Consider the following 57,671-nt stretch of genomic DNA (forward strand, 5'->3'; position numbering starts at 1 on the left):
CAATAGAATCCTGAATCGGATGCCAAGGGGTATCCCACATCAGTGATAACGTGTCTTGCGTCGCCTGCTCATTCATCAAGCTCACCGGCTCTGGCGGCAATGGCGCTAACATCGCGACAGGTGCTGGTGTCGCCCGCTTCCCTTTCAACTCAGAGAATGTTTTGCCGATTTGGGCGGCAATACTGCGGCTGTCGACATTCCCCACGACATACAATGTCATGGCATCCGGGGTATACCATTGCTGATAAAACTGTTTTAGCTTCTCAATATCTACCAGTTTTGCCACTGGCTGGCCGGGATCATGCCCCATCAGAGAAGAGCCTTTTAGCCGATAACGCCACCAAGGTTCCTGAATATTTTGTGGGAACGTAGCAATAGGATCGGTAGCACTATTCAGCGCCGCATTAACGGTCTGTTCACTGATGGCCAGCTTGCCACTGGTATCGGACAACCATGCCAAAGCTTCTTTCAGCAAGTCAGGGCGGTTATTGGGCAAGCTCAAGCTATATAAAGTGAAATCATAAGATGTAATAGCCGGTGGCAACGGACGATCTTTATCGACCCCTTGTTGCCATAGCGACTGAAGTTGGGCAGGAGTAAAACTCGCGCTACTCATTAATGCCAGTTGCGGTAACAAATGGGCAAAGCCAATTTGCGGCGCACTCTCAACTAATGAGCCTGTATTAACCACCAGACGTAACTCGATCCGGTCGCTAGGGCGCTGTGGCGTTGCCAACAACTGCCATGAAAACCCGTTTTCTAATTTCCCCTGCTGCCAGGCAGGATCGGGTTGTAGTGCTTCAGCCTGCACATTACTACTGGCGGCGGCCAGCAATAACCCACCAACTATAAGACGAATTCTGGTGCCCTGCATGTGAACCCCTACTTAATAAACTATCCAATGTTAAAACGATGCAACGTCATGTCATTCATGTAAGCCATCTGTACTTTCACACCAACCGCCAATGAGTAACATAGCGGCGTCATGCAATAGGGTAATCATGAAAACATAAATAAATAAGTCCAGCTTTCAAACACGCATCGTTATGCCGTCATTATTGGGCGAAAAATCAACGGTTATCACTCGCGTAAAAACTGAAGCTGGGAGTGTACCATTCTGTTAGACCGCATGCTTTTGCCGATGTCACTCATCAGAGTAAAAAATAGTATCTAAATGGTAATTAACACAATAAAGGCTATCAAGGGGCATAATGAAGAGATGCTACCGGTGACAATTCGCCACCGGTAGTTTTTAGAATGTAGAGAGTTAGCGGGGTATTAAGACGGAGAAACGCTATTCTTTATCTCATTATTCGGTAAGGTTTTATTTGATAATACCGCTTGCAGTTGGTCGTTATCCAATTGGTTGCACCATTTCGCTACCACGATAGTTGCAACCCCATTACCCACCAGATTGGTCAGCGCACGAGCTTCAGACATAAAGCGGTCGATACCCAGAATCAGCGCCAAACCTGCTAATGGTAAATGCCCAACCGCAGAAATGGTGGCGGCCAAGACAATAAAGCCACTGCCCGTGACCCCTGCCGCACCTTTTGAGGAGAGCAACAACACCACCAGTAAGGTAACCTGATGAATAACATCCATTTGGGTATTGGTTGCCTGAGCAATAAATACCGCCGCCATGGTCAGATAAATAGAGGTGCCGTCCAGGTTAAACGAATAACCGGTCGGAATAACCAAGCCCACCACGGACTTCTTACACCCGGCTTTCTCCATCTTATCCAGCATACGCGGTAGCACAGACTCCGAGGAGGATGTCCCGAGCACGATCAGCAATTCTTCTTTTATGTAGCGGATGAATTTGAAGATGTTAAAACCATTAAATTTCGCAATGGACCCCAGCACGACCACCACAAACAACACGCAGGTAATATAGAAGCAGATAATGAGCTGGCCCAGTTGCACCAAGCTACCCACACCATATTTACCGATGGTAAAGGCCATGGCCCCGAAAGCCCCGAGAGGTGCCAAGCGCATGATCATATTGATAATGCCGAAGATAACGCGGGCAAAACTCTCAATAACATTAAAGATAATCTGACCTTTTTCACCCAGGCGGTGCAGGGCAAAACCGAACAGCACAGCAAACAACAGGACTTGCAGAATATTGCCGCTGGCAAAAGCGCCGACTACGCTGCTGGGAATGATATCTAGCAAGAATGGCACAATCCCTTGCTGCGAAGCTTGTTCAGCATAAAGTGCAACCGCCTTTGCATCCAGTGTCGCAGGGTCGATATTCATACCTGCACCGGGTTGCACCACATTAACAATCACCAAGCCAATCAGTAGCGCAATGGTACTGACAATCTCAAAATAGAGTAGCGCAATGGCACCAGTGCGGCCCACGGCTTTCATACTTTCCATCCCCGCGATACCGGTCACAACAGTACAAAAAATCACGGGTGCGATAATCATTTTAATTAGTTTAACAAACCCATCACCCAGAGGTTTCATCTGAGCACCGAGTTCCGGGTAGAAATGCCCCAGTAACACACCCAAAGTAATCGCCGTTAACACCTGAAAATAAAGACTTTTAAACACTGAAGCTTTCATAACTATGTCCTTTTGGAGTAATACACGGCAGCCTGTCGCTTTGCTCTCTGTGATAATTGAGTGACACTTCTTTTTTATCCGTGCTTGCGCGGAAAATAACACCCTCATAACAATATGGAAATTATTAGTTGCACTGGATTGCACCCTAAATGCGAAATTAAGAACTGAAACGCTTCAAGCGGCAGCAACAATCGGAATACGGTCAAATCAACCAGACAATTAACCCAAAATGATTAGCAATAAGAAAGGATAAAAAAGAAGCAATTTACGGTTGTGAAGTATGCAAGGAGTGAATGATTTTTGAGCGGAACATTGAGTGGGCGGTAGCCCCCTTTTTGAGGGTGAAATCAAGGGGGCGGTTTAATACGACGATGAAAACCCGTGGGTAAAAGCACCGAGCAAACAGGCCCTGGGAAGCCGCTGCTCGGCACTTTTTACCAACAGCGGCCCCAGCACGGGCCGCTGTCGGGACTATTTACGGCCGTTCGGTTGTAGCTTCTCGCCCACATTGAGCAAGAACAGTTCATTATCACGAGTTGAAATTCGCGCTGAACCATCGTCCATTCTATAAGCCCCCTCAGTGAAGCCCGCACCATTCAGGAAAGGTGCCACTGCCTGGGGTTTATTGCGCAATGATGCTTCCAGAGCCAGCAGAGCGTAAGGTTCTATGGCATCAACATCAGCATATTGGCGGTCAGGAGAAGCCATGAAGAAGCCGTCTATATAACGCGTTTTAATGATGTTATCGCCGATTTTCTCTGCCAATAGCCGATAATCTGCTACCTGGCTGGCCTGGTAAAGATCCAACAAAGCAAACAAAGCGTAAGGATCACTGTTGGTGGTATCCATTTTCACTTTGACATCTTTGCCCGGCGCAGTACCGATATCGCCCAACCCTTGGTCATTAGCAATACCGCGGGCAACTTTCCACAGCAACGGATCATTGTCGATAGCATAAGCACGCGCATAAGAAATCAGGAATTCATTACCTGCTTTGTATGGTTTGATCACCGTGCCTTTTTTACCGTAATAACCATCACGTGGGAGGGTATAATTTGATAAATCTTGCCCGTTGGCCATCATCGGGCGGAAGGTATTGTCTTGATCGTTATAGGCATATTGAGCAAATGCTTTCAGACCATCCACTGTCCACTTCAATAAATCCTGGCCCTGAGGCCCCAAATCTTTGCCCAACTGCAACTGCATCAAGGCATTTTCAGAATAAAGGGTGCTGGTACGCCCTTTGAGCATCATGTTGCCTTCCAATGCTGCCGGGCCGAACTCCGGCCCAAACTGGCGCTGAGCGCGATCGCCAAATTTGGAATGGGTATCGGCATCATCCGTTGGCTCTTCGCGTTTCAGAGCTTGAGTAAACTGATAAACGCCAAGGCCCGTTTTGGCGTCACGCGGCAAAACATACTGATCAGCCAAGCGCTTAGCCCAGACTAATGCGCCGGGTTCTTGCTGGTGTTTGTAGAGCAAGGACGCAGAATAAATCAGGTCATTGCCCGCATTGAGGAAACTCAGTCCTTTGGTAGCAAAGAAAGGTGGCTGCTGCTCAAATTTGCTTTCCCACAGTGCGCTCATCGGTTTGCCATATTCACCGTGGCGACTGGTTTCAAGAATGCGCCAATCATAAACATGGGCATTCCAAAAGCCGCGAATAAACCGCGCTGTTGCATCACTGTCGACGCTAAACATCAGATCATAATAGGGATAAGCATTTTTCAGCTCGTGCACCATCTCTTTTTCGCTTGGCCCTTCTGGTTGAAGCGTTTTTAGATCAACAAACCGGTGGCCGCCCCAATACAGTAAACCACTTGGGTCTTGATAATTCTGGAAGTGATAGCGAACAATATCTTCAGCGCGCTTCTGATAGCGGGGATCGCCACTCAGCTCGCTCAACCCACTCATAACGCGCATGAGATTTTGTTGTGCTGAGAAATTTGATAATACTGCCCGGCGGCCATCAGGGAATATCCATTCCAGTTGCTGCCCAGTGCGGGGGTCAACACCATCCGCCAATAGCGGGCTAGGTTTATCACCGTGATAGGTATCGGATGCCTTATTTAATACATTATCGACATACTGTTTTACCACTGTCAGGCGGTCGGTATCCGCGGCCTGTCCGGCGGGAATATATAGCGTGGCTAGTGCTGCCATACTCAAAAATAACGCTCTTTTTTTCATGACTTCGTTACCTGTCAAAAATCGTTATAGCGAGGTGTGACCCCAAAGGTCAGAATGTAATGACTTCAGTAATGGATCAGAAACTGTATTTGACGCCTACGCGATAACGAGTTTGGCGTTCATCGGTATTTTTACTGCCAGAGACATTACCGACAGCCATATAAGGGGACCAGTTCTTATCCCACTTATACGTCAATTTAAAATCATGGGTCCAATCGTAATTTTCGTTATCCGCTAAAGTGACCCCGGCTTTATTAGCTTGTTTGTAATCCAGCTCGTAGTCTAATTGGAATTCTTTGTTGATTTTATAACTGAGAACACTCGTCAGATTATAACCATTTTCAGACGTGTCTTTTTTTGTATTAATATTGGCGCTAGTACGCTTGTAATAAGGGCGATAACGTAATGAGATAGAGAGATCATCAACGATATTTGCCTTACCACGTAAATAAGGGCGATAATTGTTAGCACTCGAGCTTGAATCTAATGAGAAACCCGGTTCGATAGAGAATGTTTTATCAATTTTATACACATAGCTGGCAACCACTTCAGTACCATTACTCACACCTTCATGGAATGGTTTATCCTTGTCACTGGCACTTTTCCACTTGCCTTCCAGAGATAATCCGAAGCCATTAGCAAAGCGGTGGGACATTAATAAGCGGTCTTTGTGATTATTACCACTTTGATCTTGTGTTTCATGACGATAGTCAATAGTAACGGCCATTGCGCTGGTGCTGATAAGTGATGCCACTGCCAGAGATAATAATTTAAATTTCATTACAGATACCTTATTTTAATAAATAAAATTAATTATTATGATAAATACAGACTCCATTTATGAAACATCATTCTATTTATTTTGATATTAAGTTCCGAGATCTATGACTGATAGTTCGAAATTAATAAAACCAATATCCATTTATGTGATTTAGTTCAAAGTAAATAGTTTTAACTAATGCACTGACACTGTGGTTTTTTTTGTTCTATCGCAGGTGTAGTAAGGGATTAAGGCTATTTAGGAGGGGTTTTATTTCGAATTAAATAATCTTGACGAGATAGGTGTTAATATTGTAGGCGCGACTTAAATAAGAAAATAGATGCCAACAGAATATTTACTTATGGGTATTATTAATAAATGCCGCTAACACCGCTCTAGCATCAAGGGCGAAAAATATTACCCAAGCTATTGGCGTTACAGTAAGGCAGCAAATGAATGAATCCCGATGAGTCTATTTATTTTAAGGTCAACGGGCAGTCAGTGATTCGGGTCAGTGAGGGAAGCTAACACCGCGGTGGCGTCAAGGGCGCAGGGTAAAACGGGCTTCAAACTCCTCACGGGGTAACGGCTCCGAAAATAAAAAGCCCTGCCCACATTGAATACCCTGTTTTAACAACCATTGCCGCTGCTCATCCGTCTCGACACCTTCAGCCATGACTCGGAGTTTCAGCACGTCGGAGATGGTGCTAATGATTCGCGCCATCGCATCATCTTCGGGCAAATGCTTCACAAAACTTTTATCCAGTTTAATGATATTGATCGGCAAGCTTTTTAGGTGATTGAGATATTGCAGGCCTGAATACCCGGTACCGAAATCATCCAGGGCGATAGACAAGCCAAGCCCCTGTAACTGGCGCAATAACATGAACGCTTTATCGAGATTCTGAATACGCGCAGTCTCAGTAATCTCCAACACCAATTGGTGTGGGTCAATGTTATTGCGGCTAATAATGGTTTGTAGGTGCGTTAGAATACTCTCACATTGAATTTGTAAGCCGGAAATATTGACCGCCAGTGACAAGGTAATTCCTTGTGCTTTCCAGTCAGCCAGAATGCGGCAAGCTTCCTCGAGCACCCAATGACCCAGCGGCATCATCGCGCCACTTTCTTCTGCGTCAGTGATAAACTCTGAAGGTTGACGATAGCTACCATCCGTCTGCCGCCAGCGTAGCAATGCTTCAGCACCAATAATCCGCGGCTCTTCCATATCCCATTGCGGCTGTAAAAACAGGACGAAATCACGATTTGCAATCGCCCGCAAAATGTCTTTTTCCTGCGCCAACTGTTGCGGGGTTTTATGTAGTAAAGGTAATTCAGTCCCCAGCGGACAGCTCATGCCCGCATAAGCCTCAGCTAACAATTGTTGATTGCGATTGTAATTGTGAACCAACATACCCAGTTCATCATCCTGATGATGAGCAGGTAAAGTCAGTTGGTGATTCAGTACCCCTTGCTGACCTATCTTTTCCAGCTCTTTGGCCACCGCACGCAGTGGGTGAATAATGAGGCGATTAATACACCAGGCGAGTGATACAGAGAGTACCAATGCCAGCAGCAAATAAGTCGAGAGCATCGCCGACAAGGTGCTGAGGATAAACTGATACATGCGAAATGAGTCGGCCCGTAACACCAAATGTGCCAGTGGCTGCGGATTGGCGGATACCCGCTCCAGAGAATATAACGGCACCGTTATCTGCACCGGCAGGGAAAAAATACGTTTAGCCCAGCGGGGTACGGGCCTTTCCGTGGGGAAGTTTGCGTGTAATACCTGAATTTGATTAGGTAAAATCACATCGGCACGGCTAAGGATGCCAATGGGGAGTAAATTATTGAGGATATTTTTGGCTTGGGGGATATCGACACTCAAGATTGCCGCAGACAGCGGTTGGCGAACTGAATAGGCGATACTCTCCAACTGCTTGGCGTAATCGTCCTTGCGCTGCTGCACAAAGTGGAATAACTGAATGACGATAAAAATACAGATGGTGACCAGGGCAACCACTGCCACCGCCGCCATTTGCTTAATCGTTAATGAACGCCTTACCCGCAAACTCACTCCCACCCATTCCGACTGAATAAAATAAAATGGTTGCCACAGTGATGCGGCGACTCATCGATGCTGTCCGAGTATACTCGATCGCCCTGAGATTTTATCTTATGAAACCAAACCGGTTGGGAAGAATACCGTGGGTTTCAGTCTTTTCCTATCAGGGAAGCAACTTCAAAGTGCTATTTATCACTGTAAAGTTGCTTTTTTATCTAAAAAAGCGCCACTGGCTGTTACTTAAAGTCGGAGTAAGGCACCAATGGCTGAGGCGGCATATCCAAGTCACCTTGCCACCCCGCCATAGAGTAGCGCAGGTAAATCAGCGCATGACTTGGGGTATAATCTTTAGCTTGCTGGATATCAACTCCGGCCCCCAGTGTCCAGTGCGAACTCAGGCGGCGCTCAATCAAAGCTCGCAAGGTGTAACCCACGCCATTGCTGCTGTCACCATAATCGGGATCACCGCGATCTGGAATAGGCTGCAAGCTATTATTGAGCAGATTTTGCAGTGGATAACGCGCCCGATCATTGGTCGCAGAGTGTGAAACAGACACCGACCCACCCAATTCCCACGACCAGTTATCTGTCCGCTCCCGATAATTTACCGGGATAGCCAGTGACAGATACTTTTGTGGGCTGTAATACCCGCCCTGGCCCAACGTGTAGCCGCTGAGATCTTTTTGGTAATGCCACCACATGCCATTCAAACCGACGGTAAAACGGCGGTTATCCTCATTGATTAGCTTGTAGTAGTAGCCAGTCATAAAGCGCAGCCGCTGGTTATCGGCCACATTTTTCCCGGTGAGATAATGATAGCTCAAATCACTCCAGACCCCGTTAGCTTCCCCGCGGTCATAACTGGCTCCCAAGCTGACACCACTGCCGCGCACGCCCCCCCAAGTGATATTGGTATTGGGGTCTTTGCTACCGGCAAAAGCTAATAATGAGTTGGATATCGGCCGCCGCGAAGCCGTTGCCGTCCAACCAATATGGTCCCAACTGTTGCTGTACGCCAGCCCCCCCACCACATCGACCACCTCAAAGCCCATCGGCGTGGTGCCAATATCTGTGGCCCAACTGTCATTTTGCCACCCCACCGCGACACTGGTGCCAGTGGCCCGTTGATGTAAATTCGTTTGACAAGGAATCTCAGTTTTGTAGCAAGTGCCTGCTTTATAACGGGTATTTTTGTCAAAGGTGCCAGCATCCATATGCACGGTGTCAGTGCGGAAGAACACCCGACCATCAGCTAGCGAAGTATCCACTTGCAGCATGGTGTTGTAGGCGCTGAGATCTGAAATCCCTTCAGTGCCACTTGAATGCAGATAGTCTTGATCCAATGTGACGCGGGTATCCTGCTGACGATACAGATCCGCAGCATCAGCACGAATCCCGCGTTTGAGCCAATCATCCGTGGCTTGATTACGAGTCAGTAAAGTATAACTGTCATTATCTGCTGGAAGCTTAGCCGCTATGCCGCTGGCCACCATCGCCTGCTTGAAGTCATCCTGAGCGGCAGCGGGTTGGCCCTGTAATTGCGCCAGCCGAGCCGAATCACGGAATATTAAAGCATTATCCTGTGATGGGGTGCCTTTGGCGGCGGCTGGTTTTAACCGCTGGAAAATATCTGCCGCTTTGTGTGGTTCACCCACACCACTCCAGGCATTGGCGACCCGCCGCTGAGTATTTAAGCTCGCCCCGTCGCCCGTCAGTGGCTCAGTTTGCAAATGCTGACGCGCCTCGCTGAGGCGGCCCTCGGCGATATAGGCTTCAATCTCGCCCAAACGCGCATCAGGATTTTGCGGTTCACGCGCCCGGACATGCTGATAACCCGCCAGCGCTGCGCTGTAGTCGCCGCGCTCCAGCGCCCAATCTGCCAGTGTCAGGTCAATTTGTGTGTTAGCGGGTTGCTGGCGCAAGGCGGTGATGGCCCCCGCTTCATCACCACTTGCCCGCAATTGGCGGGCCAAAGTCAGCACTTGACCCAATTTCAAGCGCTGGTCTAATTCACGAATATTATCATTCCATTGCGCCGTGGGCAGTGTGGTTAAATGCGCCAATGCCTGACTATCCCGCTCGGTGCTGGAAAGGTAAAGCGCATAGGCATAGACCTGTTCAGGATCGCCCGGTTTACGGCTGGCCAGTTGGTGGAATTGTGCATCCGCTTGCGCCGTCTGGCCCTCTTGCGCCAATGCTTGTGCCAGCCGATAAGTTATCCAGACATCGTCCGGCGCTCTCTGTTGCGCCTGCCGATATTTCTCTGCTGCCTGCTGCCACTGCTGCTGTGCCGCCAAGGTTTCGGCTTGCTGTTTCAGACTCTCTAATTGCAAGTTATCTAATGTGTCGCGCATTTTGGCTTGTTGGCTGCGGGGCAAGTTATTCAGGTAATCCAGTGCTTTTTGTGGTGATTCCCGCTGATAAATATTGGCAAGCCCGCGCACCGCGCTGCTGTTGCTGGGATCGAGACGCAATGCTTGCTGATAATGCTGCTCGGCACTTTTATCATCATGACGGGCCACTGCCACATCACCCAAACCAATTAATGCATAACTGTCGCTGCCGTCGATTTGCCGCGCTTGTTGATATTTTTGCTGTGCCAACGCAGTGTTACCGGCTTTCAGCGCCTTATCACCGGCATCATTCAGCAGCCAGTAACGGTTGGTTTTGATCAAACTGGCCCATTTATCACTTTTCAGGCCGTCTTTATCCGATTTTTGCGCCTGTTCAAATAACTGTAATGCTTGCGCGCGATCGCCACCGCGAGCATACGCCAGACCCAGCGCGCCCAGAATTTCCGGGTCATTGGGTGAGGCGGCCAATGCTTGTTTCAATGCAGGGATGGCACCCGTCCCTTCGCCACTGTCGACTTTTTCCAGCCCGCTCAACCGCGCCTGATAGGCCGGATCAGCCAATGTAACCTGCTGATTAGCCAACTCTTTACGAGCAGCATCCGCTTGAGGGCCGGTGGAAAAAACGTCAAGAAAATGGGTCAATGCGGCAACACTTTGCGGGCTGACGGTCATCGCTTTGATGGTGTCCATCCACAAATCAGCAGCATCTGAAGCCCCGGTAGGGTCTGCGGCCACTTTTTCCAACATGGCGTAGCCAAGTACGGCCTTTTGTTGGCTGAAATACATACGCGCCAGCGCCATGCGCAGGGCAACATTGCCGGGATATTGTTGGTCCAGAGAGGCGAGTTTCTGGGTCGCAAGGGCTTCCTGACCGGGTAGTCGCGCCACCAGCCGCCAATACTCAACCGCCAGATCCAGAGTCGGTGGATTGCCTTGCAGCAATTGATCATATTTAACTTTAGCTTCAGCAACCCGCCCCGCCGTTGCCAGTAGACGGGCCTCCTGCAATTGCTGACGAACTTCAGGTTTTGTCATGGCTAACATCAACTTAGCGCGGCGATATACTTCAGTGTCGGGTGCCAATTGTTGCAACTTATCCAGTTGTTTTTGTGCTTCGGCCAGATTCCCTTGCCGTAGCGCCTGGCGAATTCCTGCCGCGATAACATCCGGATTATTCGGGTCCATCATGTTTAGGCGATACAGGGATTGCTTCACCAACTCATCTTTATTGGTCGCCTCCCCCAATCGCACCTGCTCGAGTAAAAATTGAGTCGGCGACACAGCTTCAGCCCCCTGCGCCATACCGACAAAGGCTTGAGGCAATAACACCAAACTTAATAGCCAGTTTATTTTAATGTTGCGCATTGACTGTTCCATGAAGGCTGAAGTTCCCCCTGACGATTAAAGCTATAGCGATGCTCTGTCCATCCCTGACCAAACAATGTCAGCACCGCGCTGTAGTAGGCATCAGCGCCCGGAGGTGAATCTTGCACACGTTTTTGTTGCTCGCTAAGCACCTGCTGATTAAATGGCGCGGGGTTGCTGGCTAAAAACGGTAATAATGCTGCCGAAAATCCGACCGGCCCATCACCACTGGTTTTGCCGGTGAGGGCATCCGTTTTCTCCGGTGGTATGCCCTGTTGCTGGGTAATCTCCGCCATTGGCTGGAAACGCTGGATGAGTGCGGTCTTTTGCGGGCTATCATTGGGCAACATTCCGGCCCACAGATAACTGCGAATCGCGTCATAGCTGCCGATGTTCAGCTGGGTTTCATCCGGCTGCCAGCCTTTATCCTTTTGCCACACAACCCAATCAGGGCTGAAACCATGAGGTGCCGTTTCCAACCATAACCGCTGATTGGCATCAACCATCTCTTTCCACGGCCCCGCCAGAGAAGCAAAACGCGCCAGCAATTGCGGTGGCAAATAGCTTGGATTGAGCCGCCAGCGGTCTTCATTACTAAAACCAATTTTGCCAGGCAATAACATTTCACCGAGGCCCGGAATATTCACCACTTCTTCTTTAGCAATGCGTTGCAGCAACAAGGTGCCCATGGTCTTATAACGACGGATATCCCACAACCGGCCGGCCTCTAACAAACTGTAAGCAATCCATAAATCAGCATCCGAAGCCGAATTGGGGTCCAAAATATCCCAGCTCTTTCCATTGCGTTGTCCCCATAACCAGGCGGGTAGGCGGGCGGTTAAATCCCCCGCCGATAAGTTGTTTTCTGTCCAACTTAATAGCCGGTCAAATGTCTCCCGGTCATCGGCCACCAGAGCAAAAAACAAGCCGTAACTCTGCCCCTCCGACGTGGTTATTTGCCTCGGGTTACTGGGGTCGATAACTCGCCCCCCTTCACTGATATAGTCTTGTTTGAACCGCTGCCATGCAGGCCAATCACACGCGGCTGTCGAACCAAAGCTGGCCAGCAGCAGGATGCATACCAGCCGTTTAAACATGACGACCATCAAAATTAATCTCTCTCATCAGGTGATAACCGACGACGGCTAATCAGACGGAGCAAGCGCCAAGCCATCATTGCGGCGATAACAACCACCAACACGGCGACACCGGCCAGCACTACCGGATGGGTGTATAAGGTATGCCAGATGCGCTCCCACCAAGGTAAGTGGCCGACATAATAAGTTTCGCCGACCCGCAAGCTATTGACACCCGACTCACGAATAACCGCCACCGAGCCAAATACTGCCTCGCGTTTGCCACTGTCGAGCAAAGCATTATTCAGCAAGTTATAGCCCCGTGGGCTATCCGCCAATAATGCCACAATACTGCGCTGTGGGAAGTTCGGTGACTGCACTCCGATAATCGCCGACATCGCCCCTTCAGAGCTGATGGTCGCTTTGCTATCCGCAACCCAGTCCGAATCCGGTGCCATCATGCCGGGCAAGCCCGTTTGGCGGTTTGGCATTTTTACCCAACTTTGGGTTTGATCCACCAGCAGGTTAATCTGCCGATCATCACGGAGTTCTGGCGGGATCGGGCCGATAATCAGCACATCGGCGTCTTTGTCTTTCGCCTGTGACCAGTCATCGGTAATGTTGATACCCACCGCCGGGTAACCCACTTGCGCCCCGATATTTCCCACCGCATTCAACAGCGTCGTCAGCTGTGACGGCGCAGGTTTTGGCGGCACTAAGACAAGGGTTTCGGAGAGATCCGCCATCCGGCTGAAGGGGAAGCCAGCATTGGCAAATGCCCGTAAATCCGGCATTTCCATAAAGTGGCGATAGCCGGAGAAGTCGATAGTGGAGTTACCGTCAATCACCGCGTGGTTCGGAGCGGTAGAGTAAGTTTCACAGCGCCCTTCCGCGCCACTCGCCAGCAAGGTGCTGTAATCAAAATCAAAGCGCAGTTGGTTAGTGGCCCCCAGTCTCAATGCCGGAATGGTTAACTGCTTGGTTGAATCTTGTAAACCTTGCAGTAGCGGCAGCCGCAGGATTTTATTGTCTTGCGGCATATTCGGCGACAGCGGGTAGTCCTGCACAAATTGATTATTCAAGCTGATACTTAAGCGAGAACCATCCATCAGGTGCGTTGAGGTGTAGCGGTATTTCAAGCGCATATCAATGCCCGCACTGCGGATCAGGAATAAATCCGGCGGCAGGTTCAGTGATAAGGAAATAGGCGGCGGCAACAAACCGGTGGTTTGCAACTGATCCGGATATTGCTGTAACTCAGCAAAGGTCATTGGCCGGTCGGTACGCACCCAGTTTGGCGCATCATAGGGCTGTCTTGGTGCCAGTTGCTCGACGTTATCCACCGTCACATTCTGACCGCGGAATAGAATATTACCTTGCGCAATCCCTTTCGCCGCCGTGATTAAGTCATTGTCATCGCGCCCCAAAATCAGCAACAGCTTCACATACGGATCATCCGGATGGCTGATGATTTCCACCGTCGGTGCTTTGACCGGCGGGTAATCTTTCAAAAAATCAGGGCGTTGGGTATTTGTCGCAAAAACCACCGCATGCTGAGTGGGCAGTTGATTATATAAAACAGGGAAACTCTGCCCACGCCATTGCGCTTGGTCACCAAACCAGGATGCCAAAATAGAGGCCGCGCGTTGTTGGGCCACGTCAGGTACTGCGGCAAACACCACCGGCAAAGTCAGCGGGCGGTTATCCCGCGCATCAAAGAAAGGCTCAGGGAAATGGGATAAATCATTTTTGACTGACAATGATTGATAGCGCAAATCCAACGAGCTGGATTTACTGATATCCAGCCACAGCGTATTACTGGCCGGGTTCTCACAAATACTCTGATAATGGCCGACAAACACTAACCGCAATCGGTTGAAATCACTGATATAAAGCGGATCAATCGGCAACTGGATCCGCGTGGGTTTACCCAGTTGATCTTTAGTGATCGCCGTGACGCCCATCAGCTCGTCATTCAGGAAGACTTTGACCTGCGACTCCACCGGAATCAGTGACGGCGACGGAGTAAATTCGAGATTTAACATGGCATGAGTGACCACTTCATCACTGCGCACGCCAAATTCAATCACCCCTTCAGGATTAGTGCCACGCAAGGCGAATGTCCCCGGTGGCGGGGCAATTTTCGCAAAGGTGTAACTCACATCGCGAACCGGCACATTCGGCTGTACCGTCGGGGCGGCAGGGGCCAGCTCCACGGTTGCTTCAGCGGCAGGTGTCGAGTCCGCCGATTGAATTGCCGGAACAGCCAATGTTTCGGCTTGGGTAAATGGTGCTAACCCCAAAGCCAGTGCGGTAAACCAGGTTATTTTTCTCGTCATCATATCATCATCAATGTTGAGCCATTGTCTGGCCCTGGCTACTCGGAGCCTGATTTTTATCCACGCCATGGGGTACAAATGATGCAACCCAGGCAATCAGGGAGGTAAATCCTATCAATACATTTCGAATCACCGGCGGTGCATAGCTGGCCATCCGAACATAGCCTCTAAAGCCCAGCGCCAAGACATCGCGTAGGCTTTCAATCGGTTTATCTTCTGGGAAGCTATCCTGCCACAGCGCCCATGTGTCAGCGCGAGCAAAGGTACACTGTATAAAATCAATATGTTGGGCTACAGTCAGCTGATGCATCCGCATGCCGACTTTAGTGCCAAAAGCGCGGGTGACTTCACACGGGAAGGTATATTCCTGTGCGCCGCGTTTAAGCAGCAAATGCACGGCTTCGCCATCTTTCAGTAACCCGGCTTCGCGCATCTCAATCCCCACCCCACCATCGGAATAGTCGCGCAGAGTACAGGAGAATAAGTGACCATCAGCCCGTGCGACACCAGCGGGCATGGCAATTTCGACCCGGTGGGACTGGCGCACTTGTTTAGCTTCAACTGCCACCGCCACCGCTCCACCTAAAATTGTCATATTATAAATGACCCACACCAAGCTAATGACCACGGTCATGATTTCAGTGGCCGGGCCATAGCCCAAGCGCCACAAGCCCGCAATCAACCCCGCCAGATTGAGCAGAACCAGCGCCATATAAGGGCGGGTAATCACCCAGTCCACATGTTGCTCTTCAACCAAACCGCCTTTTGCCGTGACATTAAATGTCCCTTTGTGGGGGTTGAGCAGCGCCACGGTGGTCGGGCGGGCAATATACCAGGCCAGCACTGTTTCATAGATTTCACTCCAGAATGAATGGCGATATTTACCTTGTAGACGGGAGTTAGTCAGACTGGCGTGAATCATATGCGGCAGCACATAAAGTGCAATCGCCAGTGCTGGCGCGAAAATGATGTAAGCATGCAGCAGCAGGAATGCCAGCGGAGCTGTCAGGAAGATCAACCGCGGAATACCCGATAAAAAGTGCAACATGGCGTTGGCGTAGCACAAGCGCTGGACAAGTTTTAGCCCTTTGCCCAGCAGCGGATTATCCAGCCGGAAGATTTGCACCATGCCCCGCGCCCAGCGGATACGCTGCCCGATATGTGCTGACAAACTTTCCGTTGCCAACCCGGCGGCTTGCGGAATGCGGATATAAGCGGAAGTGTAGCCTTTGCGGTGCAGGCGCAATGAAGTGTGGGCATCTTCGGTGACAGTTTCCACCGCGATCCCGCCCACTTCATCTAAGGCGCTACGGCGTAAAACGGCACAGGAGCCACAGAAGAAAGTCGCATCCCACATATCATTACCGTCTTGAACCAGGCCGTAGAATAACGTGCCTTCATTGGGTGTTTGACGGAAGCGGCCTAAATTTCGCTCAAAAGGGTCGGGAGAGAAAAAGTGGTGCGGCGTTTGAATCATGCCGAGCTTTTTATCTTTAAAGAACCAGCCGACGGTCAGTTGCAGGAAAGAGCGGGTGGGTACGTGGTCGCAGTCAAAGATAGCGACAAACTCACCAGTGGCCTGTTTCAGCGCATTATTGATATTACCGGCTTTGGCGTGTTCATGAGTGGGACGGGCAATGTAGTGCACCCCGACTTCGGCGGCAAAATCGCGAAAAGCGGGCCGGTTACCATCATCCAAAATATAGATGTTAATTTTGTCTTTCGGCCAATCAATACCCAATGCCGCATAAATGGTCGGTTTGACCACACCGAGGTCTTCATTATAAGTCGGCACCATCAAATCAATGGTTGGCCAGCTATTGATATCTTCCGGCATAGGCACCGGCTGGCGGTTTAGCGGCCAAATCGTCTGGAAGTAGCCCAACACCAGCACTACCCAAGCATAGGTTTCGGCTAACAGTAATAATAAGCCGCACACCAAGCTCACCGGGTCATCCCAGTTAAGCGTTTCGGTATAACGCCACCACAGGTAGCGGCAGGAAACGGTTAACGACAACACAATCAGCATCAGGGTAGGTAAGCGCCCCGGCACCCGCCGCACCACCATGGCAATGGCCCATAACAGTAAGACAAACACGAATTGCGCCATCATGCCGAAAGGTTGCGAAATACACAGCAAGGCCAAAATACTGGTGAAAATACCCAGAATAATAAACAAGATACGGCGAGCTCGTCTTGGTAGTTGGCTTAATCGGTTGGCAACTGATTTCTCTATTCGCTGGAGTTCAAAACGCTGGGGAATTTCCCCCAACCAACTGATATAGCTCTGTCTTTTGTTTTTTACCCAGCCCTTACCGACCGCCGCTGGCCGGCGTTTTTTATTATGGTCTGATTGTGGACGGATGAATAACAGCCACAGCCCTTGCAGCAGATAGCGCAAACCATCCCCCAGGCGCGGGCGATTAGGTGAAATCTGCGGGAACCAGTAAGTCCGGTGCTGTATCACATACTGCCAGATTGGGGACTCCAGGCGCAGGAATACCCAGCACAGTGGCAGCGCCATCGTGGTGAGAAGGGCCGTGAGCACGGTACAGCCTTGCTGCATATAAAGATGATAGCGGCGGCGCATCGCCTGATAAATCGGTGTCTGAAATAACATCCGCATCAGGCGATTCATCGGCCGCTGTCCGCCACATTAATCAGGCACCAATTTGCCAAAGTCATCACCTCTTCCGCTGCCAGACTTTGCGCGCTGTACTCGCCCAAAGGCTGTTTGGCGGCCAATGCTTCGGCCATCGCTTCATCGCGATGAATAAAGGTCGGCAATAAACTATCCAAACTTTGCAGCCAGAGCTGATGCAAATCCTGTTGTAGGCGGCTGTTGGCAGTAAACTGATTCAGCAGGAAATGACAGCCAACAGGTAAATTTTGCTGATGCAGGCGAATATGGCAACTGGCATCCGCATGAATCAGAATCAGAGTTTGATCCGCCAACGCTAATGCTTGGCGGGTGAACACACTGTCACCGGCGGGGATATCCAACAAAATCCAACCATAGCTCGCGCTGGCCTGCAATGTGGACAAGTTCTCCTGCCATTGACGAGGGTTTTGCTGCAAAAACGTGCTGATTTGCTCATTTTCAGCTTGAGTTAATTGGCCAAATGGCACGAAATCCAGCTTCTCGGTGTAGCGCATGGCACCTTGCTGCCAGCCTTCACCGTCAATTTCAGCTTTAGCCCAACCACGGGATTGCTCAAAACTCATGTTGAAATGCAATCGCAGTAAATTATCCGGTGAAAAATCAATCACCAAAACTGATTCGTCCAATTGCTGTAGCGCCCATGCCAGAGCCGCAGTTACCGAGGTTGTGCCAACGCCCCCTCTTACACCTTGTAACGCCAATACCGGCATAGGCTATTCGCTCCCTGTAGATTGCGCTAATTCTGTCAACAATGGCCAGCGAGCCATCATTTGGATTAATCGTTCCTGACGGACAATATCGATATAACTTAACGTGGGTAACGAGAAAGCCTGACTTAATGCAAGCAGATCATCCTGAGCCTCAAGTGAAGTTTTTTCATGAAATCGATTTATTATAGTCTTCATTTATCCGCCTTGAGAAAATAGACTATGTTAATTAAGTATAATAATGATCGTTTTATACTTTACTTGATAAGAAGAATCTTAGATTAATATTCAGGCAAGGACATTGGTTAATACTTATTGCAATGTTACAATTGTTTTTTAACTTTATCCAGTTATTGGCCCAATAGCACTTTAACGAAAGCAGATAATGAATCTATGTCACGATGTTTCTCATTAGGTGTTCGCGAAATCTGGGATGAATTGGCCGTAATACAGGCTCCCGGATTCTATTGGATCAATATTGAACGTCAAATAGATGCCAACTTATTCTGCCAGCAAGTTATTCGTAACCAACCCGAAGATACCCGGGCGGCATTGATTTGCTCAGGGCAAAAACCTGAAAACCTCCTGACTAATATCGGTCATTCTGGCCCCAAGAAATTACCGCTATTTACATTACCTGCTCAAAGAAATGCCTTAAAATTTTTAACCCATGATTTGATGCGCTCATTGCGCCCACAACAGCGGCTTTTCATTCTGTTTGCTCCCGCCAGTCTGTGGCAAACCTTTACCAGTGAAGAGATGCAGCAGTGGCTACAGCAGATTCAGCAATGGCTGGAGGCCCAGAACTGCACATTATTGGTGATTTGTCACAGCTCCGGCATTAATAAAGTTAAAAATCAGTTAGTCAGTCAGCACCGTTATTTACAAGGCCTGGCTAATCTGCAATGGCAGCAGGATAATGCGCAATATATGGTTGCCTGGTGGAGCACAACAAAAGGGGTGACCGCCAATCAATTAGTCTTGCTCGAAGCCGATGAACAAGGCTGGAGTATGGCGGATGAAGTCCAGCAAGCTCTGCCACAATCGCGCAATGATGAGCATCTCTATTTAGCCCATACCCACATTCTGGAAGGCGCCCCCCCGCTTTCTAGTCACTGGCAATTGCTGGAGTCCAATGCGGCTTTAGCTCAGCGGGCAATGACGGCGCATGCCGCAACACTGATTTTTGCGCTGAATCAAAGCGAGCAAATTGATGAAATGGCGCATCAAATCCATAACATTCGCCGTCAACGCGGCAATAGCGTGAAAATCGTGGTACGCGAAATGCACGCCAGCCTGCGCTACAGCGATGAGCGCTTGTTACTGGCCTGCGGTGCCAACCTGATCGTCCCACAGGTTGCGCCATTATCGCGTTTTCTGACAATGCTAGAAGGGATTCAAGAGCAGCAATTCTCTCGCCATGTTCCCGAAGATATCAATGCGTTACTGGAAGCATTGCGCCCACTTCAGCTCAAAGGCTATCTACCACCGGCGGAGTTTTGCCACTCGGTGTTGCAGTTGATGAACAACACCTTGCTACCGGAAAATGGTAAAGGCGTATTGGTTGCGCTGCGGGCCGTGCCGGGGTTACAGGCGCGTCAAGCGCTGACACTGTGCCATTTACGCCGCTATGGCGACGTGGTGACGGTGTCTGATAATCGGTTGATATTGTTCCTTTCCACTTGCCGCATCAATGACTTAGACACTGCTCTCAGTCATATTTTCCGCCTACCCGTGGCCGAAGCATTCAGTAATAGGCTGGTGTGGTATCAGGATCAGGAAATTATTTCGGAGGTTAACAGAATGATTAATACTCCCGAAGCATGGCAAGCTGCTGGTGATAAAAAGACTTATAAACAAGAAGTTGATGCACCAGACCAGGTGGAAGCCACCCGGCGCACACCCGTGCCATTGACACTGACCACCCGCCACCGTCAGGAGAATACCCATGAATCTCAATGATATTTGGCAAATTCTGTTGCTGGGCGCGATTATCTTTTTCCCGCTGGGCTATAGCGCTCGCCGCTGGTTTCCGCGGTGGTGGGAGAAAAAACAACATTTGTTCTTATCCGCGCGCTATTTAAAATCAGAAGGGATTTGGTTGCGTGATGGCTCCTCTTCACAGACTAAGAAATCACCATGAATGCAAAAAATAAACAGCAAGAATCGCAGAGTCCGTGGCGCTATTGGCGTGGTCTGGGCGCATGGAACATCTATTTCCTGTTCAAGTTTGCCCTGCTGTGGTTTGGTTACCTGAATTTCCATCCCTTAGCAAACTTAGTATTTTTGGCCTTTCTGCTGTTCCCAATCCCGGCGTACCGCGTCCACCGCTGGCGTCACTGGATAGCCATTCCCATCGGTATTGGCTTGCTCTATCACGATACCTGGCTGCCGGGTATCAACAGCATCATGAGCCAAGGCTCCCAAGTAACAGGGTTTAGCTTTAGCTATCTAATTGAATTATTTGGACGTTTCATTAACTGGGCCATGATAGGAACCGCCTTCACCATTCTAGTGGGCTACCTGTTTATTTCGCAATGGATTCGCGTCACTGTTTTTGTCGTCGCAGCCATGATTTGGCTGAATATCGCCGGTATTGCCGGGCCGGCATTTTCTCTGGCCCCAACAGTGGAGACTGCGGCAGCAACAGCCGCGCCAGCCAGTACAGAGCAACCCGCAGCCGGGGGCAGCCCTGTCGAAGCGGGTGGCCCGCCCACTGATGCTAACCTGAACGCCCATTTGAATGTTTTTTATGAGCAAGAAAAAACTCGCCGCACCACATTCCCGGCATCACTACCCGGTGACGCACAACCATTTGATTTGTTAGTGATTAATATCTGTTCATTGTCATGGTCAGATATTGAGGCGATTCAACTGGATAAACACCCGCTGTGGGGTAAGTTTGATATTCTGTTTAAAAACTTCAACTCAGCCACCGCCTACAGTGGCCCGGCGTCTATCCGCCTGTTACGCGCCAGCTGCGGCCAGTCATCACACAAAGATTTGTATCAGCCGCAAGACCAGCAGTGTTATCTGTTTGATAACTTAGCCAAACTTGGGTTTACCTCCCAACTGGTAATGGATCACTCCGGTGTCTTTGGTAATTATCTGCAAAACATCCAAGACGACGGCAATATGCGCGCGCCGATGATGTCGCAAAAAGGCATTAGTAATCAATTAGCTTCCTTTGATGGCGAGCCGATTTATAACGATTTGGAATTGCTGAATCGCTGGCTGGAGCAGCAGAAAAACGGGGGGGATACCCGCAGCGCAACTTTCATGAATATCATACCGTTACATGACGGTAACCGCTTCGTTGGTACCAACAAATCTGCGGATTATCATGCGCGCGCCCAAACTCTATTTGACCAGTTGAACACTTTCCTTGAAGAGTTGGAAAAGTCAGGTCGAAAAGTCATGGTGGTGGTGGTGCCAGAGCACGGTGCCGCCTTGGTTGGCGATAAAATGCAGATGTCTGGTCTACGCGATATCCCCAGCCCCAGCATTACTCATATCCCGGTGGGGATTAAATTGATTGGTATGAAAGCGCCATCACCCGCCAGCCCGGTGGTTGTGAGTGCGCCCAGCAGTTATCTGGCTATTTCTGAGTTAGTTTCACGAATGGTTGATGGCAAAGTATTTACCGCGCCAAGTGTTGACTGGCAGACCTTGACACAAGGTTTACCAGAAACCGCCGTCATTTCAGAAAATGATAATGCTATTGTGATGCAATATCAGGGCAAACCTTATATTCGACTCAATGGCGGTGATTGGGTACCTTATCCACAATAATAGAAAGTATTGACGTTATTTAATTCAGGGTGCATCTATTGCACCCTTTTTATTCAGATGTGCAAAAATAATTAATTTTATTTTCAGTTAAATCTTGCGGCATTAATTATCAATATGGTCTACGATATAATAATTCAAATAAATTAGCTCGAAATCAATTATTATGTAATCATTTATAAGCCAACTATCTAGTTTAATTAGGTTATAACTCAAAAATAAATGCTGCTATTCAGTTATAAAAAAACGCCGGATAACCGACGTTTTTTATTGATGTTATACGGCTGTATTCCTGCTTTAACTCGCTTTTCCCACTTCATCCTGATCAACAGCAAAGCAAGCTATCATTTGGTCGCCATACTGCTTCAGTTGGGGTTGCAACTGTGTACAAGGGCCAAACGCCCGGCGGCAACGCGCATTGAACGCGCAACCTGGCGGTGGGCTCATTGGGCTAGGCAATTCGCCAGTCAACTTAATACGCTCACGGCGCATATCCGGATTCAGCCGTGGTGTGGCAGATAATAATGCCTGTGTATAAGGGTGACGCGGATTATTGAAAATGGCCGCTTTACTGCCTTTTTCAACACAACGCCCCAAGTACATCACCATCACTTCATCGGCAATATGCTCAACGACTGATAAGTCGTGGGAGATAAAGACATACGATAAACCCAGCTCCTGCTGCAAATCCATCATCAGGTTCAATACCTGCGCCCGCACTGACACATCCAGCGCCGACACTGGCTCATCAGCAATCACCACATCAGGATTCAACATTAACCCGCGCGCAATGGCGATACGCTGGCGCTGACCGCCGGAGAACATATGTGGATAGCGGTCATAATGTTCAGTTTTTAGCCCGACTTTGGCCATCATCGCCAACGTTTTTTCGCGGCGCTCTTTGCTATTGAGCTTAGTATTGATTTGCAGCGGTTCTTCCAGAATCTGCCCCACTTTCTTACGCGGGTTCAGTGAACCATAAGGGTTCTGGAACACAATCTGGATTTTCTGGCGGCGCAGTTTTTCCGCACTTTCATCGGGCTTAAGCAAATCCTGACCTTGGTAGTAAAGCTCGCCACCAGTGGGGATTTCTATCATGGTCAGTAAGCGGCCCAAGGTGGATTTACCACAGCCGGACTCTCCCACCACCGCCAGCGTTTTGCCGCGCTCCAAAGTGAATGAAACGCCATCCAGAGCTTTAACCAGCCGCTCCGGTGCAAATAACCCTTTTTTGACTGGATAGTATTTTTTTAAATCAATGGCTTGCAACAGCGGCTTAGCTGCCGGTGATTCATTTTTCATTTCAATAGGTTGACTCATAGGGTCGGCCTCCCCGCATCATCGAGCGGTGTATGGCATTTAACCTGACGCCCCGCTGGCCCCAGCAGTTCAGGTTCTTCACGGCGGCAGCGATCATTAGCATACGGGCAACGCGGATTAAGCAAGCAGCCTTCAGGACGGTCATATTTACCCGGAACCACACCCGGCAGGGATGCCAACCGCGCTTTATCCTGCGCAAATTCCGGCAACGCCCGCAACAGTGCTTGAGTATAGGGATGGCGCGGCGCACGGAAAATTTCCGCAGATTTACCGGTTTCCACGACCTGACCGGCATACATCACAATAATATGATGAGCCGCCTCAGCAACCAGTGCCAGATCATGGGTAATCAGTAACAGCGCCATATTTTCACGCTGCTGTAATTCCAAAAGTAATTCAATGATTTGCGCCTGAATGGTCACATCCAGCGCAGTTGTCGGCTCATCAGCAATCAGTAATTTAGGCCGACAGGCAATCGCCATCGCAATCATCACCCGCTGGCTCATCCCACCGGAAAGCTGGTGCGGATAGACATCCAACCGCGAGGCCGGATCAGGAATGCCGACCAATGTCAGCAAATCCACCGCCCGCTGGTGACGAGTTTTACGGTTGCCGCCCTGATGCACCTTCAGCGCTTCCATTATCTGAAAACCGACGGTATAGCACGGGTTAAGGCTGGTCATCGGGTCTTGGAAGATCATCGCGACTTCCGAACCCACTAATTGACGCCGTTCTTTTTCAGATATCTTGGTGAGGTCGCGGCCATTAAATTCCAGCTTATCGGCCATCACTTTGCCGGGGTAATCAATCAGCCCCATGATTGCCAATGAGCTGACTGATTTACCAGAGCCGGACTCACCGACAATCCCAATCACCTGACCTTGCTCAATACTGTAACTGATGCGGTCTACTGCTTTGAACGGCGCGCCTTGGTCACCAAAGTGCACCGACAATTTGTCTACATTTAAAAGTGCCATCTCTCTCTACCTCTGTTACTGCTTGAGTTTGGGGTCGAGAGCATCACGCAGGCCGTCCCCCATCAGGTTAAACGCCAGAACCGTCAGCAGAATCGCTACACCGGGGAAGGTCACGACCCACCAGGCGCTTTGGGCGAACTGCAACACATCAGAGAGCATGGTGCCCCACTCTGGTGTTGGCGGTTGCGCACCCATCCCAAGGAAGCCGAGAGCCGCCATATCCAGAATGGCGTTAGAGAAGCCGAGAGAAGCCTGCACGATTAACGGCGCAAGGCAGTTTGGCAAAATATTGATAAACATTTGGCGCATTGCGCCCGCACCGGCCACTCTTGAGGCCGTGACATAGTCGCGATTGACCTCAACCAACACGGCAGCTCGCGTCAAACGCACATAGTGCGGCAAGGCCACAAAGGTGAGCGCCAGCGAGGCATTGACAATCGAAGGCCCAAATACCGCCACCAACACCAATGCCAGTAATAAACTTGGCAGTGCCAGCATGATATCGACAACACGCATGATGATGGCATCAACTATGCCGCCAAAATAACCGGCCAGTAAGCCGAAAACCACGCCCATCACCAGTGACAACACCACCACCAGACAACCCACCAACAGTGAGAGGCGGGCACCATACATCAGGCGGGACAAGACATCGCGGCCCACATCATCAGTACCAAGAATGAACTTCCAACTACCGCCGGCTTCCCAAACAGGGGGTTTTAGCAGTGCATCGCGAAATTGCTCTGCTGGCCCATGTGGGGCGAGCCAGGTGGCACCCGCGGCAATCACCAGCATAATAATGATATAAAACAGGCCGATAACAGCCCCTTTATTGCGCTTGAAATAGTGCCAAAACTCCTGCAAAGGAGTCATCGGCTTCGGCGCACTTTTTACTGTCGACTCAATAAGTTGAGACATTTTGCGCCCCTTATTTCTTGTGACGAATACGCGGGTTAACTACGCCATAGAGCACATCTACCAGCAAGTTAACTAAAATAATCATGATCGCGACCAGCAACACCCCACCCTGAACGACCGGGTAATCGCGGCGTTGCAATGCATCCATCAACCAGCGCCCTAATCCCGGCCAAGAGAAGATGGTTTCCGTCAAAATCGCGCCCGCCAGCATAGTGCCGACCTGTAAGCCAATCACGGTGACCACCGGCAATAAGGCATTGCGCAGGGCATGAACCACTATCACGCGCATCCGGCTCAGGCCTTTAGCGCGCGCGGTACGGATATAATCCTCGCCCAACACTTCCAGCATTGAGGAGCGGGTCATCCGCACAATCACGGCGAGGGGAATCGTACCCAAGACAATGGCGGGTAAAATCATATGCATCACGGCGTCTTTGAAATCGCCGGGCTCACCCCAAACAAGGGTGTCTATCAGCATAAAACCGGTCAACGGCAAGCTATCATCAAGGAATACAGTGTCGCTGACTCGCCCCGAAACCGGGGTCAGGTTCCATTGCACCGAAACCAGCATGATCAGCATGATGCCCCACCAGAAGATAGGCATCGAGTAGCCGGTGAGGGAGATCCCCACGGCGGTGTGGTCAAATATTGAACCGCGTTTGACTGCTGCCAACACCCCGACCGGGATACCCACGGCGATAGCAAACAGCATCGCGCAGATCCCAAGTTCCAGTGTTGCTTTAAAGCGGGGAACAAACTCTTCCCAGACAGCAATACGGCTTTTCAGCGAGATGCCGAGGTCGCCATGTAATACGCCATTCACATAATGGAAGTATTGTTGATAAAGAGGCTTGTCCAGCCCCATTTCCGCCATGATTTGAGCATGGCGCTCGGTGGAGATACCGCGTTCCCCGGCCATGATAGTCACCGGGTCACCCGGGATCATATGGACAAAAGCGAAGGTCAGCAAAGTAATGCCGATAAACGTTGGGATAACTAACCCCAAACGTCGGAGTATGAACTGCAACATATCCCGAACTCTCTGTGTAGAATGCCGGGCCGCTCGTGGGCAACCCAGCTTATTAAACCTCCCCAATAAGCTATTTTACTTGCCATTTTGACCTGGGGCAGTGCTCACCAACGTCACGTAGCCATGATTTACAAGGTCATGGTGTCCGCTCCGGTGCTTGCGCGCTGTCCATGCCCAAAATTTCTGCGACAATAACACTTATTGGGAGAGGTTATATGGCTCACATCTGTATCTGTCTTAACCTAAATGCGAAACCGGCGAACATGCTTTTACACACATTCACCGGTTATCTAACAGGTTAAAATTAATCCAGGGACACGTTCTCGAAATGGTGTTTACCCAACGGATCAACCACATAACCTTTCACTTCTTTACGCACTGGCTCATACACGGTTGAGTGAGCAACAATCAGCGCTGGCGCTTGATCATGCATAACAACCTGAGCTTGTTTGTAAAGTGCGACACGTTTGTCATGGTCAGACTCAGCACGCGCTGGCTGGATCACGTCTTCAAACGGCTTATAGCACCACTTGGAGTAGTTGGAACCTTGTTTGGCCGCATCACAGCTGAACAGAGTTGCGAAGAAGTTGTCCGGGTCCCCATTGTCCCCAGTCCAGCCCATCATCACAGTTTCATGCTCGCCGTCTTTAGCACGCTTGAGGTATTCGCCCCACTCGTAGGTCACAATTTTGGCTTTCACGCCAACTTTCGCCCAGTCGGACTGGATCATTTCAGCCATACGACGCGCATTTGGGTTGTACGGACGCTGAACTGGCATTGCCCACAGGTCGATCTCGAAACCATCTGGCAGGCCAGCTTCTTTCAGCAACTCTTTCGCTTTAGCTGGGTCGTAAGCATAATCTTTCACGTCATCGTTGTAGCCCCACATAGTCGGTGGGATCAGGTTTTTGGCCGCTTGGCCTGCGCCCTGATAAACCGCTTCGATAATCGCTTCTTTATTTACCGCCATGGTCAACGCCTGACGGACTTTGAGGTTATCCAGTGGTTTTTTCTCAACATTGAAAGAGAGGTAACCGACGTTCAGGCCAGGTTGCTCCATCAAGTTGATAGTTTTGTCTTCTTTCATGCGAGCAATGTCGGCCGGGTTAGGGTACGGCATAACCTGACATTCATTTTTCTGCAATTTCGCATAACGGACTGACGCATCTGGGGTAATTGAGAAGACCAGACGATCAATTTTCGGTTTGGTGCCCCAGTAACCCTCAAAGGCTTTGTACAGGATGCGGGAGTCTTTTTGGTACTGTTGCAACTGGAATGGGCCGGTACCGATTGGGTTCAAATCGACTTTTTCCGGTGTGCCCGCTTTCAGCATGTTGTTAGCATATTCAGCAGACAGAATTGACGCGAAGTCCATTGCCAGGTCAGCCAGGAATGGAGACTCTGGACGCGCCAGCTCAAAGCGCACGGTGTTATCGTCAACTTTAACGATATTGGTGATCAAATCACCCATACCCATACCCTGGAAGTATTCATAGCTGCCGCCAGACACTTTATGGTACGGATGTTTATCATCTTTCTGACGCATAAATGAATAAATCACATCGTCAGCATTAAAATCGCGGGTCGGTTTAAAGTCTTTATTATCTTGCCACTTCACGCCTTTACGCAGGTGGAAAGTGTAAGTTTTACCATCTTCACTCACTTCCCACTTTTCAGCCAGACCGGGTTCAATTTCGGTTGTACCGAGTTTGAATTCAACCAGACGGTTGTAGATAGGAACCGAACTTGCATCATAAGTTGTGCCAGAGGTGAAAAGTTGTGGGTTGAAACCTTCCGGAGAGCCCTCAGAACAATATACCAATGTCTTCGCTTGTACACTGGCCGCTACGGTCAGTGCAATCAGCCCAATACCGAATTTCAGTATCCCTGTTTTTCCCAAGGAAATCGTCATCGCTTGTGCTCCATTATGGTGATGTGTGTTGTGTGTACGGCCAAGCCCTATAATTTTTTAGTCAGTGGACTGTACCGTTTTGGCCTATTTACCGCAGGGATGCGGGATTGAGATGCCGGATAAATGCTATCGCGACGGCAATGTAGAATGTATGGAATAACCCCAAATTGCTCTCGATTACTACCCCTGAGGGTACCAATTTGGCAACAGTTGGTGACAACGTCAATACGATCTGAATGGATTTATTAAGACAATGAGAAACAGCATACAAACATAAAAAAAACTTTCCATTAACATTATCAGCATTAAAATTTATGCTATTAGGAATAATCCAGCGGTATAAACTGGCTAAGAAAAATAAAGCAGTTGTAACAGCTAATGACAAACGAAAAAACTTTGTTGCTAAATGAGGATTATCTGTTCAGATTTTTTTGTAATAACGATAGAAAATAGAGAGAAATGCGGCTGTGACAGCCGATAAGTGACGTGAACCTTGTCACACACAACCGGAATCTCAAACATTTTGCGTGCTGTTAAAAAAGCGAAAAACTCGCTGAGTCATTCGTCCGAGCCAGAGAGAACATAGCTTACAGCTATGACGCCCTATAGTGGGGCCCCAAAACAGTGCATTCATACTGAGAAAGATAAAATTACACATTTTATCTGTTACTTTATGGTTCTTTTAACCCCCATTCCCCCATGTAATACTCCCGTTGTATCCTCTAGCGTTTTATAGCGCAGAGTCACAGTCCCGAAAGCACTGACAACCCGCCCTTGATTGTTTTTTAAGCTATCAGCATTGATTAATATATTATTTGAAGTGATGACCACTCCATTAAAATTATTAACTAATTTCGCTTTAATTTTAATATCAGCATGACCATATGAACCCACAGTTTTTATCAATCCACCACTATTATAGAAATTACCATCAGTCGTCATAAGCACATCACCAATATTTGAGTGAATATACCCTTCTTTATTATTAAGGATTTTTCCCGTAATATTAATGCCAAATCTCTCTTCAGTATTAGCAAGTGGAATCGGTCTTATATTTTTTATCGTCCCTTGTTGATTATCAATTAAGGCAAAACTCCGTAATATTATGTTTCCAGAAGATATTTTCCCATGATTGTTCTTAATAAATCGGTTTGAAGATAATATCAACTTATTCGTTGCATGAAGAACCCCAGAGTTTTTTACACCACGATTCCTAGAAAATACAAAAATCTTATTGGCATACATCCCCCCCAAATGGGAAACATCAACACCTGGATTATTTTTATTACCAGATGAAGCACCCACTAATGATTTTACATTTACCTTTCCATTTATTGGTGCATAACTTATGCTATTTTTACCTATAATAGCGAGAATATCACTTGACCTTATTTCTCCTCCTACTTTTAATGAGTGAACGAAAAGGTCTAAATAAGTATCATCACTGTCATTATGTTTCAGGCCACGAGTGCCAATATCAATGACACCACTACTCACTTGGTAACCACCAAGCTGTCCTTCCCCGTTGAACACCGGTAACCCAGTGGTTAAAGTCACATAATCAATATTACTAAAATAACAACCATCACAACTTATCCCCGCAGGGTTCGCGATAATGACATGTGCTTTTTCACCGGCAACAATAAGCTCGCCATTCAATAGACTTTTATTTCCTGAAGTCACTTCATTCAAAATAACCTTTGCTGACACCGTTGTTAAATTTGGATTTCCTGTCGCACTCGAAGCAGGGAAATTATTAAGCGATACTTTATCGTATCCACTACTATTTATTACATCAAATTTCACATATTTATTGTGAGATATACCTTTATCATTGGGGGTTTGGATATTTATCGCAGTATAATTAGCTCCTCGACAATGCGCATCTAATGCCTTACAATGTGCTTCACTCCATTTTATATATATTGAAGAAACGCTAGGCTGTTGATGTAAAGGAGCATTTTTATCAACAACAATCTCAGCATATGATAATGGAATTGTGAAATATAAAAAACAACATGGTATTATCATGCCATTTTTAATATTAAGATCAGAGTATATATATGCATTAATCATTTCATTCACCTATTTTATAAAAAAATAAAGTGATTTTAATACTCAAGCAATTAATACATAACTACAACCTTAAAAATACAATATCTATATATTAATTATGTTTATCCATTATATATAAAGACTAATATTTCCAGTTCACTACGAAACCAAATGCTAGAGGGTCAGTATTTAACTCCCTCGGCTTATCGAGTGGTAAACCGATATTAAAGTCATATCCAAACTGGTGATAACTGCCCCGAATACCCAATACCCCCCCGACTAAGCGGTTACCTAATAAAAATTGCCCCCCTTTTTTACTCACTTCGCCATAATCTACCCCTACATACAATTGGCTAGCAAGACGCTGATTTACCCAAGCAATATCATTTTTTAAAAACCACCCTTGCGGCCCAGCAAGTGCCCTACCGGTAGCAAATCCGCGCACTGAGCTTCTCCCACCAATGGAAAAGTTATCCTGTATCGCAAGATTTGAGCGAGTATATTGCTGGCTAAATGTCGGTTGATAATGAAAACGCTGCTCCCCCAATATAAAAGGAATATCCAGTGAAGCCGTGAGATTAATCAGTCTGCTCGCTGAAAATGACTCTTTATCCGGTGATGGTCGTGCCCCAAACCATTGGGTGCCTTGCTGATAACTAACCTCACCGCTCATGGTCGCCCAGCGGGTATAGTAGCGATGTTGTAATCCGAGTTGCCAGTCGACGGTATCCGACCGCTGAATCTCCACTTCTGAATCAGCAAAAAAACGGTTGGATTTTCGGATTAATGCCCCAGTGTAGCCCACGGTTTTATAATTGTAACCTCGCATCAACAGCCGTTGAATTTGTATATCCAATGATCGCCAGCGTGAGTGATATTTAAACGCAGTATCGCCCATCAACAAAGACTGATAATAATCCCCACGGCTACCCGTCATACTCAATAACCAATAACCAACAGGGACGGAGTAATGTAGGGTAAGGTTACTGTTACCTTTATCATGATGATTATCCAGATCGCGCCCAGCAGAGAAATAAGCTAAATCACTTAATGATAATGGGTTATCTAAAAATAATGTTGCACCCGCACGATAGCGGCCAACAGCATAATGCCCCGCATTATCGAGAAAAGTATCGACTCGCCAAAAGCGCGATTGCTGGCGTTTCACCATAATTTGGCTAGTTAAATCCTCACGATTTAACACCACATCCATGGTCGCACTCACTGAGGGCAAACGCTGTAAATTCTCTAACCCCTGCTCGAGGTTTTGTAAATTAACCATTTCACCTAATCTACCGGGAAAGACTGTATTTAACTGTGCATAGTCATGACTGTCTTCATGATGATCAATGCCACTCAAATTGCCAGGAATTAAGGTTAGGAATAAAGTGCCTTCCACATAACTGTCTTCGGTGAAAGTCACATGTGAAGTAATATAGCCATCAGTAACCAGTTGCCATTGAAGTGTCTTGCGCAGAGATGATAACCCTTTCTCATCCAAACAATGCCCTTGAGCCTGCTTTGCCCATTGCATTAAACGCCCCGCATTAGGAAAGGCATCAATATTAATCAGCTTTACTTGATTAATAACCAAGCATGACGAATCATCTGAAGAGTCAGTTTCTGCGGGTGTAATGGGTTTGCTATCCATCAGTGCATGTTTCAGTGGAGGTATAAGATTATTTTTTAAATTTATTTGTTGTTTTTCTAATATCGCTGTTTGAGTTGGATTAGTATCCGCATAAGCCGCAAGAGGTAAAACAAACATGAAAACCAAAAAATAAAATAATACAGTCATAGCTCGTGAAATATTATAATATTTTAAAACATCTCTGGTTATTATTTTAAACTTCATGCAACACTCTCCATCTAAACTAAACCATAACTGGGTCATGCCATCAGAAAAGTTAGCCACAATACGTGGCTAACTTTTTAAAAATACACACGAATTTATTTAAATTATATTTAATACAAAGAAGTCATCTTAAATCTCTAACCGTTTTGTTTTTGTTTTCCCGATAACAGCTATATCACCATTGTTGTTATTTATCGGACTATCAAGAAGTATATTTATTTTTCCACCATCCGTCTGAATCTCGCCATTATTATTATTTAACTCCGCAGCCTTTATATAAACCGATGACCTCTTATTAATGCTACTTGCTTTTATTTTCCCGTGTATATTATTGACTATACCACCACTGTATAGCTGTACTTTCCCGCCGGTAATCTCTGCACCCAGAGAATTACGGATATTCCCTCCAGCGACCATCAGGAGTGCACCAGTTGATTTGATTCTGCGATTATTTATATCCCCTCTAGTGACCATCTGGAGTGCGCCGGTTGATTCGATATTTCTGCTATTATTTATATTACCTTCGGCGATGATGCGTATTTTATTAGCATACATACCTCCCATATCACTGACATCGATACTATCAAAATAATTAGGGGTGCTCAGATAGGCTACTAGCGGTGATATCCCCATTTTTTCACCAGGAGATGCTATTCTTATGCTATTTTTACCCGCAATAACAAAGAGATCATCCGCTTGTACTTTACCTTTTATTTTTAATGAATTAGCGAATAAATAAAGATAGGCGGGATCTTTACCTCTCCCTTTGTGATGAAGCCCGAGATGATATCCCATAGTTTTATTAATATTAATATCCCCATTCCAGACCTCAAAACCTTGTAGCTTCTTATTATTACCGAAATATGCTTCTCCTGTTGTTAGAGTCAGATGAGACATATCGGAGAATGAACACCCATTGCAATCAATACCCGATGGGTTAGCAATAATAACATGGGCATCTTGACCTGAGAGTTTTATATTCCCCTTTAAATTGCTTGCGTGCTGAGATCTTACTTCATTCAAAATAATCTTCGCTGTTGTATTTTCCAGATTCGGATTACCATTAACCTCTTTGATTAAATTATTATTCAGGATAACAACATCCTGAAAATGAGGTGCATCTAATTTAGTATATTTATTATGTGACAATCCATTTATGTCTGGTGCCTGGATATTTATCGTGGTGGTTTCACCACAACCCATGATAGAACGACAGGGGACTGGCGAGGGCGAATTTGGCTTTATTTTTATATCTGCTTGCTGTCCCGCAGGTGCGGCCTTATCAGCAATGATATTGGCGGCATGAGATACCGACATTCCACATAACGACAGCATGATAGAGAGTGGCAACACGGATAATTTCCTTCTATTATTCTCATTTATGAAAATCATATTATTCCTCTTATAGAATAGTTGATATGGTTATTATATTAGTTACATAATGGTTATCATCTTGGCCGCATTACCGATGAAACCGATATCCATTAGCGGTTTTAAATAAAACAAAGTCAATATGATTAAATACATATAATAAATTAGAAGAATAAAAAAAATATATTGTCAAAAATTAGTAATACACATGAGATAAAATAAGATTATTGATAATATAAAGATAATTTAAAATTGAATACAATGAGACTAAATGAGATGTCACCGAGAGATAAAAAGATAGGGACGAAAAAAAACCCTGATATTGCTATCAGGGTTCTTAAATTTGGTCGGCGAGAGAGGATTCGAACCTCCGACCCACTGGTCCCAAACCAGTTGCGCTACCAAGCTGCGCTACTCGCCGAATCGGGGCGCATCTTACTGCTACGCGTCTGGGCCGTCAATCACTTTTTAACAACTCACGAGTGACTGTTGTTAAAAGCATCATTCGAGCACAATCAAGCTTCAGCTTGTTTCAACTGCGGTGATTGCGCCCGCAAGAATGGCAACAAGAAGAAAGCGGATAAACAGGCAGCAATGGAAATAACCACAAAGAAACCATTCCAGTGCCAAATTTCCATAATGCGAGCAATAGGATAGCCTGATAAGGCAGCACCTAAATAGGCAAATAACCCAACAAAACCGGTAGCCGCTCCCGCAGCATCTTTATGTGAGCATTCAGCGGCAGCCATACCAATAAGCATCTGTGGGCCAAAAATAAAGAAACCAATGGCGAAGAAACATCCGGCCTGCAAGACATAACTGACACCAGGCATAATCCACAATGAGGCGACAGAAAGGAAAATACCAATGGCGAATATCAGGTTCATCGGCCCACGATTACCCCGAAACCACTTATCCGATCCCCAACCCGCGACCAGCGAACCGATAAACCCGCCCACTTCAAATAATGAAATTGCCGAGTTAGCTGTCATTAATGAATAGCCTTTCTCTTGCGTCAAATAGAGATTTCCCCAGTCATTGATCGCGGTGCGGACGATATAAACCAGTACATAGGAAGCCGCCAGCAACCAAAGATATTTATTGGTTAACACATAACGCTTTACAATTTCTTTGTTTGAAAGCCCTTGGCCTTCAGATTCTTGCACCTGTTCCATGGCATCATTACGCCATTTGCCCACACTTGGCAGCCCCATGGTGCTAGGTTTATCACGCAGTCGCCAACACATCAGCAAACCCACTACCACCCCGACGATGCCGGGGATAATCATGCCGTAGCGCCAGCTAAAGTGCAGAGAAATAAAACCAACCAGCAAGGGAATTAATGCACCGCCAAAGTTATGTGATGTATTCCACATCGCCCACCAGCTACCGCGTTCTGAGCGAGAATACCAACTGGTTAATATTTTAGAACATGGCGGCCAGCCCCACCCTTGGAAGAATGCATTAACTATCCACAAGGTACCAAACACCAGCAATGAAGAACTCATCCCGAACAGGATATTAATAATCCCGGTCATGACCAGCCCGATACCCATAAAGTAACGTGGATTTGAGCGGTCGCTGATCATTCCGGAAATAAACTTGGAACAACCATAAGTAATATAAAATAGCGTGCCTAAAATCCCAACATCTGACATTGTCAGACCCAAATCGCTGAGCATGGCCGGCATAATAAAGTTGAAGCTTTTACGGGTAAAATAAAAAGCGGCGTAGCCGATATACATCGTCCACATTAATTGAATGCGCCAGTATTTATAAGAAGAGTCAATTTGCGCTTGATCCGTTACCGCTGGTACGTTATCGCGACTTTTGAGGAAAGACCACATGTGAACCTCAGAAAATTTATCAAGTAGAGTCATCATGTCCCTCGTGCGTACAAAACCAATGAGAAAAACACCTGCAGAAAACGAGAATATTTCCTAGTTTTCATTAGCTGACAAAGAATTTGTGGGCAGGGTCACACTTAAGCAGGTACCCTGGTCCACACTAAGGCTAAAGCTTCCCCCCAATGCACTGACGCGCGATTGCATACCACGTAACCCATAACCTGGCGTTAATGTTGCCAAATCCATGCCTTTACCATTATCGCGAATGGTCAGGTATATCTTCTGTTTATCTTGCTTAGCATTAATCTCAATCCGACTGGCCCCCCCATGGCGATAGGCATTGGTGACCCCCTCCTGACAAATGCGGTATAGCGTAATTCTCAGAGTTTCATCTACCGGAGAATCATCGAGCTGCCAATTAAGCACTCCAACTACCGATTGATCCTGTGGAATAAGCTCTCGCATCAATGCCGCAACAGCGGCTGATAAAGGTAGGTTATTTAATGCTGCTGGCCATAACTTCGCCAAAATATCATGGACGCCGTCGTAAACGCGTAAAGCCAGTGTTTCTATCATGTCGGCACTGGTAGAAATTTGAGGTTGTGTGGTGAGCCGTTTGATAATACTGGCTTGGGTGCGAATAACTGTTACCGTCTGCCCGACCTCATCGTGCAACTCGCGTGCGACATCACGCCGGGCATGCTCTTCAGCCACCACCAACGCTTTGGCTAGTTCACGGTTTTCATTCAGCCGTATTTGTAATTGTTCATTCAGCTCCCGCTGCCGCTGAATACCAGCCCCAAGCAATAAACCCGTTAAACTTTGCGCTAATAGTGATAATAATAAATCACGGTGTGAATCTAACCCTGCCGGAGTAATAATCAATAACACCATGCCATTGAGCAGAGTGGCCACTACCGCCCCTTGCCAGCCATAGCGGTAAGACATAAATACAATGGGAATCGCCAGACAGAAAGGTGCAAATAAATACAAATCTGATTCGGTGATATGATGTTGTAGCCAAATACTCAGGGCAAATAGCAGCAAATACCACATTATATGATTCAAACGCAGGTTAATTGGCTTATGTATTAGCCCCGGTTCCAGTGGAGCCCAGATCTGGCGCGCCAGATAATGCCACAATAACAGGCAAATCGGCGCGATAGTAAAGCCGCCAACCAACCCCAATAAGAGTGCCATCGCCCCCTGTTGACTGGCAATTTCCCATCCCAACGCTTGTATCAACGCCGCACCAATAATGACAGCGCCCTGCATCAAGGGCCATTTCCATTCATTGTCATTTTTCTGATGGCGCAATAACCAAGGGGAGGCGAAAACAGCCAACAAGGTGGTCGCCAGCAGGAGGGGAAGAGCAAACCACAATAACTCGGGGTAGCCAAATTGATCCGTTAGCAGCCACCAGAGTAACGCGTCACCCAACAAAATTCCCGGCCAATATTGCCGTGGGCTTTGTAATAAAATACCCATACGCAGGCCAAAAGGGAATAACAGCATGGCCTGTAACGGCCTATCAACCAATACAGTGCCAACGGACCATAAACAGAAAGCGGCAGTGATATAAATAAATAATAATGCCAGCAGCATAATCAAACGCTGCATCATAGATTCAATACCTGCTTGGCTAACTCAACGTTATTACTGACACCAAGCTTGGCAAATAAGTTAGCGCGATGAACATGGACTGTTTTCGGTGACAGGGCGAGTGCCTCGGCAATATCACGCACTTCCATACCTTGCGCCAACAACACAGCAACTTCTCGCTCACGACGAGTTAAAGGATCAACCGCAACACGGGCTAATTTTTGGGCAATTTCCGGCATCAGATACACTCCGCCACTGCCCACCGTACGGACAGCATTAACCAAGTCTTCTGGCTTACAACGTTTGGATAGAAACCCCCGTGCGCCGCGCTCTAGCGCCATTTCAACTAACGCCGGACTGTCATGCATCGAAAGCATAATAACCCCCATCCCTGAGGGGAGATCTTTTAATAAATCCAATCCGCTCTCATCAGGCATGGAAATATCACAAATACAGATATTCGCCTGTAAGCCCGGTAATCCAGCTCTAGCTTGCTTCGCGGAGCTGAATTCACCCACAACCTGGATATCTTCCTCCAAAGAAAGTAATTGGGCAAAACCTGAACGCACGATGTCGTGATCATCAATAAAGGCAACACAATAGGTCACGGTATACTCCAGCTGGCGGGGATTAGGTTGAAGTATACCGTAACATTAAAGCAACATTGCGATTGGTATCAAAAATCATCCTATATCAGATTATCCTGTATTAATTCGGCTGAGTCTGCCATGTCGGAGTCTGACACCAGTTATTTTCTGCATTAATTCCGCCATCGGGTGAGGTATAGCCTAAACATCCGAGGACGGAGTCAAACAACTCAACCTGACGGTGACTTTTGCCGATGCGCTGTTCGGCTTGCAACTGCTCAAAAGCCGTGAGGTTCGCCGGTTGCGCCAGAAACTTATCTGATGCCCAAACCATCAATGGCACACGGAATTGCTCTGGCGGTGCCATCTCCCGTGGCGTGCCGTGGAAGTGGGAATTATCGTCGATAGATTCCCCATGGTCTGCAGCATAGAACACCAGCGCTTTCTTATCGCGCATTTCATCGATCACATTCGCAATAAAGGAATCGGTGTACAGCACACTGTTATCAAAAGCATTCACCAATTGCTGTTTGCTACAAAAGTCATCAACTCCCATACATTCAGGCTGATAGCGGGCATAGCTGCGGGGGTAACGTTGGGAATAGAGATAATGTGAACCTTTGGTATGCAGTATCACTAAATGCTTACCGACAGGATAGCGCCCGAGTGATTCTTTCAATTCATCAACCAGCAGCATGTCATCTACTGGCTTATCATCGTTACGTTTCTCAGAAGCAATCAATTCCCGGAACGAATAATTATCGACGTTCGCATTATTGTAGAACCACATTTCGCTTTGCATCGCGAATAATTCGGAAGAAAAACCCAAAGATTTCATCACTGCGAACACATTTTGCTCTTTCAATGTGCGCTGTGGGTTTTCTTCCGTCCCCCCTTCCCGTACAAACATGCAGCGCAATGAAAGTTTGGTCGAGGTATCACAAGATATGCCACGAAAAGCGACTAAGTTCTTTTCTTTACTTAGGCGCGGGGTGGTATCCCGTGAATACCCCAGCAGCCCCATATGGTCCCAACGGGTAGTTTCACCAATGATAAACACAACATAAGTGTCATCAATACCTGCGGGGGCAACATAAGTATGGTGTTTCGCGGGATCATACATTGTCGCCGCATCATACTTTTCGTCGTATTGTGTATAAGCGTATAAACCCAATGCTGCCAACCAGTTAGAAGGCAGATAGGAGTGAGCAACCACCCCACCATAACTCGGTAAGTCTACAGTTTTCAGTTGTTCATCCGCGTGTTGTACTTTGTCCAGATAACGAATCGGTAACCAAACCAATGCCACAACCGCCACCATCAATAATAGAGGTTTGAGGCGCTGGCCCGGCGTTCGAAACTGCTCCAGTAAGGTGAATCGTAAGGTATTCTTCCAGAGAAGTAACAAAGGTAGGGCGCTGACCACAATCATCCAAATGACAAAATGCAACCCGATGACCTCTTTCGAGAGATCAGTATCCGTGGTCAAGACGGAAATGACGATGCCATAGCCAATCACAACATTGAAAAAAGTCATGTAATAGCTGGCAGCAACAGAAATCAGCACCAAAAGGGTTGCGGCTACGCGATAAAACCACCGGCCACCGAGGGAAATGACGCGCATGACAAAGAAAGTAAACAGAATAATCGCCATCACTTCGATGATAGCAGACACGACTTTTATGCTTTGAATACCTTGGCTAAAGGTGTCAAAACGACGATAAAAGACAGAGATATTCAGGAAAACACCAATATAAACTGCCAACAACAAAGAAATACTTTGCTGGGATAAAGATTTAACTCTGTCCATATAACGCAAGGTCTCCAAAGACACTATTTGCGGTGTGAATCAATCAGACAGTGAACCCCTCCTCAGGTTCAGTGTAAAACTAATAAGCACGCTATTGATCTCAGTTACAAGAATTACCTTAACCATTTTTAGTGGTTTAGTCTTCAAATTAACGCATAGTCTAGGCAGGAGATATCTGCTTATTTATCGGTTAATGCGAGGAAAAGGAGTATATGCCCACAAGATAACTCTCATGGGCTGGCAAGTGAGGGTGATGATTTATTTGATATTCAATGTGACGTCAATATTGCCACGGGTTGCATTGGAGTATGGGCAGACAACATGGGCCTTTTTCACCAAATCTTCTGCTACGCTGCGCTCAACACCCGGCAAGCTAATATCCAGTTGAACCTCAATGCCGAATCCCGTCGGAATAGCACCAATACCGACTGTCCCTTCGATACTGGCGTCATCGGGTATTTTCACCTTTTCTTTTGATGCTACGAATTTCAGTGCCCCAAGGAAACAGGCAGAATATCCCGCAGCAAACAACTGCTCAGGATTCGTCACGGCCCCTCCTGCGCCGCCCATCTCTTTCGGGACACCCAATTTCACATCCAATACGCCATCCGAGGATGTTGCCCGGCCATCACGACCCCCCGTCGCTTTGGCTTTGGCACGATATACCACTTTTTCGATAGACATAGTGCTTTCCTTTCAGGGTCAATAAACATGAAGAGCATGTACGATTTGAAAGTATGGCACTCATTATGAAAAAGCCCCCAATTTGGGGGCTTTAGAGGCACTATTATTGAGAGAAACTGTCATTTATAAAAACAGTCATTTGGCTGGGGCGTCTATCTTGTCGTCTATCCGTTGCAACATATATGGATAGAATGGGTTCGATGAGATACGCATCAGTGAATCCAATCCAACCACCAAGACGGCCCGCTCACCGCGTGCAGCGAACGTCCCCAAACTGATACCGTATTGATCACGCGGCTCAGGATAGCGCCCATAAAGTGAGTCACTCATTGGGAATGGTAATGCCACATGAGATAACGAGAAGATATCCGGTGGATAAATCAGCCCCGTTGGCGTTGAAGTCTCATTGGTTTGACCCGCCAGTGTGGTTAATGCCACCGTTTCATTACTCTGCGGTGAAACATTACTAATAACAGTTACGCTGTAATTACGCGGTGGTGGCGGTAATAAACGGGCCAAAGCCGTATAAGAAGATGTTCTCAGTAATGGGCCGAAACTGGCGGCGCGGTTCAAGTCAAACAGCACCACTTCACTGCCATTCTTCGGCAAGTGGTTATAGAGGGCTGTAACAACAGCACGGGTACTGACCGTTGAATCCATTAATGACTGGAAAGTCAGAATTGGCGGCAGTTCATCCATTTTATTGTTTCTGGCATCACGCGCGATTTGCTGCTGTAACACAGAAGTAAGCAAATAAGACTGACGAGCAGCATTAACCGGGAATGAATTATATTTGAATGGGTTAAACTCGGGCACGATCCCCAACCAGGCCGCTTTTGCAAAGGCTGGGAAGATAGCTGGCCAACCCGCAACACCGGCAAAACGTGCGAAACTTGTTACACCAATCATTGGAGATATCAAGATAACCCGTTCAGGTTTTGCCAGTTTTGGGTCCTCCAGGGAGTCCAGCGTATATTTCATTGCCAGTGCCCCCCCGTTAGAGAAACCAACAACATGCAGCGGCAAATCAGGGCCACTTAGCGCTTTAGCCTCACGAACAGCCAGGCGGGTAGCTGCTAACCAGTCCTGCCATTCAACATCGGTCAAAGCGCCAGGTACGGTGCCATGCGCAGGTAAACGAATACCAACAGCAACATATCCACGTTGACGATAATTTTCAGCAATATGGCGCAAACTGTAGGGGGTATCAGTCAGGCCATGCAGTAATACGACCGCACCTTTAGGTTTACCATCGGGCTGCAGGATATAAGAACGGTTCCAGTCATTTTTAAAATGAGGTGGATAAATCGAGCTACCAGAATAATAGCGATTTAATGGAACCTGGGTTCTTGGTTCCAATTTCTCGGTAACATTGGTCCGAACTTCATCGAAAATCTTGTTTTCAGCTGTAATGTAATCGGCCCAATTGGCTTTATCAATTTCAGCTGCGCGCATGTCATGCGGGACAAACGTATGCCAAAGTTCAAGCTTCGGACCACGTTGTGTATCATAAATTCTTATCGCCAGTATGGTCACTGACATGACCACCAAGACCAGTATAATCCGTTTAATCCACCGCTTAATGGCTAGAGCTGTCATGGGTAATTACTCCGTAGATATATAATTTTCATTATTAAGGTCACTTTATCACCACCTGTCATGCTGTTACTTTAAACGCAAAGTATTAACTTGGTATATAGCGCGATATTAATAAAATTAACATCCAGTTCTTACTGTCAAAGAAATAGCCTTAAACAGCTTAATTCCCCGTTATCCATCTCATTTCACTATAGTATTAAATGACTCCGTTTAACTTTATTGCGGTTCTTTCGTGCCAGAACCGCCCATTTGTAGGATGGGATTCTATGAAAACGACTGAACCGATGGTCAAACAACAACCCGCGCATCAGCGAAAAGTGGATTATCTTCGTTTCCATCGCCCTCATGAGCATTTGTCTAATCCTTTCGGTAATGGTTGGTTTGCGCTGAAAGCAGAGGCCTTTGCACGTTTTTTTGGCACGCCGGTCTTCCTCGGAGCACAAACACTCATTGTCGTGATATGGATTGGGTTGAATGTACTGGGCGTGGTCAAGTTTGATGTATATCCCTTTATTCTGCTTAATTTGGCTTTCAGTTTACAGGCGGCCTATGCCGCACCGCTTATTTTGTTAGCTCAAACTCGCCAAGCGGAGCGCGATAAAGCCCATTCCGATGCCGTTGCACAACACCGTGAAGCCTTGGCTATCGCAAATGAGGAACGACAAAAGATAGCAGCCCAAAATTCCGAGATAATGCTGGAATTACTACGCCAAAATACCGAATTAACGACTCTGACTAACCAATTAACCACTCGCCTTGAGAGTATGGCGTTGGAGCTGCACCAAAAGTTGGTGCTCAATACACCACCGCGATCCCATATCTAAAAATAACTCAGGCTAAAGATAATAATAGTGTTATCAGTAGCCTGACTTGAGGTAATCACGGCTATGCTTCGCTGTTTTCCACTTGATCTGCAATAATATGAACGGGTGCTTTACGCAACCAAACCCACCAGGCAAGTGTCATTAATGTTACCCAAACCAGACCAACATACATGGCAATCCGAGTATCAGGAAAATACCCCAGAACCGCGATAATGAAAGCCATAAAGATAATAGTGAGAATCGGTGCCACTGGCCAGAAAGGCACAGGGAAAGCCAGGCGGGCAACATTTTCTTTGCTCATTGAGCGACGCATAGCCACTTGTGAGATAAGTATCATTAGCCATACCCAGACCGTCGCAAAGGTCGCAATCGAGGCAATAATCAAGAACACATTCTTCGGGATCAAATAATTCAAAATCACCCCGCATAACAGCGCTATCGCCATCACTAAAATAGTCATCCATGGTACGCCATTGCGGGTTAAACGGCTAAAGCACTTAGGTGCCAACCCTTCCTGTGCCAGGCCATACATCATGCGACCAGCACCATAAATATCACTATTGATCGCTGAAATAGCCGCGGTAATAACCACCAGATTCAGAATATTTGCGGCAGAACTTATTCCTAAACTACTGAAGATCTCAACAAAAGGACTGCCGTTTTGTCCAATACTGTTCCACGGATAAATCGCCATCAAAACAAATAAGGTCAAAACATAGAACAGTAAAATACGCACTGGGACAGTATTGATAGCACGCGGTAATACCTTTTCCGGGTCTTTCGCCTCACTGGCCGTCACCCCAATGATCTCGATACCACCAAAAGCAAACATCACTACAGCAAATGAAGCAATCACCCCCGTAATACCGTTTGGCATAAACCCTTGATGAGACCATAAATTACTGACCCCAGTGCTCTCATGACCGACACCAAAGCCAAACATCATAATGCCCAGCCCTGCCGCAATCATGACAATAATCGCGGTCACTTTTAGTAGTGATAGCCAGAACTCCATTTCACCAAAAACTTTGACTGAACACAGATTTAGCGCACCAATAAAGAAAATAATACTCAGTACCCAAACCCACTGTGGCGCATCTGGGAACCACAACCCCATATAAATACCGAACGCCGTGACATCGGCCAGCGCCACGATGATCATCTCAAAGGTATATGTCCAGCCGGTCAGAAAACCTGCCAATGGGCCAAGATAGCGGCTGGCGTAGTGGCCGAAGGAGCCGGCAACCGGATCATGCACCGCCATTTCACCCAATGCGCGCATCACCATAAATACAGCAGCGCCACCAACCAGATAAGCGAGTAATACCGCGGGGCCAGCCAGACGGATGGCCTCAGCGGAACCATAAAATAAGCCAGTGCCAATGGCGGAACCTAACGCCATGAACCGGATATGCCGGGCGCTAAGCCCGCGTTTGAGCGTGGATGAATCATTCTTCATGGTACATTCTCGCAAGATTTGTGCCCTTTCAGGCAGGAGTTCAGAGAGGGTGATTCCGGTTACCGGAATCACCTACACATCACTGTTTTGTAGTGATTATTATTTATTGAAACTAATGATTTATTAAAGGCTAGGAAGTAGATGCGGGGGCATCAGTTCATTCATATGAAGCTGAGCAATTAGCTGGCTTGCAGCTTCAATATCGGGAGCAAAAAATCTATCTTTTTCGTAGTAAGCCACATGTTTACGCAGTAACAAGCGCGCAGGTTCCAAAGTCTCTGATGTTTTTAGGCCTTTTCGCAGATCCAGCCCCTGGCATGCTGCCAACCACTCAACAGCCAGAATGCCGCGCACATTTTCCGCCATTTCCCACAAACGCTTACCGGCACGCGGGGCCATAGAGACATGGTCTTCTTGGTTCGCCGAGGTTGGGATGCTGTCAACACTTGAGGGGAATGCCAGCCCTTTATTTTCGCTGGTTAGCGCTGCCGCCGTAACTTGCGCAATCATAAAACCAGAGTTTACCCCGCCATTTTCCACCAGGAATGGTGGTAGCTGCGACATGTGTTTATCCATTAATAGCGAAATACGGCGCTCTGATAATGAGCCTATCTCCGCCAGTGCCAGCGCCAGATTATCTGCCGCCATAGCAACCGGTTCAGCATGGAAATTCCCACCAGACAACACATCGCCCTGCTCAGCAAATACCAATGGGTTATCTGACACCGCATTCGATTCAATCGCCAAAACTTCAGCTGCCTGTCGCATTTGGGTCAGACAAGCCCCCATAACCTGTGGCTGACAACGCAGAGAATATGGGTCTTGAACTTTGTCACAATTACGATGAGATTCAGAGAGTTCACTGCGCTCGCCAAGCAGATGACGGTAAGTACTGGCAGCATCAATTTGCCCACGTTGACCTCTAACGGCATGGATACGGGCATCAAATGGGCTACGAGAACCTAATGCTGCTTCCACCGTCAAGCTACCAAAGACGGAGGCCGCTGCATAAAGGTCTTCAGCTTCAAATAAACCGCGCAAAGCATACGCGGTGGAAACCTGAGTACCATTGAGGAGCGCCAGCCCTTCTTTGGCTGCCAATGTCAGCGGCTGCAAACCTGCTTTAGCCAGTGCCGTACCTGCATCCAGCCATTCGCCCTGATACCGAGCTTTACCTTCTCCAAGCAGTAGTAAACTCATGTGTGCCAGCGGAGCTAAATCACCAGAAGCACCCACGGAGCCTTTTAGTGGAATATGCGGATAAACTTGTGCATTAACTAATGTTATCAACGCTTGAATGACTTTAAGTCTGATACCTGAGAACCCACGTGCCAAGCTATTGATTTTCAATACCATAATCAAACGTACAATAGCATCATCATTGGGTTCCCCAACACCTGCGGCATGGGAAAGCACAATTGAGCGCTGTAGGTTTTCCAAATCCTCCGTTGCAATACGTGTCGATGCCAACAGGCCAAATCCGGTATTGATACCATAAGCTGTGCGCTTCTCTGCCAATATGGCTTGCACGCAATCCACACTTTGCTGAATAGGTGCGTAAGCACTTTCATCCAAAGTTATCTGTACGGAATGCTGATAAATATGTCGCAAATCAGCCAGAGTCATCTGGCCAGGGCGCAGTATCATTGTTGTTTTCATGCTTTCTTCCCTTGAGTTGCGGCAATCATTGGTAGATTAAGGCCTTGTTCTTGCGCACAATTAATCGCGATATCATAACCCGCATCAGCATGACGCATCACACCAGTTGCCGGGTCATTATGTAAGACTCGTGCAATACGTTCGGCCGCATCGTCGCTGCCATCACATACCACCACCATGCCTGAATGTTGCGAGAAGCCCATTCCCACACCACCACCATGGTGCAGTGATACCCAAGTGGCGCCACTGGCGGTATTCAGCAATGCATTGAGTAGCGGCCAATCCGAGACAGCATCAGAACCATCCTGCATAGCTTCGGTTTCACGGTTAGGGCTGGCAACTGAGCCGGAATCCAGATGGTCGCGGCCAATGACAATCGGCGCTGACAATTCACCACTTCGGACCATCTCATTAAAAGCCAAGCCTAATTTAGCGCGCTGGCCCAAGCCAACCCAACAAATACGCGCGGGTAGCCCTTGGAAGCTGATGCGCTCACGGGCCATATCTAGCCAGTGGTGTAAATGTTCATCATCCGGGATAAGTTCCTTGACCTTCGCATCCGTTTTATAAATATCGTCGGCATCACCAGAAAGCGCCGCCCAGCGGAATGGGCCAATCCCACGGCAGAATAAGGGGCGAATATAGGCAGGAACAAAACCTGGGAAATCAAACGCATGGGTAACACCCATATCTTGAGCCATCTGGCGAATATTATTGCCATAATCAAAGGTCGGGATGCCCATATTGTGGAAAGCCAACATCGCTTTGACATGTTCGGCCATTGAAGTTTTGGCGGCATTCACCACTAACGCTGGCTCGCTTTGGGCTCGTCGACGATACTCTTCCCAACTCCAGCCAGTCGGCAAATAACCATTCAGTGGATCATGAGCACTGGTTTGGTCGGTCACCATGTCAGGGCGAACCCCACGGCGTACCAGCTCAGGTAAAATTTCGGCGGCATTGCCGCATAAGGCGATAGAAACAGCGGAGCCGGCAAACGTATATTTTTTAATCCGTGCCAGCGCATCATCCAAATCAGTTGCTTGTTCATCGACATAACGGGTTTTGAGACGGAAATCGATACGGCTTTGCTGGCACTCAATATTCAGCGAACAAGCACCAGCTAAGGTTGCCGCCAGCGGTTGCGCGCCGCCCATACCGCCCAAGCCCGCGGTTAATACCCAGTGCCCTTTCAAGCTCCCGCCAAAGTGTTGCCGACCCGCCTCGACGAAAGTTTCATAGGTACCCTGCACAATGCCCTGGCTACCAATATATATCCAACTGCCCGCAGTCATTTGGCCGTACATAGCCAAACCTTTGGCATCCAGCTCATTAAAGTGTTCCCAATTCGCCCAGTGTGGAACTAAATTAGAGTTAGCAATCAATACCCTAGGTGCATTACTGTGAGTCTTAAAGACACCCACGGGCTTGCCAGACTGAATCAGTAGAGTTTCGTCATCATTCAACTGAGTGAGACTTTCCACAATTTTGTCATAGCATTCCCAGTTACGGGCCGCACGACCAATACCACCGTAAACTACTAATTCTTTTGGATTTTCGGCCACATCGGGATCGAGATTATTCATCAACATACGCAGCGGGGCTTCGGTCATCCAACTTTTAGCAGTTAGTTTTGTACCACGCGAAGCTCGAATTTCAGTATCACGGAATCTATTTTGGGCAGTCACGGCAATTTCCTTCAACCAGTTTTTCAGGTATCAACGACATTACTTAGTTTTAATATTTATTAACATATACTCGTATAGACAAGTACAATCAAGCGCCAAAAAAACTGTAATAACCCACCACAAACCTAAAAAAAGATGACATTAATAATGTTTAAAATTAATCAGTTATAAGATTTCTTATTGGCCATTAAGACAAGGTGGGAGAATTTTCGACGTGGTTTTGCCGATAAAACCAGCATAAAATCGGTCTGTTTTTGCGCACGGAGTCACATATATTTCACACTAATTTTACATTGTGACATGCAAAATGCGCGATATGTCGCCATCGCTTAATCACATTTCCATCACACTTCCCCGACCCAATATTCATATTCGTCAGATAAATGTGATCAACTCCTGATTATTATTTGGTCTCCTGAATGACTACTTCTGCATTACTGAATGCAAACGTTGTCATTGAGATAGGAATTGCCAATACAATTGATCTTGCAAAGAAATTCGCTCTTTCTGCTTCAACTGTATCGCGCACTCTGACCCGGCCCGAGAAAGTCGCCGCAGCAACCGGTGAGCGCGTGATGAAAGCTATCGACGAGCTGGGTTATGAGGCTAATATTTTTGCGCGTAATCTTCGCCAAGGGGAATCGCAAGTTATTGATTTGGTGGTATCTGATATTCTCAATACCCGCCATCTGCTGGAATTAGAACACACACGGATCGCCTATATTGGCGGTTATCTCACTGGTGCTTAGTTTCTATTTCATGTCGATAATGTTCTCAACTATCTTTGCTCTGGGTATTTTCGGCTTGGGCGAACAAACCAAAAAAGCCTCTCCCTATATTGTAATGTCAATTGTGGGTGGAGCCGTGATGCCATTGCTCATGGACGGCATTGCTGATGCCTATTCAATGGCTCAGGGCTTTATCATGCCATTAGGGTGTTTTGTTATTATTGGGTTGGACGAGTTATTTTGGACAAAACTACATGCACAAAGCATCAACCAAAGTAATGGCTAAAAGTTCATTGTAATAGAAAGAAAAGTTATTATTTTTAGCATGTTAATGCCACCGACAAGATTCATTCTTGTCCGGTGGTTTCACGGATATATCACCATTTTTTTGTCAGAATAAAGCTCATTTACAGATTATAAATGGCAGAACATATCCATGCATCTAAGGTTGGTTTGTGCCAACTGTGATGGGTAGAAACTCTCGCCGAGTAGAGTAAAACCATTTTTTTCATAAAATGCCGATGCATTCGGTGTCGAGGAAAGGGTTAATTTTGTGAATCCTCGATCTCTGGCTTCCTGCTTGATAGCATCCAAAATCCGAGATGCCAAACCACGGCCTTCAAATTCTGGTAAGGTGAAAACTGCTTCGACACTACCGGATGAAAGATCTAAAAAACCTGTAGCAATAGCTACTTGGCTGATCGAATCATTAATAACAAAAAATGGATTACTCGCCACAGCCTTGGGATACCCCTCGGGCATCTGATCCGGTGTCCATGCGGTTAGTGTTTTCTCATCGTACACATTTCGACACCCATGTCTGATAGCCTGATTCCTAACCCACCATAATTGCTCGGCTTCACTCGGTGATGCTAACCTGACCTCCATCCACCCTCCTGTTTTTATTTGGTATACCCGTGGCCCCAAAATGATAAAAGCCCCGACTACACGAGTTAGTCAGGGCTTTTAAGGTACTACACATTTAAAATTAAACATTAATCAACTTAATAACGTAATACATATCTTGGTACTTTTTATAAAGATGTACATGTTTTTCAGGAATGTTTTCGTTTAAAACTAACTCTTCCCTCCAATATATTAACTGAATGGTAACATTCCCAGTTTATTACATTTAGCCATGCTTTTGATAACACTGGCTAAATCAGTACATCACCCTCGCGATATATACTCTTTGTTACGTGGCTTTACTTTCGTCGCGATATCCTCGATCTCATACTGATGCACACAAATCGCGAACATTACTATTAACAACAAAGCCTTACATCATCGCGTATCGTCCACAAAATGCGATTAAACAGATTTACTACATGGCCTTAAAGCATCATCGCATGAGTCAATTATAAGAAAACTCATAACGAATCTCACATAAAAAAATATTTCGTGACCTTTATCGCATTATTTCAAATTCGCTACATGGACACCGGTTAAATAAAAAGTTATCTACTCATTGCACCGGTGTTGAATTCCAATCTACGTGTTCTATATCAGATGTCAATACTGTTTTTAAGCACATGTCTTTATTATCAGTATTATTGAATTTTTATGGCTATTTATTGATTTAGACCGGTATAAAACTACCTATGATCAAAGGAGCATGTCGATAGAAGTATTCGGTCATAAGTGCATTTCAGTACGACAGGCATGGTGACTGTAAGCCATCAGGCAGATATCCGCGACTGCACTGCTGACTGAGGTGCTTGTCATATTTGAATTAGTCTATGCCCCCAATTCCATCACGTATCATGGTAAACGGGTCACATCATTGAACAACGCACGTTTTACTAATCGTAGGCATAACTATAATTATAATAAAAATCTCAACTCATTTATAATCAATTATCTAATAAGAAGAACTATAAGATGATTTGAAGCAAGGCATAAGTAACAATATTCTCTTGATAATCAATCATTAGAGATTAAAATCTTTGAAAGAGGACTGAATATAACTAGCGCTTTAGATATCGGCAATAACAGTTATTGTTTATCTCGTCTTGGGTAATCATATGAAGTTGTTCGATGAGAGCGAGGGGCAGTGAATTAACTCTGCGAATCCCAAGAAATAACGATTTACGGAGATAGCATGACAAATTCAGCAATGATAGTTGATGACCACCCAGCCATTCATGAAAAATCGTCACAAAGCAAAGATTTTTCAACTACTTATGAGTCAGTCGATAGCAATAAAGCTCTCGAAACATTAAAAGACAATACTATTGATCTGGTTATTATCGATATTGAATTTCCAAACTTTGATGGTTTTTTATTGCTAAAAAAACTGCAGCAATGTGGTTTTACCGATAAATCATTATTATTTTCCGCTAAAAATGAGCATTTTTTTGCAGTGCAAGCACTACAGGCTGGTGCAAGCGGTTTGATTAGTAAAAATATCAGTGAAATTCTTTTTTCCGCACAGAATGTATTACGTGGATATTCTTTATTCCCATCTGAAACTTTGAGTCAATTAGCCGGGCAGCCTTCAAGCTATAAGCTATAAGCTCATCAATGGGACTCGCGTGTTGTCAGAATGGGAAATTAATGGTTTTGCTGATCTGACCAATGGTCTGGAAAATAAACAGATTAATGATGAGATATTTATCAGTAACAGAACTGTCAGTACCAATAGGATGCATATCCTAACTAAATTAAGGCTAAATTCTGTCATTAGACTGCCTGTGCCCATACCTATAATTTGCTCTAGTTCAGCAATCTCTGCTTTACCGCGCAGGATATTATCGCTACATCGTTGGTTTTCTTTACGCATTTTACTGTGTTGTTTAATGTTACTTAGCGGGCAACTTCATGCTGAAACCAAGATGGCGAGCCGTCAGGGGTGTGATGCCGGTCAACCATTGACAATACACAGCATTGCGAACAGTTACAGTGAAGACTTATTACTTCCTCCGCCCACGGACACCCGTCAAGCAAGCACCCGTACAGTAAAAGTGGGCGTGGTTATTGATGCTAATAACCCTTTTATTGTTAATCGTGATGATAATGCCATTGAAGGCATTGTCGCTGATTATCTAAAAATCATCAGTGATGCCAGCCAACTCTCTTTCCAGATGATTGGTTATTGTGATTACGGCTTAGTATTGAATGCATTGGAAAATGGTCAGGTAGATTTAATGGCCGGCACCCCGATGCCCATTCAACCAGGGATGATTGCTTCCCATGCCTTCTTTACTAACCGACATGTGGAAGTTCGCAGTAATAATTGGGACCCCACTAAACGCACCCATCCGGAAACCGTGGCCATCGTGAATAACGAGCCTCTCTCACCGGAGTTTTTGTTTAACTATCATGCGGATAAAACTGCCGTATATCCTAACCAATTACAAGCGTTGCTGGCGGTTGCCTATGGTAATGCCGATGTGTTTGTCACTAATGCCACATCAGCCAACTATTTAATTGACCAATTACAGCTGCTGACACTGCAAATTCGTAACTTTGCCCCTTATCATTCGGCCCCTTACACCTTCCTGGCACTGGAAAAAAATCAAAAACTGATTAATGACATTAATCAGATTCAAGAGTTACTGTCCAGCCGGGCCACGGGCGAGATTCAACAGCGCTGGTTTGGCAGTAAGCATCATTACAATATTGATGCCAAATTACTGTTGACGGAACAGGAAGTTACCTGGATTCAAAGCCATCCTGTGGTGACCTATGTGGCACCACAGGATCTGGCTCCATTGGTTTTTCGTGATCGCCAAACTGGCAAGATAGCCGGTTTTTCTGTCGATTTGATTGATATTATTGCGCGCCAAACCGGGATTAAATTTGAGCCGATTTACACCCAAGATACCGGTGAAGGTATGCGGAATTTTGTTGACGGAAAAATAGATATGCTGCCGATTGTCGCGGTACGCAATGGCCAATACGGCAGTAACCTTTACTCCTCATCCGTCGCTCAATCTTTGTGGGGCATATTGACGCGAGAAGATCGCAAAGATATCAACAACGTAGCAGATTTGGCAGGAAAGCGGGTCGGTATACCTGCGGGCAGTACCTCCAGTGGAACCATTAGCAACCCTCTTTTAGCTCAAAAAATCACCTTTGTAGAAGCACCCGACACCATAACGTTGGTAAATTGGTTACAACAAGGGAAAGTCGATGCGATTATCAAGATAATGATGACCGCTAACTACCTGTCAGCACAGAACTTTACTCCTAATATTAAAATAGTCGCTGTTACCGGAGAAGAGCCATTGATGATGACATTTGCCATCAATCCGGCACTGCCTGAATTAAAAACCATCATTGATAAAGTCATTGAATCTATCCCACCGGAAGAGTTAGACAATTTGATCAGTGAATGGAGTACATTCAAACCTAAACCAACCTCCTTTGATAATAATTATTTAGAAAATGAATGGCTAATACCGGCGCTGAAAATAAGCTCCGGCCTACTGCTGGTTTTCGGCTTGTATCTTTGTTATCTGGTGTTCAATAAACGCCGCCAGGCCAAGTTGTTACAGGCTCGTTTGCGGCAACAAGAAACCATTATTAATGCCCTGCCATTTGCCGTTTTTATTCGCACCACAAATGATGAGTTAGCCGTTTATAACAGCCACTTTGCCAATGCCCATCAAGATAAACTGAATGGCATGCTCAATCAGAAAACTGAGCAAGCCCACTGGCCAATGACCAATCTACTGAATCGCGAGATAGATAAGTATTGTCGTTATGTCTTACAAGATAGACAGCCCCAAATGGTGGATTTGTCTATTGAGATAAACGGTGAGTTACGCGATATCTTCCTGTGGATTATTCCGCTAGATAATGCAGAACGCAGCCTACTCGGTGGCTGGCTGAATATCAGCCAACGCAAAACTGTTGAGCGCGAACTGGAAGCTGCCCGTGTCGAAGCTGAAGGTGCTAACCGCACTAAGAGTACGTTCCTGGCGACGATTAGCCATGAACTGCGCACACCAATGTACGTCATTATGGGATTGCTAGAGCTGGAACTACGCAGCAACAAGCCGGTGGATAAAAAGACGCTGGCAACGGTGTCTAATTCTGCTCAATCTTTGATGCTGTTGCTCGATGACATTATCGACTCCGCCAAAATCGAAGCCGGGCAACTGAGTGTCCACCCCGCTGTCGTTAATTTCAGTCAAGAAATAGAGCAAATCTTCTTGATTTATCGACCTATTGCCGATGAACGCCATCTAAAGCTCTCAAGCTGGCTGGATCACCAAATCCCTGATTTGGTGATGGTGGATATGCTGCGCATGCGCCAGGTGATGGGAAATCTATTAGGCAATGCTCTGAAGTTTACCGAACAGGGTGGAGTATCAGTGGATATCACCTGGGAGGCCATTGACGAGAAACATGGCGTAATGAATATCGATATTACGGATACCGGTATTGGTATTTCCCCTGCGGCGCAGGCCACATTATTCCAGCCATTCAGCCAAGCCAATGAGGGTAAATCACCGCGTTTCGGGGGGTCTGGTTTAGGGTTGTGGATCTGTCATCAATTGATTCACAAAATGGGTGGAGAAATAACATTAGAAAGTCAGCTTGGCAAAGGAACCAGCCTGTTTGTCACATTGCCACTGGAGGTGGCGACTGCAATTGATGTGCTACAGGACTCAACCCTTGTGCATGCAGATGAAATGCAACTTAATCAATTGAAAAACTTGCGTATTCTCGTGGTAGATGATTTACCCGCCAACCGTCAGTTACTTCAACAGCAGTTAGTTTTTATCGGTATTGAGCAAGTTATGAGTGCCAAAAATGGTGCTGAAGCTTGGCAGATATTGCAGCAGTATAGTTTTGATGCCGTCATCACAGATTACAATATGCCGTTGATGAATGGCTATGAACTGGCCACCCATATCCGAAATAGAGCCGCCATGAAAGATATGGTTATCATCGGTTGCACCGCCGATGCGCGGGAAGAAAGTACCACTCGTTGCATTGAGGCCGGTATGAACGATTACATAGTGAAACCCGTGTCTATTGATACACTGCGTACCACCCTACTTCGCCAGGAAATTATTATCAATAATATGGATATTATTCATCATCACACCGTCATTGATGTCACCGCACAAGATAATCCATATCAAGAAGTGATAATGGCGGCTGATAATAAAAAACAATCCCCCCTTATAACGGCGCAGAAAAAGCTAAAATCACTCTCAAGGGGCAATAGCGAGGTGGAGTTGAAGTTATTGCAATCATTGCTGGAGAGTAATGTGCAAGATACTGCGGTGCTGACACAACTGTATACGCGCCTTACTGTCGATAAAGACAACATCATTTCTGCTGATATTTATAAAGAAATGGCGAGCTTGGTTCATCGAATTAAAGGCGGTGTACAGCTGATTGATGCCCTGACACTGGTGGAAAGCTGTATTAAATTCGAATCCCTACTACGCGCGCAGGATAAATATGCTGTCATTATACATGGCATCGATTACCTAATGTTATTGACTGTGACAAACCAATTATTAGTAGAATTAATTGCCTCATACACAGAAATAGTGAGTTCGCCACAATAGTGCAATGACCTAATCAAACAGGACACTTTGTTAGAGAGATAATAAACAACACTAACGAGTTGAGAATGCGAAGAAAAGCGTTTTTCCATCAGTTCAGCCAAGAATGTGTCCATCTGATGCTTCATGGTCAGGCTGTTGGAATGGTGAATACTTGAAGCCGGTATACCCCACTAAATTCCGCAGAGATAAGGCAACTCTTGAGCGCCGAGCATTGAGCTTCATTTGGGGGCATCTCTAAAAGGACAGTATTTTTATGCCCCCAATTATGCCCCCAGCACAGGGTAGAAACCAGTAGACCACTGTAGATTCAGACAGACTATTTTCATTGTAACCATTGGATTATAAAAGGATTTATTGACCAAGAGAGAAAGCGGGAGATAGGCCTTGGCAGATCACAGGAATACCTAAAGAATCATTAAATACTGATATATAAGTAAAATATTAAAACATAAGTATGATTCTATACACTTTCCTATACACAATAGTTAATGCGGTGATATTTTAAGCAATTATTAGGGTGAAAACTCAGTAGGTATATATTTTCAATATCAGCCAAGAAAAAAAGATTTATAGAAAAACTGTTCACACTGTTCACTTTTGAATTTAATCATTTAAATACAATGGATTAGATGGTGATGAGTTAGTGACGAGTTTGGCAAAACTAGTCACTTGCTGTGAACAGTCGGCCATTGAATACAAAAACACCAGCCTAGGCCGGTGTGATTATTGTTGAGGTGCCAAGAGTTGTGGGACGAATTGGGGATAAAAGAAAGGCCTGCAAGCAGGCCTAAGTACACACTGATACATTGCTCCCCGGTGTTGGATGTATGAGGTTTGTACAACGCAACTATAAGTGTCGTAACTGATAGCGTCCAATGGGTTAGGCAGATCAATAACAGCATATTGATCGGTAGAAACGATCGTGATGCTGTTTATTCAATATGCTTCACATTTAGGCAACCAGTCGGCCTCGCAGTCTTTGTGCCGTCAGATAATCCCAGGCCTTATGAAATACCGACAACAGTTATTATGTTCTAAATAATATAATAAAACTTTTCTATAAATATACTTTAATTATTAGAATGGGATATCAAAATCAATGAATTTAACATCCCTAGATATTTTCAAATAGAAATGGTCCTCAATATATTTTTTAACCTCACTTATTAGAGTGACATCTTCATTGATAATATCAATTATATTTGCTGGCAATTTTTCCGTTTCTATATAAATAACATCTTCAGTTTTAGAGTTATATATATCTATAATTACAAAATCGATGTGGCGATCTAACTCATTAATAATTAATCGCTTTATTTTACTTTGATATTTTGCATTAAAGCTTGGAATCATTTCAATTCTTTTTCTAAAAACTGACAATATATCATTAAAGAATTCTACATAACATTTTGATATATAATCATAATTATATTTGTGCAACATGTCGTAATCTTTAAGAGCTGACTTAAAATTCTCTTTGGTAGTAAAGTGAATTTTTGCTGATACTGGCATGTTATTAATTATATAATTACTGATATATTGTTCACTACTTATTTCTGATGCTTTTACACTATCTTTATTGCACTTAATTAATATGATTTTACTATCTATTATTGATATGAGGTAAAAAAATAAACACTCTTCTGTTTTTTTCTATTTGGCAATGACTCAAGCTCATATGACTGCGATTTCATTAATGATGTAATAGATGAGAATATATTTTTGTCATTTTGTACTTTCCCGCTATCTAATTTCATTTCTTGAAACGCAAAAACATGATTATTTGGCTTGAATATCTTATTATATAATCTTCCTTTAGGTAAATAATTTTCAGCATGTGATTTTTCATTAAAAGTATATTTCAGCACAGGGTCATTAGACCATGAGTGAGTTGGGTGCCATTCAATATTTGGATCATCAAATTTTATATCTTTTGAAATTAACGCCCAAGCATCAGTTTCACTCTTTTTACAGCTGATTATCAAGGTGGTATATATACGGACACTTTCATAAGATACTGACTTATAGGCAATAATATCAATTTCTCTGATCGCTTTTTGAACATCATCAACATAATATTTATTATTAATAACGCTCCATCTGGAATCAATTAAAAGGGATGAGACTTCATGTTCAAGTATAAATCCAGTACTTTTCACATTCTCTTCGAAATTTATTAAGTTCATTTTCGCTCATACTCAATGAGTTTATCTATGAATAAAACATACCGAAAATATTGATAAATTAATAGAGAAACAATCTCATACTTTTTCAAAAACAGTTAATTAGGTGTTTTCATTAAATGGCATCATAAATTTAACAATTGTTGAACCGACCTGAGCCGGTTCAGTTTTTATCTTTATAATCTTATGGGATTTCACATTTAGGCAACCAGTCAGCCTCGCAGTCTTCACTTAATATCAGATTGGTTTGCATCCCCTGATTGGTCTTACGTTTCAATAAGGCTATTTCATATTCACTCAGGGTTTGCGGCACAGCGCGCCCGAATGCGGTCAGGCTCATTGGCCGTTGATGGCCGCGCGCCTCCATAAATGACAGGTAAGCGTGATACAGGTATTTACGCGGATTAGCCGGGATTATATTGGCATTCCCCATATACAGGCCATTGGGCGTATTAACCGCCAGCAGATAACCACAAAAATCAACCAGCGGGTCAGCACCGCGTTTAATCTCTAGCGCTTCATCCGAGTTCTGCTGTGCTTCGAGTAACATACGGGCATCATTGGGAGCAGTAAAACGCTGCATCAGGTGGCGCACCATTACCGCCAGCTCACCGGTAATTTTCGCCAACAACTGTGGATCACGCTCGTTAGCCGGGATGACTTCCGGGAACGGCAGAATAACCCGGCGACGGGATACGCCGCCGCTGCGGTCACTGAACTGCATCGGGTTGTTATTGACGGCCAGAATCACCGCCGGGATATGAGTGGAATAGGCATCTCGGTATTTCGGGTCTATGGCAACGGCATCGCCGCCAGTAATGGCTTTAATGCCGGCCCCGTCACCGCTCCAGCGCTCTTGGTCTGGCAGGATAATGAGAGAGAACCCCACCACCGAGGCACGTTCCCGCGACGATTCCAGCGTATCGATGGTAGCCGAGGTGGTATTGTCTTTACCGGCCAGTAAGCTGGCAATGGAGGCCATCACGCTTTTACCACTGCCGCCCGGCCCGGTCACCTCAAGGAACAGTTGCCAGTCATAGCGGTTCGCCAACACCATATAAAGCGCCGCGAGAATACGCTCCTGTTTCTCATGCTGTTGCCCGGCGGCCCGCGTTAACCAGCGCCAAAAGTGCGGGGCATGGTCGGACA

General features: G+C 46.3%; 39 protein-coding genes, 1 tRNA gene and 1 pseudogene (2 of these 41 only partly in view). 8 read left to right on the forward strand and 33 right to left on the reverse strand.

Going from position 1 to position 57,671, the window contains the following annotated elements; genetic code table 11:
* The 11 genes from DXZ79_RS19810 to bcsR all read right to left on the reverse strand — a co-directional run.
* Positions 1-874 carry the 5' portion of a M16 family metallopeptidase gene (locus DXZ79_RS19810; protein ID WP_120011561.1) on the reverse strand. 629 nt of this gene lie to the left of the window's left edge, so only the first 874 of its 1,503 coding nucleotides appear in the window; the start codon lies at positions 872-874; its stop codon lies off the left edge, out of view.
* A 404-nt stretch (positions 875-1,278) separates the two neighbouring features.
* Positions 1,279-2,574, reverse strand: coding sequence for a dicarboxylate/amino acid:cation symporter (locus tag DXZ79_RS19815; RefSeq protein ID WP_038637443.1), 1,296 nt, complete (start codon positions 2,572-2,574; stop codon positions 1,279-1,281).
* A 471-nt stretch (positions 2,575-3,045) separates the two neighbouring features.
* Entirely contained in the window at positions 3,046-4,764 is a 1,719-nt protein-coding gene (locus tag DXZ79_RS19820) for a pectate lyase (RefSeq protein ID WP_038637446.1), read from the reverse strand.
* 76 nt (positions 4,765-4,840) lie between these two features.
* Positions 4,841-5,545, reverse strand: a complete 705-nt coding sequence (locus tag DXZ79_RS19825; protein ID WP_120011562.1) for an oligogalacturonate-specific porin KdgM family protein — start codon at positions 5,543-5,545, stop codon at positions 4,841-4,843.
* A 520-nt stretch (positions 5,546-6,065) separates the two neighbouring features.
* Complete coding sequence (locus DXZ79_RS19830; protein ID WP_072089167.1) at positions 6,066-7,595, reverse strand: EAL domain-containing protein; 1,530 nt, start codon at positions 7,593-7,595, stop codon at positions 6,066-6,068.
* A gap of 230 nt (positions 7,596-7,825) precedes the next feature.
* Positions 7,826-11,308, reverse strand: a complete 3,483-nt coding sequence (gene bcsC / locus DXZ79_RS19840) for a cellulose synthase complex outer membrane protein BcsC (protein ID WP_120011563.1) — start codon at positions 11,306-11,308, stop codon at positions 7,826-7,828.
* Entirely contained in the window at positions 11,290-12,414 is a 1,125-nt protein-coding gene (gene bcsZ, locus DXZ79_RS19845) for a cellulose synthase complex periplasmic endoglucanase BcsZ (protein ID WP_038637457.1), read from the reverse strand. Before bcsZ ends, bcsC begins: the two co-directional genes overlap by 19 nt.
* Positions 12,415-12,419: 5 nt before the next feature.
* Complete coding sequence (gene bcsB, locus DXZ79_RS19850) at positions 12,420-14,723, reverse strand: cellulose biosynthesis cyclic di-GMP-binding regulatory protein BcsB (RefSeq protein WP_162928791.1); 2,304 nt, start codon at positions 14,721-14,723, stop codon at positions 12,420-12,422.
* Between the two features lie 10 nt (positions 14,724-14,733).
* Positions 14,734-17,361, reverse strand: a complete 2,628-nt coding sequence (gene bcsA, locus DXZ79_RS19855; protein WP_120011565.1) for a UDP-forming cellulose synthase catalytic subunit — start codon at positions 17,359-17,361, stop codon at positions 14,734-14,736.
* Positions 17,358-18,095, reverse strand: a complete 738-nt coding sequence (gene bcsQ / locus DXZ79_RS19860; RefSeq protein WP_038637464.1) for a cellulose biosynthesis protein BcsQ — start codon at positions 18,093-18,095, stop codon at positions 17,358-17,360. Before bcsQ ends, bcsA begins: the two co-directional genes overlap by 4 nt.
* Positions 18,096-18,098: 3 nt before the next feature.
* Positions 18,099-18,290, reverse strand: coding sequence for a cellulose biosynthesis protein BcsR (bcsR, locus tag DXZ79_RS19865; RefSeq protein WP_038637467.1), 192 nt, complete (start codon positions 18,288-18,290; stop codon positions 18,099-18,101).
* 195 nt (positions 18,291-18,485) lie between these two features.
* Here bcsR and bcsE point away from each other — a divergent pair, with 195 nt between their 5' ends.
* From bcsE to bcsG, 3 genes are read left to right on the forward strand one after another with little or no spacing between them, the layout of a single operon-like run.
* A complete protein-coding gene (bcsE, locus tag DXZ79_RS19870) occupies positions 18,486-20,054 on the forward strand; it encodes a cellulose biosynthesis protein BcsE (protein ID WP_038637468.1) in 1,569 nt (522 codons plus the stop codon).
* Complete coding sequence (gene bcsF / locus DXZ79_RS19875) at positions 20,041-20,235, forward strand: cellulose biosynthesis protein BcsF (RefSeq protein WP_038637471.1); 195 nt, start codon at positions 20,041-20,043, stop codon at positions 20,233-20,235. Before bcsE ends, bcsF begins: the two co-directional genes overlap by 14 nt.
* Entirely contained in the window at positions 20,232-21,884 is a 1,653-nt protein-coding gene (bcsG, locus tag DXZ79_RS19880; RefSeq protein WP_038637473.1) for a cellulose biosynthesis protein BcsG, read from the forward strand. Before bcsF ends, bcsG begins: the two co-directional genes overlap by 4 nt.
* Positions 21,885-22,178: 294 nt before the next feature.
* Here bcsG and dppF read toward each other — a convergent pair whose 3' ends face one another.
* The 15 genes from dppF to DXZ79_RS19955 form a co-directional block, all read right to left on the reverse strand.
* The gene (gene dppF, locus DXZ79_RS19885; protein ID WP_038639933.1) at positions 22,179-23,183 is read right to left on the reverse strand and encodes a dipeptide ABC transporter ATP-binding subunit DppF; all 1,005 of its coding nucleotides are present in this window, start codon (positions 23,181-23,183) and stop codon (positions 22,179-22,181) included.
* 14 nt (positions 23,184-23,197) lie between these two features.
* Complete coding sequence (gene dppD, locus DXZ79_RS19890; RefSeq protein ID WP_038637476.1) at positions 23,198-24,178, reverse strand: dipeptide ABC transporter ATP-binding protein; 981 nt, start codon at positions 24,176-24,178, stop codon at positions 23,198-23,200.
* Between the two features lie 15 nt (positions 24,179-24,193).
* Complete coding sequence (dppC, locus tag DXZ79_RS19895; RefSeq protein ID WP_038637478.1) at positions 24,194-25,096, reverse strand: dipeptide ABC transporter permease DppC; 903 nt, start codon at positions 25,094-25,096, stop codon at positions 24,194-24,196.
* A 10-nt stretch (positions 25,097-25,106) separates the two neighbouring features.
* Entirely contained in the window at positions 25,107-26,126 is a 1,020-nt protein-coding gene (dppB, locus tag DXZ79_RS19900) for a dipeptide ABC transporter permease DppB (RefSeq protein ID WP_019081650.1), read from the reverse strand.
* Between the two features lie 304 nt (positions 26,127-26,430).
* Complete coding sequence (gene dppA / locus DXZ79_RS19905) at positions 26,431-28,038, reverse strand: dipeptide ABC transporter periplasmic-binding protein DppA (protein ID WP_038637482.1); 1,608 nt, start codon at positions 28,036-28,038, stop codon at positions 26,431-26,433.
* Positions 28,039-28,704: 666 nt separating this feature from the next.
* A complete protein-coding gene (locus DXZ79_RS19910) occupies positions 28,705-30,114 on the reverse strand; it encodes a two-partner secretion domain-containing protein (protein ID WP_050291872.1) in 1,410 nt (469 codons plus the stop codon).
* Between the two features lie 121 nt (positions 30,115-30,235).
* Positions 30,236-31,948 carry a ShlB/FhaC/HecB family hemolysin secretion/activation protein gene (locus DXZ79_RS19915; RefSeq protein WP_120011566.1) on the reverse strand — a complete coding sequence of 571 codons (1,713 nt, stop codon included), beginning with the start codon at positions 31,946-31,948 and terminating at the stop codon, positions 30,236-30,238.
* 129 nt (positions 31,949-32,077) lie between these two features.
* Positions 32,078-33,340: a two-partner secretion domain-containing protein gene (locus tag DXZ79_RS19920; RefSeq protein ID WP_120011567.1), complete on the reverse strand. Its 1,263-nt coding sequence runs from the start codon at positions 33,338-33,340 to the stop codon at positions 32,078-32,080.
* Positions 33,341-33,663: 323 nt separating this feature from the next.
* Positions 33,664-33,740, reverse strand: a tRNA-Pro gene (locus DXZ79_RS19925).
* Between the two features lie 94 nt (positions 33,741-33,834).
* Positions 33,835-35,166, reverse strand: coding sequence for an MFS transporter (uhpC, locus tag DXZ79_RS19930; protein ID WP_038639936.1), 1,332 nt, complete (start codon positions 35,164-35,166; stop codon positions 33,835-33,837).
* 93 nt (positions 35,167-35,259) lie between these two features.
* A complete protein-coding gene (uhpB, locus tag DXZ79_RS19935) occupies positions 35,260-36,789 on the reverse strand; it encodes a signal transduction histidine-protein kinase/phosphatase UhpB (RefSeq protein ID WP_038637493.1) in 1,530 nt (509 codons plus the stop codon).
* Positions 36,786-37,376, reverse strand: coding sequence for a response regulator transcription factor UhpA (gene uhpA, locus DXZ79_RS19940; RefSeq protein WP_120011568.1), 591 nt, complete (start codon positions 37,374-37,376; stop codon positions 36,786-36,788). Before uhpA ends, uhpB begins: the two co-directional genes overlap by 4 nt.
* A 100-nt stretch (positions 37,377-37,476) precedes the next feature.
* Positions 37,477-39,165 (reverse strand): kdo(2)-lipid A phosphoethanolamine 7''-transferase, encoded by a 1,689-nt coding sequence (gene eptB / locus DXZ79_RS19945; protein ID WP_120011654.1) that lies wholly within the window; start codon positions 39,163-39,165, stop codon positions 37,477-37,479.
* Between the two features lie 258 nt (positions 39,166-39,423).
* Positions 39,424-39,849, reverse strand: coding sequence for an organic hydroperoxide resistance protein (locus tag DXZ79_RS19950; RefSeq protein WP_038637498.1), 426 nt, complete (start codon positions 39,847-39,849; stop codon positions 39,424-39,426).
* A gap of 135 nt (positions 39,850-39,984) precedes the next feature.
* Positions 39,985-41,448: an alpha/beta hydrolase gene (locus DXZ79_RS19955; RefSeq protein WP_038637502.1), complete on the reverse strand. Its 1,464-nt coding sequence runs from the start codon at positions 41,446-41,448 to the stop codon at positions 39,985-39,987.
* 266 nt (positions 41,449-41,714) lie between these two features.
* On the opposite strand from DXZ79_RS19955, the gene DXZ79_RS19960 reads away from it, so the two are divergent.
* A complete protein-coding gene (locus tag DXZ79_RS19960) occupies positions 41,715-42,272 on the forward strand; it encodes a DUF1003 domain-containing protein (protein WP_120011569.1) in 558 nt (185 codons plus the stop codon).
* A gap of 61 nt (positions 42,273-42,333) precedes the next feature.
* Here the strand turns inward: DXZ79_RS19960 and DXZ79_RS19965 are convergent, their stop codons facing one another.
* The 3 genes from DXZ79_RS19965 to hutU all read right to left on the reverse strand — a co-directional run bounded on the left by DXZ79_RS19965 (position 42,334) and on the right by hutU (position 47,078).
* On the reverse strand, positions 42,334-43,731 hold the full coding sequence (locus DXZ79_RS19965) for an amino acid permease (protein ID WP_120011570.1): 1,398 nt from the start codon (positions 43,729-43,731) through the stop codon (positions 42,334-42,336).
* 123 nt (positions 43,732-43,854) lie between these two features.
* On the reverse strand, positions 43,855-45,390 hold the full coding sequence (hutH, locus tag DXZ79_RS19970; protein WP_050291873.1) for a histidine ammonia-lyase: 1,536 nt from the start codon (positions 45,388-45,390) through the stop codon (positions 43,855-43,857).
* Positions 45,387-47,078, reverse strand: a complete 1,692-nt coding sequence (gene hutU / locus DXZ79_RS19975; RefSeq protein ID WP_120011571.1) for a urocanate hydratase — start codon at positions 47,076-47,078, stop codon at positions 45,387-45,389. The genes hutH and hutU overlap by 4 nt, the downstream gene beginning before the upstream one ends.
* 419 nt (positions 47,079-47,497) lie before the next feature.
* Here hutU and DXZ79_RS19980 point away from each other — a divergent pair, with 419 nt between their 5' ends.
* Both DXZ79_RS19980 and DXZ79_RS19985 read left to right on the forward strand, forming a co-directional pair.
* Positions 47,498-47,827 (forward strand): LacI family DNA-binding transcriptional regulator, encoded by a 330-nt coding sequence (locus DXZ79_RS19980; RefSeq protein ID WP_038637514.1) that lies wholly within the window; start codon positions 47,498-47,500, stop codon positions 47,825-47,827.
* Positions 47,802-48,092: a hypothetical protein gene (locus DXZ79_RS19985; RefSeq protein ID WP_235202963.1), complete on the forward strand. Its 291-nt coding sequence runs from the start codon at positions 47,802-47,804 to the stop codon at positions 48,090-48,092. Before DXZ79_RS19980 ends, DXZ79_RS19985 begins: the two co-directional genes overlap by 26 nt.
* A 128-nt stretch (positions 48,093-48,220) precedes the next feature.
* Here DXZ79_RS19985 and DXZ79_RS19990 read toward each other — a convergent pair whose 3' ends face one another.
* Complete coding sequence (locus DXZ79_RS19990; RefSeq protein WP_038637519.1) at positions 48,221-48,694, reverse strand: GNAT family N-acetyltransferase; 474 nt, start codon at positions 48,692-48,694, stop codon at positions 48,221-48,223.
* Positions 48,695-49,907: 1,213 nt separating this feature from the next.
* Here DXZ79_RS19990 and DXZ79_RS19995 point away from each other — a divergent pair.
* Together DXZ79_RS19995 and DXZ79_RS20000 are read left to right on the forward strand one after the other, a co-directional pair.
* A pseudogene (locus DXZ79_RS19995) lies at positions 49,908-50,496 on the forward strand (response regulator); the annotation flags it as partial.
* Positions 50,497-50,604: 108 nt separating this feature from the next.
* On the forward strand, positions 50,605-54,339 hold the full coding sequence (locus tag DXZ79_RS20000) for a response regulator (protein ID WP_162928763.1): 3,735 nt from the start codon (positions 50,605-50,607) through the stop codon (positions 54,337-54,339).
* Between the two features lie 1,077 nt (positions 54,340-55,416).
* On the opposite strand, the gene DXZ79_RS20005 is transcribed toward DXZ79_RS20000, so the two are convergent.
* From DXZ79_RS20005 to DXZ79_RS20015, 3 genes are all read right to left on the reverse strand, one after another.
* Positions 55,417-55,851, reverse strand: a complete 435-nt coding sequence (locus DXZ79_RS20005; RefSeq protein WP_162928764.1) for a hypothetical protein — start codon at positions 55,849-55,851, stop codon at positions 55,417-55,419.
* 98 nt (positions 55,852-55,949) lie between these two features.
* Entirely contained in the window at positions 55,950-56,525 is a 576-nt protein-coding gene (locus DXZ79_RS20010; RefSeq protein ID WP_120011574.1) for a hypothetical protein, read from the reverse strand.
* 181 nt (positions 56,526-56,706) lie between these two features.
* A protein-coding gene (locus DXZ79_RS20015; RefSeq protein WP_120011575.1) for a primase-helicase zinc-binding domain-containing protein crosses the window boundary here: on the reverse strand, positions 56,707-57,671 show its 3' end. It continues 1,369 nt past the right edge of the window; 965 of the gene's 2,334 nt are visible here — the last part of the coding sequence; its start codon lies beyond the right edge, outside the window; the stop codon is at positions 56,707-56,709.

The sequence above is a fragment of the Yersinia rochesterensis genome (assembly GCF_003600645.1).
Lineage (GTDB): Bacteria > Pseudomonadota > Gammaproteobacteria > Enterobacterales > Enterobacteriaceae > Yersinia > Yersinia rochesterensis.

Excerpts from the sequence above, each read along its gene's own strand:
- dppD (WP_038637476.1), bottom strand. The coding sequence starts at position 24,178 with ATGGCACTTTTAAATGTAGACAAATTGTCGGTGCACTTTGGTGACCAA.
- bcsZ (WP_038637457.1), bottom strand. The coding sequence starts at position 12,414 with ATGGTCGTCATGTTTAAACGGCTGGTATGCATCCTGCTGCTGGCCAGC.
- uhpB (WP_038637493.1), bottom strand. The coding sequence starts at position 36,789 with ATGATGCAGCGTTTGATTATGCTGCTGGCATTATTATTTATTTATATC.
- DXZ79_RS19815 (WP_038637443.1), bottom strand. The coding sequence starts at position 2,574 with ATGAAAGCTTCAGTGTTTAAAAGTCTTTATTTTCAGGTGTTAACGGCG.
- DXZ79_RS19825 (WP_120011562.1), bottom strand. The coding sequence starts at position 5,545 with ATGAAATTTAAATTATTATCTCTGGCAGTGGCATCACTTATCAGCACC.
- DXZ79_RS19820 (WP_038637446.1), bottom strand. The coding sequence starts at position 4,764 with ATGAAAAAAAGAGCGTTATTTTTGAGTATGGCAGCACTAGCCACGCTA.
- DXZ79_RS19990 (WP_038637519.1), bottom strand. The coding sequence starts at position 48,694 with ATGGAGGTCAGGTTAGCATCACCGAGTGAAGCCGAGCAATTATGGTGG.
- bcsA (WP_120011565.1), bottom strand. The coding sequence starts at position 17,361 with ATGAATCGCCTGATGCGGATGTTATTTCAGACACCGATTTATCAGGCG.
- DXZ79_RS19915 (WP_120011566.1), bottom strand. The coding sequence starts at position 31,948 with ATGAAGTTTAAAATAATAACCAGAGATGTTTTAAAATATTATAATATT.
- DXZ79_RS19965 (WP_120011570.1), bottom strand. The coding sequence starts at position 43,731 with ATGAAGAATGATTCATCCACGCTCAAACGCGGGCTTAGCGCCCGGCAT.
- dppF (WP_038639933.1), bottom strand. The coding sequence starts at position 23,183 with ATGAAAAATGAATCACCGGCAGCTAAGCCGCTGTTGCAAGCCATTGAT.
- bcsB (WP_162928791.1), bottom strand. The coding sequence starts at position 14,723 with ATGACGAGAAAAATAACCTGGTTTACCGCACTGGCTTTGGGGTTAGCA.
- DXZ79_RS20010 (WP_120011574.1), bottom strand. The coding sequence starts at position 56,525 with ATGAACTTAATAAATTTCGAAGAGAATGTGAAAAGTACTGGATTTATA.
- DXZ79_RS19955 (WP_038637502.1), bottom strand. The coding sequence starts at position 41,448 with ATGACAGCTCTAGCCATTAAGCGGTGGATTAAACGGATTATACTGGTC.
- DXZ79_RS19980 (WP_038637514.1), top strand. The coding sequence starts at position 47,498 with ATGACTACTTCTGCATTACTGAATGCAAACGTTGTCATTGAGATAGGA.
- bcsG (WP_038637473.1), top strand. The coding sequence starts at position 20,232 with ATGAATGCAAAAAATAAACAGCAAGAATCGCAGAGTCCGTGGCGCTAT.
- bcsR (WP_038637467.1), bottom strand. The coding sequence starts at position 18,290 with ATGAAGACTATAATAAATCGATTTCATGAAAAAACTTCACTTGAGGCT.
- uhpC (WP_038639936.1), bottom strand. The coding sequence starts at position 35,166 with ATGTGGTCTTTCCTCAAAAGTCGCGATAACGTACCAGCGGTAACGGAT.
- DXZ79_RS20000 (WP_162928763.1), top strand. The coding sequence starts at position 50,605 with ATGTTACTTAGCGGGCAACTTCATGCTGAAACCAAGATGGCGAGCCGT.
- dppA (WP_038637482.1), bottom strand. The coding sequence starts at position 28,038 with ATGACGATTTCCTTGGGAAAAACAGGGATACTGAAATTCGGTATTGGG.
- bcsF (WP_038637471.1), top strand. The coding sequence starts at position 20,041 with ATGAATCTCAATGATATTTGGCAAATTCTGTTGCTGGGCGCGATTATC.
- dppB (WP_019081650.1), bottom strand. The coding sequence starts at position 26,126 with ATGTTGCAGTTCATACTCCGACGTTTGGGGTTAGTTATCCCAACGTTT.
- eptB (WP_120011654.1), bottom strand. The coding sequence starts at position 39,165 with ATGGACAGAGTTAAATCTTTATCCCAGCAAAGTATTTCTTTGTTGTTG.
- hutH (WP_050291873.1), bottom strand. The coding sequence starts at position 45,390 with ATGAAAACAACAATGATACTGCGCCCTGGCCAGATGACTCTGGCTGAT.
- bcsE (WP_038637468.1), top strand. The coding sequence starts at position 18,486 with ATGTCACGATGTTTCTCATTAGGTGTTCGCGAAATCTGGGATGAATTG.
- DXZ79_RS19920 (WP_120011567.1), bottom strand. The coding sequence starts at position 33,340 with ATGATTTTCATAAATGAGAATAATAGAAGGAAATTATCCGTGTTGCCA.
- dppC (WP_038637478.1), bottom strand. The coding sequence starts at position 25,096 with ATGTCTCAACTTATTGAGTCGACAGTAAAAAGTGCGCCGAAGCCGATG.
- DXZ79_RS20005 (WP_162928764.1), bottom strand. The coding sequence starts at position 55,851 with ATGCCAGTATCAGCAAAAATTCACTTTACTACCAAAGAGAATTTTAAG.
- DXZ79_RS19910 (WP_050291872.1), bottom strand. The coding sequence starts at position 30,114 with ATGATTAATGCATATATATACTCTGATCTTAATATTAAAAATGGCATG.
- DXZ79_RS19960 (WP_120011569.1), top strand. The coding sequence starts at position 41,715 with ATGAAAACGACTGAACCGATGGTCAAACAACAACCCGCGCATCAGCGA.
- DXZ79_RS19950 (WP_038637498.1), bottom strand. The coding sequence starts at position 39,849 with ATGTCTATCGAAAAAGTGGTATATCGTGCCAAAGCCAAAGCGACGGGG.
- bcsC (WP_120011563.1), bottom strand. The coding sequence starts at position 11,308 with ATGCGCAACATTAAAATAAACTGGCTATTAAGTTTGGTGTTATTGCCT.
- bcsQ (WP_038637464.1), bottom strand. The coding sequence starts at position 18,095 with ATGCCGGTATTGGCGTTACAAGGTGTAAGAGGGGGCGTTGGCACAACC.